The organism is Peribacillus loiseleuriae, assembly GCF_001183985.1.
GTDB classification, from domain to species: domain Bacteria; phylum Bacillota; class Bacilli; order Bacillales; family DSM-1321; genus Peribacillus; species Peribacillus loiseleuriae.
In genome coordinates this window covers 4245621-4303291 of sequence record NZ_LFZW01000001.1, presented here as the reverse complement: position 1 = coordinate 4303291, position 57671 = coordinate 4245621, and the positions used below count along the sequence as shown (strand labels likewise).

The window sequence follows — 57671 nt, the reverse complement described above, 5'->3', positions numbered from 1 at the left end:
ATTCAGGATTGGTTATATGCCTATCATGCCGAAAATCGATTAACTGAATATGATCAAAGGCATATGAGTGATATAACCAATTTACCAAAAGTTTTGGACTATTTAAGAAGTGAAGGCTTATTAGCAAGCTGTGAAAACAATGACTTGCAGCCTGAAGATGTAACAAGGAAAAGTCTAGAGTTTCCTTCGAAACGAAGTGAACGCCTGCAAGTTCTAACAAGAGGTCAGACAGGTGCCGTCACGTCACTGGCCTATGCAGTCATACGTGGATATGGTGCGCTGCATCCAACAGTAGGAGAGTTGCGGGTAGGTCAACTTCCAGTCTATCTCGATCACCCACTTGACGAAGGTCAAGAGGAAGATAGCTATTATATCGGAGATTTCCAAGCGACAGAAGTGGAAATGCTCGTTCCGGTAACAGTCGAGAAAGAACGAGGAAAGAAAGAAATGGAGTTTGAAATTGGCTATGGCCTCTGTTTTGGACAAAATGAAACAAAGGCAATTGCAATGGGTATTTTAGATAATTGCTTGGAGAATCCCAATGCTGATTTTCCAAGTCAAAATGAAGAATTTGTTCTTTATCATATCGATTCAGTTGAATCGACGGGTTTCATTTCCCATTTGAAGATGCCTCATTATGTTACATTTCAATCCAAGCTTGATAGCATACGGAAGACGAAAGAGAAGGCAAGTACTGGAGAGACAGGAAGTGGCAATGAATGAATAAATCTTATAATTTTGCATTCTTTGATGAAGGATCGAAACGGGAAATTAGAAGGGCAACCTTAAAAGCGATTGCGATACCGGGTTACCAAGTGCCCTTTGCTTCTAGGGAAATGCCGATTGGTCGTGGGTGGGGAACAGGTGGCTTACAGCTTACCTTATCATTAATTGGAAAAGAAGATGTTCTTAAAGTGATTGATCAAGGCTCCGATGAATCCGTTAATGCCGTTAATATTAAAAAGCTTGTGTCAGACACGACTGGGATAAGGACGACGGACAGTACAAGAGAGGCAACGTTAATCCAGTCTAGACATCGGGTGCCTGAAGTGTCGTTGCAACAAGACCAGATTTTAATACTTCAAGTTCCGTTACCTGAACCTTTAAGAAGTTTTGAACCGAGCGAATATGAAACGAAAAAGCTTCATGCTGAGAGAGAGTATAGTGGAGCATGGCTGATGTTATTTGAACAAATTATGAAATATGGAACGATGGCGACAGATGCAGATCATCCAGTTATGGTTCACGATAGGTATGTCTCGGCACCAAGTCCGATACCAAGATTTGATAATCCAAAGCTTGACTATAGTGAAGCGCTCATTTTGTTAGGGGCTGGCAGGGAGAAGAAAGTATATGCAGTACCTCCCTTTACAAAGGTAACATCTTTAGCGTTCGATGATTATGAATTTGAGAAAGAGTCCTTTGCGAATCGTGAGTGTATTCTCTGTACTTCCAAAGACGTATTTTTGGATGAACTCGTTGATCAAGATACGGGAGCAACGTATTTCCAATGCAATGATACAAGTAATTGTCTTGATATAGTCAATCAAAAACAATCATTGGGGGTGAAATAAATGGCTGAACTTGAAGTACCGGTGTTATCCGTTAAACAATTGAACAAACAATTTGGAAACGGCTGTCCATCTTGCAAAGACAAAGAATCAGGCGATATGATTAAAAACTATTGTCGCGAATGTGGAACGGTTTATGCATGTCGTGATGTGACGTTTGATGTGTATCAAGGTGAAGTTCTTGGAATTGTAGGAGAGAGTGGCAGTGGAAAATCTACCTTAATGAAAAGTCTGTATTTTGATCAGGAAGTGACGAATGGTGAAATGTATGTGGCAGGCTTTGAGAATGGAAAAAAGAATGTATTGAATGAGTCGGCACAGAAAAAAAGATATATTCGAAATCACCTAATGGGCAAAGTTTATCAAAATCCGATACTAGGCTTGAAAATGAATTTCTCCTCAATAGGTAATATTGCTGAGAAGTTAATTTCAGCTGGAAACAGACATGTTGGCAGCATGGAAACAAGGGGTGCCAGTCTTCTCGAAGAAGTAAATATTCCGATTCACCGGATGAAAGAGGAGCCAAGGAACTTTTCCGGTGGGATGCAGCAACGGGTTCAAATAGCTAAAGCATTGTCGAACAATCCACCGATACTGCTTTTAGATGAGGTCACTACTGGTTTAGATTTATCGGTTCAAGCAAGTGTGCTGGATTTAATTAAAGGCCTGCAAAGAGAATTGAATATTAGCATTGTACTAGTTTCGCATGATTTGGGTGTAATCCGAATGCTTGCAGACCGTACGCTCGTCATGTTGGAAGGAAAAGTCGTCGAGCAAGGTTTAACTGATCAAATACTTGAAGATCCGCAGCATCCTTACACACAACAATTAGTCCATTCACTGTTGTAAAAGTAAATGTCTTAGAAAAATGGGGGAAGAAATATTGTTGCTGATTAAAAATGGAAAAATTATAACAGAAGATTTGATGCTAGTAGACCATGATCTCTTAATTAAGGATGATGAAATTTATAGAATTGCCCCTGCCGGAGAGATAGAAATGAGTGCTGAAATGGAAGTGTTGGACGCATCGGGGGGCTATGTATCACCAGGTTTTATTGATCTCCACTCAGACTATATTGAACATATGACTGCACCGCGCCCTACTTCTTTAATGAATTTTCCAATGAGCTTAAGAGAAACAGAAAAGGAACTGGTCACTCATGGCATTACGACCATGTTTCATTCCCTATCTCTTTATAAATCAACGGAATACTCGTATAAGCCAATTCGGGAGCCTGAGAATGTTAGAAAACTTATTGACTTAATCGATCAAACACATACGATGAAACACTTAGTCCGACATCGGTTTCATGCCCGATATGAAATTGATAATCTCGATGATATTGATTGTTTAAAAGAATATGTGTCGGAAAAGAAAGTACATTTAGTCTCATTCATGGACCATACACCAGGACAAGGACAGTACAGACATTTAGAGATTTATCGAAACACGTTAAGAGGCTATAAAGACTACAGTGATGAAGCCATTGATGGGATGATTTTAACTCATCAAAGGAAAGAGAAGTTGACGATAGACAGAATGAAAGAAATTGCCCTATTAGCGAGAGAAAATAATATCGCTGTTGCTTCGCATGATGATGATTCGATTGAAAAGCTTGAACTAGTTCAAAGCTTTGGAACGAATATTAGTGAGTTTCCCATTACGCTTGAAATTGCCCGTAAAGCACATGAATCAGGAATGCACACAATAGCAGGTGCACCAAATGTACTTTTGGGAGGTTCTCACAGCGGTAACTTAAGTGCTTCTGAAGCGATTCAAGATGGCAGCATTGACATATTATGTAGTGATTATTACCCAGCCGCTCTTCTCCATGCAGTGTTTGAATTAGTGAATAACTATGGAATGGACCTTGTTGATATGTTTAAGCTGGTCACCATTAATCCTGCCAAGGCAGTCAAACTGGATCATGAATTAGGATCCATTTGTGAAGGAAAAAAAGCAGATTTACTCATTATTGAAAAAATATCTGATGATTTCCCTGTGATAACAAGTGTTATCGTAGATGGGAAGTTGATTCAAAGGACGAATTATCGGCTCTAAAGTGAATTCCATCACTCGGGGGCATCATCCTCAACCTCTCACAATAATTGGTATGTGGAGGTAATGCACTGTTAGTCCGGGATAAATCATGATATTAGAAAGCAGGTGGCAAAATGGACAATCTATTAGAGATTAAAGATTTATCAAAATTCTTTATTTTACATAATATCGACAAGAATATTCAAGCGGTCAAAGATATTACGATCCAAATCAAAAAAGGTGAATTTATTGGCATTACAGGCAAGAGTGGCAGCGGAAAATCGACAATTTTAAAATCGATTTATGGTACCTATCGGATTCAAGAAGGTAGTATTTGGTATGACTCTGCCCACTATGGTCCTATTAATCTAGCAAAAGCGACAGAAAGAGAAATGATTTCTCTGCGTAAGCATGAGATTGGCTATGTTTCTCAATTTTTAAATGTGATGCCAAGAACGACAGCAAGGCAGCTCGTAACAGAGGCAATCCTTGAAATGGGACAAACAAGAGAAATTGCTCATATGGAAACAGAGAAAATCCTTGACCATTTTGAATTAGGAAGAGAGTTATGGGACAGCTATCCTGCAACTTTTTCAGGTGGAGAGAAGCTTAGGTTAAATATTGCAAGAGCAATGGTGAAAAAACCACGGCTCCTCTTATTAGATGAACCAACAGCAAGCTTAGATCACGATTCAAAATGGAAGGTTAAGATTTTGCTTGAACAGCTAATGAAAGAAGGAACGACTATGCTCGGTATTTTTCATGACTTAGAGTTCATGAATGGGCTAGTAAATAAAGAATATAGCATGAAGAATGGACAGTTTAGTTGCACTATTCAAAAGGATATAACAATTTCTTCATGAATTCTTAACCTAAAATCCAGAAAAATTCACAATAGATTGATATTGTCCATGTATTGTGAACAAGGTAGTGCCTGGAATAAAAAAATGAACTTTCAAAAAAGAGAGGAGATTTATCGTGAAGAAATCGATTATTTCTATTTTGATGTTAGTAATTTTGGTCATTTTTACAGGATGTTCTTCTAGTAGTACATCAGGAGGTACGAAAGCGCAAGAAGGGGATACACTAACGATTGCGTGGTTGCCAAATGAATCCGGGGAAGACTTAGGGGAAACCCGCGATGAAATCGGGCGGATTTTGGAAGAAAGCACAGGAAAGAAAGTTGTACATAAAACCACAACAGATTATATCATTGCCATCGAGGCAATTGCGAATGGAAATGCAGACTTAGCTTTCCTAGGAGCACAAGGATATATTGAAGCAAACAACAAAAATGATAAAGTTCAAGCTTTAGTAGTTCCAAGTGGTGAATCAGGTACATTGGATGATGCGGTTTATTATAGTTGGTTAGCTGTTCAAAAAGAAAATGGAGATACATATAAAAATAATAAAGAATATGTCATAGATAATATCCAAGGAAAAAAATTCTCATTCGTATCAAATAGCTCTACTTCTGGTTTTAAAGTACCTTCCACCGGAATCGTTGATTATTTCTCTCAACAAGATAAATATAAAGACTTAACGGCTGAAGATTTATTAGAAGGCGGTAAAGGCAAATTCTTCAGTGAAGTATTATATGGTGGTTCACACCAAGGTTCTGCTGTAAATCTTTTGACTGGAAAAGCAGACGTGGCAGCATTTTGTGACACTTGTGTGAATAATTATGTGGAACTTGCTGAGGGGGAAGAGAATAAAGCAGGTGCTGTATACAAGGTAAAGAAGGATGCAGCAGAACCATTTAATACAGTTGTAGATAAAGAGTTTTCTCTCATTTCGGTAACTCCAGTGTTGAATTCACCTTTCGTTGTGAATACGGAATTAGTTAATGATGAAACGCGTGAAAAAATTCTTGAAACGTTAACTTCTGATGAAGTCGCAAATAATGAAAAGATATTTGTACCAGAGGACTCAGAGTTTTCAGGTTTATTCAAAAAGAAAAGCGGGGATGAAGGTTTAATACAAGTTGAGGATGACTGGTTCAATCCAATTCGAGAATTGTCTAAATAATGTACCAATCATAATGTAAGAAAATTTGAAGGGGAGGTTAACACATGACGACGTTATTGGAAGTGAAAAATGTCTCCAAACAATTTGGAAAGGATACAAAAGCGTTATCCAATGTTACCTTCTCTGTGAAAGAAGGAGAGTTTGTTTCAGTAATCGGGCCATCTGGAGCAGGAAAATCAACTCTTCTTCGGTGCATCAACAGGATGGTTGATACATCCAGTGGAGAAATCATCTTTGACGATAATTATGTACACCAATTAAATAAAAAAGAATTAAAGAAAGTACGGACGAAAATCGGCATGATTTTTCAACATTATAATCTCGTAAATCGACTAAGTGTGATTGAAAATACCCTGCATGGTCGCTTAGGCTATAAATCTACTTTGGCAGGCGCTCTTGGTCTGTATAGTGAGGATGAGAAGCTTCAGGCTGCTAGAATCCTCCAAATTCTAGGTCTAGAAGAGCAAATTTATAAAAGGTCTGATCAATTAAGTGGAGGTCAGAAGCAGCGTGTAGGCATCGCTAGGGCACTCATCCAAGATCCTAAATTGCTTCTATGTGATGAACCGATTGCTTCTTTAGATCCGAATTCATCCAAGATTATCATGGATCACCTAAGGAATATTTGCACATCCATGGGAATTACAGTGGTAGTCAATCTACATCAAGTCGATGTTGCCTTAAAGTACTCGGATCGAATTATTGGGGTAAATAGTGGCAAAGTTGTTTTTGATGGGACTGCAAAGAGTATAACTTCTAATGATATCCACCAGATTTACGGTTCAGATGAAGGAAAGTTGATTTTTGATTTGGGAGGTTCCCATGTCAGCTGATGTTTTTGCTAAAAAGAGAAGAAATTCACTTCTATTGTTTTTAATAGTAGGGGTTGCGACGATTGTTTCCATTATCATAACAGAATACAATGTGGCAAAAGGTTTTACCTCTGTTCCTAAAGCTGTGCAATGGGCATTATCGAATTTTTACCCAACAATGGATTCTTTGGCGAAGCTGCCAGATATTTTAGTAAAGCTAAAAGAAACTCTATTAATCTCGATTGCAGCAACGACAGTCGCCGCAGTATTGGCCTTTATATTTGCTGTCTTAGGTTCAAATACGACAAAAGTGAATCGTTTTTTCGGAAGTATTAGCCGAGGAATTGCGATTCTATTTAGAAATATTGATGTCTCGGTGTGGTCGATGGTTTTGTTATTTTCATTTGGACAAAGTTCCTTTACCGGTTATTTCGCTTTGTTTTTCGGATCTTTCGGTTTTTTAACAAGAGCTTTTATCGAGACGATTGATGAAGTAAGTGGTAGTTCCGTAGAAGCATTACAAGCAACGGGTGCGACTTATCTGACTGTCATTTCTCAGTCTGTCATCCCTTCGACAATTCCGCAAATGATTAGTTGGGTACTTTTCATGATTGAAACAAATATAAGAAATGCAACGCTAGTCGGACTACTTACAGGATCAGGTATTGGCTTTACTTTTAATCTGTATTATAAAAGTCTGAACTATGACATTGCTAGTCTTGTCGTCATCACGATCATTATCTCGATTTTATGTATCGAATTTATTTCAAATTATGTGAGGAGGATGATTTTATAATGCAAGCTGAAGGTCCAATCAAATCATTCTCCTTACAAGCTGACCAAATCTTAGATAAACAGCTACGTGAACGATTATCTAAAAAGCCCTTTAGTAAATCCTCAATCGCTATTAGGACATGTGGGCTACTACTCACACTTCTGACTATTTATGCATTTATTAGTTTTGACTATAAGGATGTTAACTTCATTGATGCACTTCTATTGACTATGGATAACTTGGGGAAAATGTTTTTTGATCCCCATCTGAAGCATTTTAACTTTTCACATGCACTTTTCCAAGTGTTAGTTACATTAGGATTAGCCTTTTTAACGACAATATTCGGAGCAATCATTGCATTAATGTTAGGCCTTTTAGCAGCTGAAAATATCTCTTCTAAACCATTATCAGTTGTGATAAAAGGAACGGTTGCCCTAATTAGAGCCGTACCAACCGTTCTGTGGGTTCTTATTTTTGCAGTCGCTGCAGGATTAGGTAGTGTTGCAGCAGTAATTGGAATGACCTTTCACTCAATTAGCTATCTTGTAAAGGCTTATTCAGAATCCTTTGAAGAACTTGATAAAGGTACGATTGAAGCATTGCAAGCAAGCGGGGCAAATTGGTGGCAAATTGTGTTCCAAGCTGTCATCCCATCGACGATTACTTATATGGTCTCATGGACATTCATGCGATTTGAGATCAACTTTGCAGTGGCAGTGGCGATGGGCGCAGCAGCAGGAGCAGGAGGAATCGGCTTCGATATGTTCATGGCAAGTGGATTTTACTTTGACTTGCGTGAAATCGGCGCAATCACTTATTTTATCCTACTTGTTGCAATTTGCCTTGAGATCTTCGCAACACGTATTAAAAGGAAGCTACAAGTTCTGTCATAATAGTGACGGAAGCTGGTCATAGACTTTAAACGTTTCCAGCTAGAAGAAGAACCACTTCCATCTTGTTAGGTGGAGTGGCTCTTTCTTTATTTACATAACCAAGTCAACCAATGGAATATGACTGGGGGGCTATTCTGGTCACTCTCAAGATTTAGCTGGACATCTTTGGGAAATCGTCTATTTTAGTATATGATATGCTGTATAGGTTTTTAAATTGTAAATCGAGCAACTGGGAGGAAGGGAAATGTTAGCTAACTTAAAAAAAGGTGAACATGGGTATATCGCTCGATTCGAGCGATATGAAGAACACTCCGTTGAAAAGGTTTGGTCGATGTTGACGGAAAACGACAAACTAGCAACTTGGTTTTCCGAGCTTCGAATTGATGAGCTTCGTAAAGGTGGAATTATTAAATTCGATATGCAAGACGGCACTTTTGAAGAGTTTACGATTACAGATTTCAAGCTGAATTCAGTATTGGAATTTACGTGGGACAAAGATCTCGTTCGGTTTGAATTGTATCCGGAACAGGATGGTTGTTTATTAGTATTGATTGAAAAGATTGAAACCATCACGGATCATACGCCAAGAGATCTTGCTGGTTGGCATGTTTGTCTTGAGGTTATTCAGGCATTACTGGATGGTAGAAAAATAGACTCTCGAGAAGAAGAATGGGAACAGTGGTACGAGAAATACGTCGTGGCTGTAAAAGAAGTATTAGTATAAGTGGTAATAATGAATAGTAGATTATACATCTAACACTGGCCGAGTCATCGGTTGGTGTTTTTTATTTTATAGAAATGAAAACCATAGGCTAGGCCTATGGTTCCGGATAGCTTATAGCGATGTATCAAAAAAACTCTTCCTGGGTGCTAAAATAAATATGGTTCGCCAACCAATATTTAAGCACTAGGAGGAGTTTTATATGTCAAAAGACAATAATAATTTAGCACACACAACATGGAATTGTAAGTATCACAATGTATTTGCACCAAAGTACAGAAGACAAGTGATTTAATGAAGTAAATGAAACAAGAGTGTGTTCCAAAAAGGGTCTGACCTCGTATTCTATACACAGTATATAGTAGTAAAATACTAACTATAATCTGTATATAGCCGTTGTGGTGTCTGACCCTTTCGTTATGGGACAGCCCTTTGTTTCATTTATAGGTGATGTTTCTGTCTAAGCAGGAAGGCTCTTTATTTTTACTGAATTTTTTGGGTTTGTTACTTATAATAACTATGATAAAATACCTATTTTTAATATAATTATATAGTTTATTTTTCCTAAAAATGATAGAGTTTGGTATATGACAAAATATTATTAATAAACGGAATCTCGCGAATATTTCGTGTTTTGATTTGGTAATGAGTTTTGGGTTTAAGAATGGCGATTTTTTTGAATGTTCAAAATGTATAATTTTGAAAAAACGCTATTACTGGTACTTTCCTTTTATATTAAGGTAAACCATTGTAGTTGATTTTATCATACTTTATCCCGTATTATGGGCAGCCAAACATGAAGCAAGCTTCACCAAAAATAATGAAAATGGCTATTTCATGAGAGTAAAACCCCGACTGATTGAAGTTTCACTTTATTTCTAAAAGGAGGAATAAAATATATCATATGGAAGTGATTTCGAGTACCTATCATCTACCCCTTGTTCTACTTTCTATTATTATTGCTATTATTGATTCATTCGTTGCACTAAATCTTGGAATTCGAATTAATAAAGCAAGAGGTTTTGCGCGTTACATATGGTTATTTGGTGGAGCGTTTGCGATGGGGATGGGCATATGGTCTATGCATTTTATTGCCATGCTTGCATTCCATTTGTCGATCCCAGTCACGTACAATTTAACCTGGGTCATTATTTCGATTATTCCTGCCATTATCTCATCTGGATTAGCTTTATATATTGTTAATAGGTCTTCTCTGGGTACAACATCAGTTATCCTCGGGTCCCTTTTTATAGCCACAGGAATTGTTTCTATGCATTATATAGGAATGGAAGCAATGGAGATGGGGGCGTCTATTGAATATAATCCCTTTCTATGGGTACTTTCCGTCATTGTCGCTTTTTTTGCTTCATTAGTAGCTCTATATCTATTGTTTTATGTAAGTCAGAACCCTAAAACACCACGAATATGGTGGAGAAAAACTGGCAGTGCCCTAATAATGGGGATAGCTATTTCGAGTATGCACTATATCGGAATGTCAGCTGTAAAGTTCAAACCATATCATCAACATAACTTGTCAGGACCGACATTCAATAGTACCCTTTTAGCCTATTCTATTGGAATTGGCATGCTAATCATATTAGGATTTGTGTTCATTAGTATGGTTGTTGATCAGCGATTTGAGTCTCAATCAATCGAATCAGAAAGGAAGTTTCGTTCAGTAATAGAATCCGCTAACGATGCTATTATTTTAGCCGATAGCAAGGGCTCCATTATTTCTTGGAACAAAGGAGCTCAAATTATTTTTGAATATGAGGATAAAGAAGTCTTAGGGAAAAAACTACAAATCATTATCCCCGAACAATTCAGAGAAGCTCATCAATTGGGTATGAATCGTTACCTATCTACAAATAAACCCCAAGTAATTGGAAAAACGGTTGAATTACAAGGACTAAGGAAAGACGGAAATGAATTTCCAATAGAACTCTCCGTTGCTACTTGGAAAGAAGAAGGAAATATATACTTCAGCAGCATTATTCGAGATATCACCGAACGAAAACATGCTGAAGAAAAAATCAACCAAATGGTTTATCGTGACCATTTGACAGGACTGCCCAATCGTCACTTATTAAATGATCGCCTCACTCAAGCACTTGATCAAGCAAATGAAAATAAGCATATCATTATTGGGATTATGTTTATCGATTTGGATCGTTTTAAGTTCGTTAATGACACGTTAGGACATGCTGTAGGTGATCACTTGTTGATTGAGGTTGCCAAGCGCATTCAAGCCTGTGTGGGTAAAATGGATACAGTTTGCCGTCAAGGTGGAGATGAGTTTATTGTTCTCCTTCCAAATACTACAGCTGAGGACGTTACTAAAAGTGCTCAGAAAATAGTAGATTTATTCAGTCACACAATTGTGCTAAATGAACATGAGATGTTTGTGACACCATCAATTGGGATTGCTCTATATCCGTCCGATGGTAGGGATATAGAGACTTTGATTAAAAATGCGGACACGGCCATGTACCGTGTAAAGGAGCAAGGGAAAAATAGTTTTCAGTTTTACACACCTGATATGAACGAAATAGTTTCAAAAAAAATGCAGTTAGAGATTGGATTACGGAAAGCGTTGAAACGTGATGAATTTATCATTCATTATCAACCTCAAGTTGATGTAAATTCCGGGGATTTGATTGGTGTGGAAGCTCTGATCCGCTGGCAACATCCTGAGTGGGGAACGATCTCTCCTGCTGATTTTATCCCTTTAGCGGAGGAAACTGGACTAATCATTCCAATAGGCGAGTGGGTCCTGTATGAGGCGTGCCTTCAAAATAAGTATTGGCAGAATAAGGGGTTTCTACCTGTGAGAATAGCGGTTAATATTTCTTCCCGTCAATTCCAACAAAGTAATTTAGTTGAAATGGTCAGCAAAACGCTAAAGACAACGGGACTTGATGCCAAGTATCTTGAGCTTGAGCTTGAGCTTACGGAAAGTATTATCCAAGATTCGAAACATGCGATTTCCACAATGCATCAATTAAAAGAAATGGGGATTCATTTATCAATAGATGATTTTGGAACGGGTTACTCTTCCCTAAGCTATCTAAAAACATTCCCCATCGATACATTAAAGATTGATCAGGCTTTCACAACGAATATATTTACTGATCTAAAGGATGCTTCCCTTGTTGATACTATTATTAATATGGCTCATAACCTAGATCTAAAAGTGATTGCGGAAGGTGTTGAGACATTAGAACAACTTCAATTCCTTCAACAAAGACAATGTAACGAAGCCCAAGGATACTTTTTTAGCCGACCTATTTCAGCTGAAGAAATGTCAACTGTATTTAAAGAACAATTCTTAGCTAAGATTCAATGATGAATTAAAAGTCTAGATCAAGGTTACTTCTATAACTGTTGGATGCTTTGCTTCAATAGGCTAATAATTTTGTCTCTTCAGGAAAACTAGTAAATGTTTCATCATAATAAAGTTATTTAAAAACGGCATCAGTAATTGAACATATTTATTATAACGTTTTGAAAGTTAATGAAGGACAACTTTCCATAGAAAACGGAAGAAATGTCCTTCATAAAGCCAATCATTAGGATGACTATTGCACAGCCACGGTTACCATAATACGGCTAGATTTTGGTCACTTAAATTTATCATGCAGTTTAAGATATATAAAATCCACATACTGCAGATAAAATAATCGCCCCTTATGATACAATCGTGATAATTAGATTTTTTTCATAATAATGAACGCATGCAAAACTTCAAACATGTACGGTAATTACTTATACAAAAATCCCAATTTCACATAGTTCAGATAACAGAAGTAAAATAACCTTAGGAAGGAACACAGCATTTGAATATAAAAGTTACTCAAAAAATTATTAAAGAAATGTGTGGTACAGTCTCCTTCAAAAGAGGAGACTCTTTTTATCGAGCTAATAAAGTAATATTTGAAAAATATACCCCTGAAGTTTGTGAAGCAACGGTTACTAGCATGGAAGATTTTCATGTCACGATTGAAAAGGATAAGAATGGTGGTTTGCGAACGAAATGCAGTTGCCCATCTCTTGCTTCCTTTCAAAAGGACTGCCAACATATTGCAGCTGTTTTACTGTCGATTTACGAACATCAACGTCAAGGAACCATCCCTATTCTTCCGAGTAAACACCAGTTAGGCACTTCAACAAATCAAGCACTGGCAGAAGATGTCATGACCCTTTTCAATGATCGGCCTATACGATCAAGCGGCCATCAACTTCACTTTGAAAAAAGAAAAGTGCTTGATGTAGAGTTTACATGTAAACCCGTCAGAATAGGCAAGGGCGGATACATGTTTGGAATAGAAGCCAAGATTGGACCGACCGATGTGCAAAATATCCGAGATTTTCTGAAGCAAGTACAAGAGAGCAATTCAGTCTTGCTTTCTACATCATTTACGTATGATCCAAGCCTTCATTGCTTTCAAAAAGAGACAGATGCTGTGATTTGGCAACTCATTCAAGTCATCCATGATGAAAGGGTGTATGGAGATGCAGTGCCTGACAAAGCAGATTATGTCAGCAATCATCACATATTACTGATTCCTCCATCTTCTTGGGACAAGATTTTTCCTATTCTTGAAAGAGCACCATTGGTGAAGCTTACGTATGAGGGGAATACGTTTGACGGTCTTCACTTCGTGAGTGACCCCCTACCATTACAGTTTGACTTTGCGGAAACGGAAGGCAAAGGCTATCAACTGAAAATCAGAGGGTTGAATCGGATGATTGTGTTGAATTCGTATAAATCTGTTTTATCTGAAGGAAAAGTAATTCAGTTGAAAAGTGAAGATTGCAAACGTCTTTCGGATCTAAAACAGATGCTAGATGGGCAAGGAACGAATCAAATTCCGATCCATGAGGAGCAAATCGATTTTTTTCTGGAAAAAGTGGTTCCGGGTTTAAAAAGACTAGGTGATGTTCAAATATCTAGAACTATTTCTGAGCGGTTTGTAAAGAAACCACTGATTGCCAAACTATACTTGGATCGTCTGAAAAATCGCCTGCTTGCTGGGCTAGAGTTTCACTATGAAAATATTGTAATTAATCCATTGGAGAGTCGGGAACTCCGGGCAGTTTCGATGCATATAAGGGATGTTGCGAAGGAGGAAGCGATACTAAAGCTGATGGAGGATAGTTCGTTTGCCAAAACGGACGGCGGATATTTTTTGCAAAATGAAGAGTTGGAGTATGAGTTCTTGTACCATGTTGTACCCAAACTTCAAAAATTGGTTCAAATATATGCAACTACGGCAGTGAGAAATCGTATTTCTAAAGAGAATGCTCGGCCACAGGTTAGGGTGAAGGTCAAAAAAGAACGGACCAATTGGCTGGAATTCAAATTTGAAATGGATGGCATTCCTGAGAAACAGATACGTGAGATTCTATTGGCATTAGAGGAGAAACGAAAGTATTATCGTTTGCGGAACGGCTCACTACTTTCATTGGAAACAAGGGAATTTGAAGAAATTAACCGCTTTTTGCATGCACTTCCGGTCCAGAATGAAGATTTGGAAAGTGGCTTGAATGTACCAATCGTTCGGGGACTTCGGCTTCTTGATTCAGTTGATGATAGCCATGCATTCACATATGAAGAGTCATTCCGACAGTTCTTGGAAAACATCCGCAATCCGGGTAGCCTGGAGTTTGAGGTGCCGAAGCGTTTAGAGCCAATCTTGCGAGACTATCAAAAACACGGCTACAAATGGATGAAAACACTTGCCAGCTATGGATTTGGCGGGATTCTTGCAGATGATATGGGACTAGGTAAAACGCTGCAAAGCATCACATTCATTTTATCGGAACTTCCTAATATTCGTAAAAAGAAGAGCCCGGCGCTTATTGTTTGCCCATCCTCTTTGACGTATAACTGGCTAAGTGAAATTATGAAATTTGCCCCGGATGTACAAGCTTTAGTCGTTGATGGAAATAAAAAAGAACGTTTCAATCTACAACAAGATATAACGGCTATGGATGTGATCATCACCTCCTATCCATTGTTGCGTAAGGACATTATGTGGTACGAGAAACAATCTTTTCACACCGTGTTTTTTGATGAGGCTCAAGTCTTTAAAAATCCTGTGACACAAACTGCACGATCGGTGAAGAAGATTCAAGCTGATTATCGCTTCGCCCTTACTGGCACACCTGTTGAAAATTCACTAGAGGAGCTGTGGTCTATTTTTCACGTTGTTTTTCCTGAACTATTTCTAGGGTTAAAGGAATACAGTAACCTCCCAAGGAAAACGATTGCCCGACGGATTCGTCCATTTTTGCTTCGTAGGTTGAAAGAGGATGTACTGCCAGAGCTTCCTGAAAAGATCGAATCGATGGAATCCGTGGAGTTACTTCCTGATCAGAAGCAATTGTACGCTGCTTATTTGGCGAAGCTGCGACACGATACGTTGAAGCATCTGGACAAGGACACACTTCGGAAAAATCGAATTAAAATCCTGGCTGGTTTGACTCGGTTGCGACAGATTTGTTGTCACCCAGCTTTGTTTGTGGAGGGATATAAAGGAAGCTCGGCGAAATTTGAACAGCTGCTGCAGATTATTGAGGAATCAAAGCTTTCTGGAAGAAGAGTGTTGATTTTCTCACAGTTTACGAAAATGCTTGAGCTTATAGGTAGGAAATTAACGATTCAAGACCTGCCTTTTTTCTATCTTGATGGGCAAACTCCTTCAGAAGAGAGAGTAGGCATCTGCAATCGATTTAATGCAGGTGAACGAAACTTCTTCCTCATTTCCTTAAAGGCAGGCGGAACAGGACTCAATCTAACAGGGGCTGATACCGTTATCCTATATGACATTTGGTGGAATCCCGCAGTCGAAGAGCAAGCGGCAGATCGTGCCCATCGTATTGGTCAAACAAATATTGTCCAGGTTATCAAGCTTGTTGCTCGCGGCACAATTGAAGAAAAAATGAATGAACTGCAAGAGAAAAAGAGACATCTGATTACAGAAATCATTGATTCTGAGGAGAAAATATCGTCTACTCTTACTGAAGAGGACATTCGGGAGATATTGGCGATATAGAGGGGATTGGTTCTATAAGGGGTTCTGCCGACAAAACGAGGATATTATATGGTGCTACATTATTGTGGCATTGAAACAAAGTTTGATAATTAATAAAAAAAGATTGATAATTTGTAATAAAGTTTGATTTAAATCTTGTTTAAATTTAAACAGGATTTTTCTTTTTTTGTTCTTGCAATGTTGTAAAACTCCAGTAAACCAGCTAATAGTTTGTCAATATTTTTCAATAAAAACTTAAAATATCTCATGCTATACTAAATTTAGACATACCAAATAACCTTCCGATATGCTGCGTTTGGAAAGTTTCTGACTGTTTAGTTATGTTTAGAAACTAGGCTAGATCTTGGAAAGCAGATTTGCTTTTCAAAAGAGCATAAATCCAATGTAAGAGTTTATTAGCACAGGCTAACACGGCCACCTTAGAGGGTTTTCCTTCTTCACGTTTCTTATCATAAAACTCTCGTAATCGCTTGTTACAAGGAATGACTTCATTGGTCGTTTTCTTCTTGCGACAATCACGAAGTGCACATTTAACGGCCATATACAAGGCATGTCGTAGTCTACTAGAACCTCTTTTGGTAATCCGATTTCATATACCTTTGAATATACCAGATTCAAAGATACTTGGAGTGATTCCGGCAAATGCAACTAGTTTCTTAGGGTGATGAAACCGATCAATTTCTCCTACCTCAGAAATAATCGTAGCAGCGATTTTTTCACCGATACAGGGGATCGATTGGATAATTTCATACTCTTCAATTTGCTAAAGCATCTATCTCATCTTCTAGTTTGGATAGCTGCTTTTTGTAATCAAGAAGCATGTTAATATACATATCCAAGCTTAAAGAAAGGCTATGATATAAGGTTTTCTGAAACGGGTTTTGAGCTGGGGCAGCCATTAGTTTTTCTGCCTGACTGTTTGCCCATTGTTGTGAACGACTTTTACATACCTCTTTTATTTTAGTAGCGATTGTTTTTTCGCTTCCTTTCAAGATTTCTTCTGACGTAGGAAATGCTTGTAAAGTCAGTAATGAAACATCCGAGTATAAGGTCCCAAAAACCCCATAATACTGAGGAAACACTTGATCCAGAACTGCCTGAAATTGCAGTTTAGTTTGTACAAACAGACCTGTAATATTTTCATGTTGTCTTGTAAGATTACGAAGGTTTAAGAGCTGAATTCCTCGCTGTTTATAAGGCTCTAAGTCTTCTCTGTACAGCTTGCAGAGATGCCGAGCGTCCATGGTCTTTACCTTGCGTAAGCTAGGACCCTTAGCTCGATACGATATGAGTAGATGTACGATAATCAATAAATACCCTCTGTCTTCGAAATACTGGACTACTGGGTATGATAATGTCCAGTGGAATCCAATACAATGGGAGGCCGTCCCCCTTATACATCTTCTGCTTCTTTAATAAAATCTAGAAGTCTAGCTAATCCTTCAAGTGTATGTGCTACTTTAAAGCTCTTTTTGTAAGGCTGCTTTTTATCCAAAAATGTTTGAACCTGACTTTCCCCTTTTGCCACATCCAGACCGATGACCGGAATCATGTTTTATTTTAATTCCCAAAGAGAGTATAAATCTTCTTTAATTGGTCTGATAAGCAAATCGTTATCCTTATACATTAAAAATATTTCCCCATTAATAAGAAAAATACAATCCTGCATCTTATGAATAAAGGATTTCTATCAATTTTTATAACAGCTTATAGGCAATTAAAATAATAAAATAGGGGGAATTTTCAAAAAATATTTGTTTTTTTGAAAAAAATCCTTGTTAGTGAAAAAGATAGGTGATAGACTTAACTTGTCATGACATCCTTACAAGATTAATTCACTCGTATTTTGGAAACGATTTCAACTAAAAGGAGGATTATTTTATGGTTAAGCATCGTTTAAATCTATTTTCGGTAGTGATGGCGGTAATTCTTATGGTAGTTTTGTCTGGTTGTGGAAGCACGGAAAGCAATGCGAATGAAGAGGGAAAAATTAAGGTTGCAATGATTACAAGTGATGGAGGTCTTGGAGATCGGTCGTTTAATGACTCGGGTTATGAAGGTTTAAAAAAGGCTGAAAAAGAATTGGGCATTGAAATAAAAGTTGTGGAACCCCAAGACGTTTCAGAAGGGGAAAAGTACTTAACGCAATTGGCGCAAAATGGATATAATCTTGTGATCACACTTAATTTAGGACATGAAAAAGTACTAAAGGATATTGCAACTCAATATCCAGATACACAGTTTGCAATTTTTAATACAGAGGTTGAAGGAGATAATATTACATCAGTACTATTTCATGAACAAGAAGGATCGTTTCTAGCAGGGGCTCTTGCAGCAATGGTCACAAAAGATGAGGGTGTCAATAATATCAATGGGGATAGTGTTATTGGTTTTGTAGGCGGAGTTGATTCTCCAGGTATTAATAAATTCCTCGTTGGATATAAAGAAGGAGCAAAATACATTGATCCACAAACAAAGGTAATTGTAGGTTATTCTAACTCGTTTGCAGATCCATCAAAAGGGAAAGAAATCGCATTATCTCAAATTGAGCAAAAAGCTGACATTATTTATCAAGTCGCTGGTGCAACTGGTGAAGGCGTGATGGACGGCGCAAAATCTAAAAACGTTTTTGCCATTGGTGTTGACTCTGATCAAGACTATATTGCAGAGGGAAATGTTCTTACAAGTGTTATGAAGAGGGTGGATATCGCGGTTTATGACCTTTCGAAATCAGCGCAGTCAGGTAAGTATGATTCGAAAATAGAATTAGGTCTTAAAGAAAATGGTGTTCAGCTAAGTGAAATGAAATATACAAAAGATATGATTAATCCAGATTATTTATCAAAGATAGATGAAATTAAGGAGAAAATTAATAATGGAGAAATTAAGGTAACTGATATTACTAAGAACTAGTATTGTTAGTTTACTAGAAAATGATACTGAACAATGAGGAAGCGATATAGGTGAATAACATTGAAGTGGTTAATTTAACAAAAAAATTTGGTGATTTTGTAGCGATTAATGGCATCAATTTGGAAGTGAAGAAAGGAGAGATACACGCCATTTGTGGTGAGAATGGAGCAGGAAAATCAACATTGATGAATATGCTATTTGGTCTAATAGAGCCCTCATCTGGTCAAATTTTTATTAATGGTGAAGAAGTTCATTTTCAATCGCCAAAGGAAGCTATACATCAAGGAATCGGTATGGTACATCAGCACTTTAAATTGGTGCCTAGTCTAACAGTATACGAAAATATTTTACTTGGTGAAGAGATTGTTAAAGGTTTCAAAATTCAACAAAGAAAAGAATATGAAGAAGTACAAAAAACAATTGATCACTATAATTTTGATTTAAACGGAAAAGATAAAATTCAAGATATATCTGTAGGGGCACAGCAACGAGTAGAAATTATTAAGATGCTGCATAGGAATGTAGATATTTTAATTCTAGATGAACCCTCAGCAGTACTTACACCACAAGAGACAGATGAATTACTTGATAATCTAATTGCACTTAGAAATTCTGGGAAGACGATTATTATCATAACACATAAATTGGATGAGGTTAAGAAATGTGCAGATCGAATCACGGTTATTCGTCATGGGAAATTTATTGGAACTGTCAATAATAAAGATGTAAACCAGCAGGAGATTGCAAAAATGATGGTTGGTAGAGACGTAAAATTAGATTTACAAAAGGAAGATTCAGAGCGCGGAAATGTAGTTTTATTAGCAAAAAATATTAATGCATACAGTGACTCTGGATCTCAGGTTTTATATGACGTATCTATGAATGTACATGAAGGTGAAATTGTTGGTATTGCTGGTGTGGAAGGGAATGGACAATCCTTTTTAATGAATGCGCTGTCAGGCATGCTTAAACTTGAATCAGGTGAGATTATTTACCAAGATAATTCTATTAATGATAAAAGTCCTCAGGCATTGAGGGATATGAAAATTGGTCTTGTACCAGAAGATCGCTATTTACATGGATTAAATTCAACTATGAGTATAAGAGATAACTTGATTGCTGGTTATCACTGGAGAAAACAATTTTGTGATTTTGGAGTATTACAGCAAAAAGAAATTGCCCACCATGCTAAAGATTTGATAGAGCGATTCGATATTCGCAATTGCGATAATACTAGTCTAGAAGTTGGATCATTATCAGGCGGAAATGCTCAGAAAATTGTCATTGCACGAGAAATGTCTATGAATCCCAATTTGCTAATTTTAAGTCAGCCAACACGAGGTGTTGATATTGGGTCTATTGAGTTTATCCACCAGCAAATAATTGAATTTCGTAGAAAGAAAAAAGCAGTCATTGTTATTTCTTCTGAACTATCTGAGGTAATGACCCTTAGCGATCGGATATATGTTATGTACAAAGGTCGGGTTATAGGTGAGAGGCTAACTAAGCAGACAAGTAAAGAAGAAATTGGTGTTTTAATGGCCGGAATCACAGATGGGGAGGCGAAATTCGGTGAATAAAAAACAGAAGAAATGGTTATTACCTATTATTTCTTCCCTGATTCCAGTTATGTTGGCTTTTATCGTAGGTTCGTTCTTGATTATGTTGTCTGGATATAAACCCCTTGAAGCTTATTCTGCACTTTTTTCAGGGGCATTATCTGGAAAAATAGCAATAATGAATACCCTATTTGCTACAACACCGCTTATTCTAACAGGACTAGCTACAGCTATTGCATTTAAAGCAAATATTTACAATATGGGCGTGGAAGGGCAATTGTATTTGGGAGCATTTACTGCTGCATTTCTAGGATTTACATTACAAGGCACCCCACCTGTGATCCATGTCTTTATATGTCTTATAGGTGGAGCATTGTCAGGAATGCTATTTGCGCTAATCCCAGCAATTTTAAAAGCATTTTTCAATGTCAACGAAATGGTTGTGACATTGATGCTGAATTATGCAGCTATTCTATTCACTACCTATCTTGCAAGCTTCCCATTTAAAGCTCCTGGAGCGTCAAATGCTACTACAATCGATATTTTACCAAGCGCTGAATTGCCAAGATTTTTTCAGGGTTCACAATTAAATGGAGGATTTATAGTCGCAATAGGTGTCTTTATTATGGTTTGGTTCTTAATAAATAAAATGAAATTAGGCTATGAGATGAATTCGATTGGTCGAAATATAGAATTCTCAGAGTATGTTGGGATGAATATTGCTAAAAAAATTATTGTAATAATGTCAATAAGTGGTATTGTTGCTGGCCTTGCAGGTGCAGGGGAAATTCTTGGAACACATCGTCGTTTTGTTAGCGAATTTTCCCCCGATTATGGATGGACAGGGTTGACGATTGCTTTGCTTGGTAAACATAATCCCGTTGGAGTTCTGGCAGGGGCATTACTATTTGGCATCCTGAAGAACGGTGGAAGTTCAATGGAATTGATGGTTGGTGTTCCACGATCTTTAATAGATGTTATTCAAGGTTTAATTATTCTATTTCTTGCGGTCGACTTTCTAATCCATCATTTTAGCTTAGTTACTAAGCTGAAAGAACGTTTTAATAGAAAGAAGGTGGCCTAAAATGGATGAATTACTCATAATTCTTCATTCTACGTTTCGAATGACTGCCCCGATAGCACTGGCTGCAATAGGCGGTGTGTTTGCTCACCGTGCCGGTGTACTAAACGTAGCACTGGAAGGAATGATGCTGGTTGGTGCTTTTACGGGTGTAATGGTTAGTTATTTAACTGGAAGTATTTTAATTGCTGTCTTGGCGGCCGTATTATCTTCCATGATCTTAGGTCTCTTGTTCTCAGTATTTGGTATTACGTTGAAAGGTAATGTAATTATCACTGGTCTCGCGATTAATACTATTGTTTTAGGCTTGACTGCCTACATTTTACAAGTCTTTTTTGGGCAACGAGGTGTCTTTTCTAACCCGAAAATTATTGGTCTCGAACCTTTGGATATTCCAATTCTACGGGATATACCTATTCTTAGTGACATTTTAAACAATCAAACCCCTATGGTCTATGTTAGTTTACTTGCACTAATACTAGCCCACTTTGTCCTATATCATACTAAGTTAGGGCTTTATATAAGAACGGTCGGAGAAAAGGAAGAAGCGGCATATTCAGTTGGTTTGCCAGTTAATAAGTTGAAATATATTTCTGTTTTGATTGGTTCATTTCTATGTGGTCTTGGCGGAGTAAACATTGCTTTAGAAAACGTTACGATGTTTGTTGAAGATATGACTGTTGGTAGAGGATTCATTGCGCTGGCAGCAATTTTTTCTGGACAAGGTACTCCTATAGGCACATTTATTTTCAGTTTTCTGTTTGGATTTGCAGATGCACTTCAAATAAGACTTCAATCACTTAATATACCTGGTGCATTTATTCAAATGATTCCATTTTTATTTATTGTTTTGGTACTAACGGTAGTAGGAATAATTTCTGTTCGTGGAAGAACATCTAGGGGGATTAAAAATGAGTAATACAGCTCTAATTGTAGTTGATATGGTTTATGATTTCGCTCATCCAAATGGTGCAGTTTATTATCCTCAAAATGAGCAGATTTTGCCTCGTATTAGGAAAGTAATAGATGAATGCAGAAAGCATGATTGTCTAATCGTTTTTATGCAGCATTCTCATCGTGAAGGAAAGTTTGACAAGGAACTAACAATGGTTCGTCAGAATTGTATTGAAGGTACTGGGGGAGATGAGTTAATGCCAGAACTGGGTGTACAAGATAGTGATTTTGTAATAAAAAAACGGAGGTATAGTTCCTTTTATGGAACGGATTTAGATTTAGTATTAAGGGAGCACAATATAAAAAATGTTATTATATGCGGAACAAAAACAAACTGTTGTATACGTGCAACAGTAAATGATGCCTACCACTTAAACTATGATGTTATTGTACCTCGCGAGTGTGTTGCAACAAATGATGAGACAGTAAACGATGTACATCTTACGGATATACAGAAGTATCTTGGACGAGTTTTCTCTATGGATGAATTATTCAAGTGGTTAGAAGGCGAGGAAAAGTAATGAAGAAAGAGATAGATTTAATCGCATCAGGCTATCCAAGTATTGATTACATTGTCCGATTACCTGAAACCCCAAAATTAGGAAGGACGTCAATTATCCAAAACAAAGAACATAAAGACCCCTACTTTGGTGGGTGTAATGTAAATATTGCCTATTTATGTTCAACGATGAATCGTAAAACTATGCTTTCGATGCGAGTAGGAAATGATTTTTTTAAGAGTGGGTTTAAAACCTTTTTGGAAGAAGGTGGGGTGAATACATCTAATCTTCAAGTGATTGAGGAGGATGTTACATCAACTTCACAACTTATCATGAATGAGGCAGGTAATCATATTACCTTATTTTATCCAGGGGCGATGAATGAAAAATATCCTGTATTAATTGATGAGAATTCGATCAAAAAGTCTAGGTTTGGTGTTATTACAGTAGGTGATCCACTATATAATTTGAAATTTGCCGATATGTGTATTAAGCATCAAGTACCTTTGGTATTTGGAATGAAATGTGATTTTGAAGCATTCACACCCGAGAATTTAATGAAAATTATGCAACACAGTGAATTAATTTTCATGAACGAAAGTGAGCAATTAGCACTGGAAGAATGTTTACCGATTAATAGTATCATAGACTTTTTGAGTAATGGGATTACGAAACATATCATTGTGACCCTAGGAAGTAAAGGAAGCAAAATTTTCTCTAAACAAGAGAAAAATACGCAAGAAGAAATTATCGGAATTACGAAACCTGAATGTGTCACTGACACAACTGGTGTAGGGGATGCTTACATAGCGGGATTTTTGCACGCATATATGGACGGTAAGTCCATTCGACAATGTGGGCAATCAGGGTCTGTTATGGCTTCATTCATTATTGAAAAACAAGGATGTCTAACAAACAAGCCAACTAAAATGGAGTTTTATAGTCGATACAAAAACCAATATCAGGAGGAATTTTAAATGAAATTAGAAAGTACGCTTTATTTACAATCAACTAAAAAGGATATTGCAAAATATGTTATCTTTTCAGGCGATCCAAGACGTGTTGAGAAAATCATAACATTAATGGAAGATGTGGAGAAGGTTTCTATTAATCGTGAATACCATACTTACACAGGTTTTTATAAAGGAGTACGCGTGACTGTTACTTCCACTGGAATCGGAGGACCATCCGCAGCAATTGCTCTTGAAGAAATGTACGAGTGTGGAATGGAAGTAGCTGTCAGACTCGGTACAGTAATGGGGTTGAAATCAAACCTAGGCCAATATATCATCCCTAAGGCCGCAATGAGGAAAGAAGCAACGAGTCATACGTATGTAGATTCATCGTTTCCAGCAGTAGCTGATCATGATTTGGTCTCCTGCATGAATCAGAGTGTGCTGGATAATGAAAGAGAATATGAAAATGGGATTGTATGCAGTATGGATGGCTATTACACAGAGATGAAAGAATCAAGGTTATCACGTCAAATGGAGCGTGATGTTCCACAAGGTATTTCAGAGTTGCATAAATACAATATTTCTGGAATTGATATGGAGTCCGGTGTAGTACTAACGTTATCTAACTTGATGAATATTCGCGGTTGTGTAGTTACACTTGCAACAGTCCTGGATAATTTAAAAGAAATGATGGAATCAAATCTACGAATAAAAGAAGAAGCAATGCTTGCAAAAATTGTACTTGACGGATTGGTATTATTCCATAAGGAGGATATTAAAAACAATGAAAGCATTTAATAATTTATTTGATGAAAAAAAAGTGGTTATTGGGATGGTTCATTTACTGCCACTTCCGGGTACCCCATTATACTCCAATGATATCCCAGGGATTTATAATCAAGCATTAAAGGATGCGCGTACACTTGAAGAAGGTGGTGTAAACGCGTTAATGATTGAAAATTTCGGAGATATGCCTTTTAAGAAAAATCTTGAAATAGAGCAAGTCGCTACTATGGCAGCTGTATCGTCTATAATTAAGCAACAAACAGATCTACAGATTGGAATTGACGCTGCTTTTTGTGACTATAAAGCTGCACTTAGTATTGCATTGGCAATTCAAGCTGATTTTGTGCGGTTGGCTGTTTTTGTTGACACTGTCGAAAGTTTTAATGGGATTATGGAGCCATGTTCCGCTGACGCATTGGCATACCGCAAAGCAATAGGCGCAGAGCATGTGGCTATATTGGCTGATATCCAAGTGAAGCATACACATATGCTTATACCGAATATTCCTATTGAAGAGTCTGCTAAGGTAGCTGTGAGTTGTATGGCGGACGCCATTATTGTAACAGGTTCACATACAGGTGGAGAAACACCTATCGATACAGTTAAACGGGTAAAAGCAGTTGTGGATTGTCCAGTTATTATCGGAAGTGGTGTATCATCAAAAAATATTAAGGAACAATTAGTAATTGCAGACGGCGTAATTGTCGGTTCTAGTTTAAAAAGTACAAGTGATCCCACTTCATTAGTAGATATAGAGAAAGTAAAGAGTTTAGTAGAAAATATATGATAGGGAAGGACTGTTAGAACGTATGTTACCAATGAGACCAATGAAATTAGCAGGCGAACACCTTATTTTTGGGGAAAATTCATTAGAGTATTTAACTCAATTAAAAGGGACACACAAAAAAGCATTTATTGTGCTTGGTGGAGGCTCTATTAAGAAGACAGAGTATTTTAAAAAAATTGAGGATTATTTAAAAATTGCTGAATTTAAGATAGATGTATTTACTAACGTTGAACCTGATCCATCTTTTAATACAGTGCTAAAAGGGGCACAGCAAATGATGGAATTTAAACCAGACTGGATCATCGCAGTAGGTGGTGGGTCCGTAATGGATGCAGCGAAAGCAATGTGGGTATTTTATGAGCATCCTGAACTAAAAACATTGGAGCAAATTTCACCTCCAAATCCAATTCCGCCTTTACGAAAAAAGGCAAAGATGGTCTGTATCCCTACTTCTAGCGGAACGGGAAGTGAAGTGAGCCGTTCAGTTGTAATTACTGATACAGAAACACACGTGAAACATGGAATTGGTGATATGGAAATGATGCCTGATATCGCTATTTTGGAACCAGGTATTACTACTTCTATGCCTCCTGAATTTACAGCTGCGACAGGAATGGATGTGTTGACACATGCTTTGGAGGCACTTGTATCACGTCGCGCAAATATTATTGCAGATACATTGGCTGAAAGATCAGCACTTGAAGTATTTGAGTATTTACCTCGGGCTTACGAAGATGGAAGTGATATAGAAGCTAGAGAAAAGATGTTACTTGCCTCCTGTTTAGCAGGTATGGCCTTTACTAATGTTTCTTTAGGTATTGTACATAGTATCGCACATGCAGTAGGTGGGAAATTTGGGGTGCCTCATGGACTAGCTAATGCGATAATATTACCTTATATCATTGAATTTAATTCACAGGATCCTAATACTTCTCGTATTTATAACGATTTTGCTTCAAAAATTGGGGCAGATAATTTGGCGAATGCAATTCGTGAATTAAACAAAAAAATTGGAATTCCTTCAAATTTAATGACGGTTATCCAGCGCGACAACGACTTTGAATCTTCTATTCAAGAGCTTGCTGAATTAGCAAGTAAAGACGGTTGTACCAAAACAAACCCTCTAATTCCAGATGTTAATGAATTTAAACGACAAATCAGACTTATTTACTTTGGTGTTGAAAGGGGGCAGTAATAAATTATGGCTAAACTTATTTGTTATCTGTCGAACGGCTATCCATCATTAGAGAAAACAATGGAAACTGCTGATCTATATGTCGAAGGTGGTTGTGACATAATTGAGGTGGATATACCAACTGATAATCCATTTTTAGATAATGAGTTTATCGGGGGACGTATGTCCAAGGCTTTTGAACAGGATCAAAATTATGATCACTATCTTGGTACAATCTCGACAATCCGAAAAAAATATCCAGAAAAGGGAGTCCTCATAGTTCTGTATGAGCATACCCTAATAGCTATTGGTGTAGAGAAGTTTATAAAATATTGCTTGGATAATAATACAAAAGATATAATTTTAGCAGGCCCTGAAAATAATGATGTGAAAAATATTTTAATGAAAAATGGAATTCGAGTATCTAGTTATATTCAATTTCATTTACCAGCGGATGAAATTGAACTTGCTCGGAATTCTAATGGATTTATCTACCTGCAAGCAAAATCAGTTGGTGTGGAAAAAAATGGGTGTGATACATTGAAAGAATGCATTAATTATCTACGTGAAATTGGTATTGATCAACCTATATACTGTGGAGTAGGAGTTTCTACACAAGAAGATGTAAGATTGGTCTCAGCATCAGGAGGAGATGCTGCTTTTATAGGGAGTGCAGTCTTGAAAAAACAAGATGACCCCGTAGAGCTAGTTCGCTTTATAAGTGAATTGAAAGTAGCAACAAATATTTCGTGCGCTAATAAGTAATTTCCGCTCGACTCCAAAAAATTCATTGATAAGTTCAATATCATAATATTTTGTGGTATTGGACTTTTTAATTTTTAATAAACCTTTTATTAATATGCATTCTTGATAGTTTTATTTAAATAATTTAGCTCTGCTTATCAGTTTTTGTGCGGAAATTTGTCATGGTATTATACGAATTAATTAATAAAGTATGTGATATTTATATGATAAATTTCAGAGTTGCTGTATTAATCAATAGTACGTTATTAACACAGCCTAAGAAAATTTTTTGTAGATGTTCTGTAGCCATCTCCAACCCGGATTCTAAAAAAAATTTGTATTTTGTTTCTATTTTATATGGTATGTTAACTTGTAGGGACAACTCGTTAACTAGATAAATACTGGCATTTTAAAATGATAAAGTGAAAGGAGTTAATCAGAATCTATACTAACAATAATGTACCACTATATTTACAATTAAAAGAAAAGATAATTAAATTAATTGATGAGAAAGAGCTAAAAGTAAATGATGCAATACCATCAGAACCGATGCTGACGGAAAAATATAATTTAAGCCGTACTACGGTTAGGAAAGCATTGGATGATTTGGTAAATGAAGGGTATCTCTATAGAGTACATGGCAAGGGAACTTTTGTAGATGGTAGAAAGATCGAGCAGGGTCTAGTTAATTTGTCCAGTTGTACTGAAGATATGAATCGAATGGGATTGTCATCACAGTATGTATTACTAAAACAAGAAATAAAGTCTGCTACTCCAACATTAAGAAGTAATTTAAATTTGCTTCAAGAAGGAAATGTATTTCATATTGAAAGAGTTATGTATGGAAATGAATCTCCTGTTAACGTAACAAAAAGTTATATTCCATATCAATATGTAAAAGGAATTGAGAAATATGACTTTGAAAAGGAATCACTATACAAAGTACTCAAAGAAACATACAACATTAAAATTATTGATGCAGTAAGAAGCTTTGAAGCTGTCCTTTCTGATTTGGATAATTCGAAAAAATTAGGAATAAATGAAGGGGTCCCTTTAATCATGTTTGAAGGACAAGTGAAAGCTCAATTACCAGATGAATCGATTGTCCAGTTGGAGTATTTTAAAACCTATTATCGAACTGATCAGGTTAAATTCTATATTAATCAGTTTCGTTAATCTCAAATTTCACACTATTCGACTTTAATCTGGATATAGTCAATGTTCATGAACCCTAAATGATCAAATTGTAAATGATCCTAATAACTTTTTTGAAATAAGTGCGTTCCTACAAAAAGTAGAGGCTCCTTTTCACTCCCATGAAAATTAAGTAAGTTCAAAAAGAAACAAATACAAAGCAAAAATAGAGTTGGATCAAATAAACCTTGAACCAACTCTATTTCATATTCTTTTATAACTTCACTCGTTGTAATCGCAGTGCATTTAATATAACGGATACCGAACTGAATGCCATTGCAGCATCTGCAACCCAAGGAGCTAGAAGTCCTACAGCTGCGATTGGAATACCAATTGTGTGATATGCAAATGCCCAGAATCAGTTTTGTTTGATGTTGTGCATTGTTTTACGACTCATAATGATTGCATTTGCAATACTGTTTAAATCGCCGCGAATCAGTGTAATAGCGGCAGCTCCCATCGCAACTTCTTGACCAATCGCTTTTGCGGTACGTTTGTTATCACCTGTCATCATAATGACCGAAATGCCCATATTTTGCAGACGACGGACGGCTTCTTTCGATGTGTATTTAATTGTATCTACGACGGCCACTAAACCTGCGTATTGTCCATTAATCGCCGTTTTACCATTTTATTCTAGTAGTTCCATTGTTGGTAAAACGTTTGAAACATCGATACCATATTGTTGCATTAATTTACGTGTACCAATGCCCACACATTGACCAGAAACCGTTGCTTGTACACCGTAACTAGGAATCGCTTCGAAAAATTGGACATTACCTAGTTCAATTCCTTTATCTTGAATACCTTGAACAATTGCTTCTGCTAAAGGGTGCTCTGATTGTTTCTCTGCTGCACCGATTAGTGATAAGAAACGTTCCTTGTCTTGCCCATTTGCCACGACAACATCTGTTAACACTGGTTTATCATGTATCACTGTACCCGTTTTATCAACAACAACTGTATTAATACTTTGTGTCTGCTCTAAGTGCTCGCCACCTTTGAATAAAATACCAAATTCAGCTGCACGACCAGAGCCCGCCATAATAGACGTTGGTGTTGCAAGCCCAAGCGCACATGGGCTTGCAATAACAAGTACCGAAATTAACACTTCTAACGCTGGCGTAAATTCACCTGGTTGAACCCATAAAAACCAAACAAGGAATGTGGCAATCGCGATCCCTACAACGAATGGTACGAAAACACCTAAAATCTTGTCTGCTAAACGCTGGAATGGCGCTTTTGAACCTTGCTTGCGTATCTTCAACTACTTTAATAATTTGTGCTAACGCTGTATCGCGTCCAACTTTCGTAGCTTTCATTTGAATAAAACGTCACCTTGCTTTTTATCAACCGGAAGACTTTCCCTTGTTAACATCGATTCATCAATGGCTGTATTTCCTTCTAGTACTTCACCGTCAACCGGTATTTTTTCACCTGGTTTCACTAAAATTATGTCACCAATCACGACTTCTTCTAATGGAATTTCATTTTCAACACCGTCGCGCACCACAATCGCTGTTTTCGCTTGTAAACCCATTAATTTTTTAATTGCTTCTGATGAACGACCTTTTGCTTTTGCTTCAAATAACTTACCTAAAATAATCAGCGTAATCAGTACCGCACTTGTTTCAAAGTACAAGTGTGGACCCGTGATGTGATCTACTCGTAACAATCGTTTGATACACACACTGTAGAATTAGAAAGCCGACGTACTACCCATGACAGCGAGTACGTCCATATTAGCACTACCGTTACGTAATGCTTTGTATGCACCGACATAGAACTGTTTCCCGATAATAAATTGTACCGGTGTGGCTAATAACATTTGTATCCAACAAAAAAATATACACTTATTTGAAGAGTATTTATTAGGAGAATATTTTTGAAAAATAAATAAAGCACGAACAACAACGGGGGATCATTGCTTCTTTACATAAAGCAGCAAAAAGCTTAATAAGATTATTGTAATTTATGTTATAAAATGTAGGGGAGGTGGATAAGGTGAATAAAAATAAAACAGTTAAACAACACCTAATTACTGGATGCATTCTCCTAGGAATATTAATCATAATGGGAAGTATACAAGTTGTTTTTTCGCCATTGACTTTTGTTAGGAGTATAATGCTAATTGCTGTTATAGGATGTTCAGCAGGTGTAGGGTCTTTTATAAGAGAACTATTTGTATTAAAGAAAAATAAAATATTCAAGTAACGAATGCTTGAGTAAAAAAACATGGCTGTCATTATGATAGCCTTTTCTTATTGTGTAAACGAGTCAGGTGAATGCAGAACTCTCCACCATGCTGATTCTGGGTCTGATCAAACGCCTCAATTCGTTGATTCCTGACAAAGAAAGCAACCAAACCAAACCAAAGCATGCGAGTGACAGCAGACTAAGAAAGAGAGCGAGTGTAGATCTTTGCCTATTGTTCATAAAATCCCTCACAATCCATATGCGTTTTGAAGTTTATTATACAACAAATTGGAGGTTGACCAATCCATAATAAAGAGCCTGTGTCTCAAATTGCAAAGCAATCCTGAAACCGAAACCAGACTCTTCTATTAGTCATTTTGATGGTACATGATGAAGAAGATTAGCTTGATCTTGTTCAATAGCCGTTAAAGCTAATTTTTTTATTGTTGCGTCATCCATAGGCGGATTGTGTAGACCAGCTCTTACGTCTCGATAGTATCTTTGTAGAGGATTGTTACGTTGAAGGCTTTTTGCACCGACAATTCGCATAGCTTTATCGACAATTGTTAAGGCTGAATTTGTAACAATGTGTTTGGCTGCTCCAAGTTCATTTGTGAGATGAACTCTTCGTGCGCAATCATCATAAGCCTCTGCAACGCTGTATAAAAAATGCCTTGCTTTCATTAGTTCTAGATCAATTTCCCCTAAAAGTTGTTGGACATTAGGCAATTGGCTAATTGGTCCGTTTAAGCTATTTGGCGAATGAGATTTGGCAAAATGTACAGCATAGTCCCGAGCGGCTTGTGCAATTCCAAGATAACATGCCGGAATGTGCAGAATCCAACCATTGATTGGGCCACCACTTGGGGTTTCAGGAAGCTCAACAAGTTTGGCGTCATCGACTTTCACATTTTGAAGAACAAGATCATGGCTACCTGTCCCCCTCATAGAAATTACGTCCCATGTTTCATCAATGGTTAGTCCTGCTACATCTTTATGTAGGAGAAAAAAACCAACCTGTTGCTTCTCTTCAATCCATGCAGATACTAGAAAATACGTTAATACTGGAGACATAGTAGTGAACGTTTTCCGACCTGTAATAATCCAAGATCCATCTTTTTTGACTGCATTTGTTCCAGGCCTGCCCCCTCTAGTTGGGCTTCCTGTTTGTGATTCTGTCACAGAACGATTCACTAATGCACCGTTCAGTATTTCCTCTGCAAAGAAGGATAAGTTCTTTTCACTCCAAAGCTTCTTCTCGAAAAGTTCTCCTATAGCTCCAAGATTCCAGCCAATGGATAGCCCTGTGGTCGCATCAAAACTAGCCAATGTTTCCTGGAAAAGTATCATGTCATAAACAGTTATACCTTCTCCTCCGTATGCTTTTGGCAGTGAAAGACTTGTGTACCCCATATTCACTAAATCTTGAATATTTTCTTTTGGAAACATCGCCAATTCATCAATTTGTGAAGATTTACTTTTAAACGTTGCCTCTTTGTTATGTAGTTTTTGTAACCATTTGTGTTGAAAGTCAGTTTTGGTAAATAAGTTAATCACGTTTTCCCTCCTGCTAGTTTTCATTAGATAAGTAGTCAAGGCGAATTTTTTTGTTATTTGTCTATGTAAATAGATTAATTCATATTATTCTTATTGGTTTAAATAATAACTTTGTAAAATTATACTGTCAATTAGTTTCAAAATTTTTATAAAAATACTAAATTCAATATCCTCAAAAACTAAACATCTAGAACTCTCCAAAAGTCTCTTAGAAAGCCAGCTATGGTTCGCCTACATAAAAATCCAATGCTAAATGTGTCTAGAGATTATAAAAAGTACTATCTATATCATCTGCTAATGTAAATTTTATAGAAAATTCAAACAACAGATTGACTTTCAAATAGTATCCATCTATTATGTAAATAATCGATTTTCATACTTTACATACCAAAATAGTGCGAATTAAACAGTGAAAGAGGTGAACCGGCTATGTGCAGACAAAATTTGTGGCAATACCTTTATATAAAATTGAATAGCTATGAAAAACGATGTTGTAGCTGAGTTCGATGCAATATTAAGATCAAGAATAAAGAGAGGCAATCATATAAAAAACGATAAAAAGGAGATTTATATTATGAGAAATAAAAAATTTTTACAAGTAGTAGCAACAAGTTTAGCAGTGGTAACTCTATTAGCAGGATGCGGGTCAAGTACATCGTCTGGTACAGAATCTGACGCAACAGCAGGCAATGACTTAAAAGTCAAAAAAGTAAAAGTAGCCTATGATCAAGCGTCAAAACCAATGACTTGGTTAGATGAAAAGGGAAATGCAACAGGATATGATGTAGAAGTTATGAAATTAGTGGATGAATTACTTCCAGAATACGAATTCGAATACGTTGGAACGTCAAGTGATGACTTACTGGTAGGTGTTGAACAAGGTAAATATCAAGTAGGTGTTAAAAATGCTTTCTGGACAAAGGAAAGAACGGAGAAATTTATCTACCCTAAAGAATTCATTGGACTGAGTAGTGCAGGTCTTGTGTTAAAGAAAGAAAATGAAAAGATTAAAACACTATCAGACTTTGCCACAGCTGGTTTTTCTCTAGCACCAATTGCTGCTAACAATGCGCAATATACAATTGTGGACGAATATAACAAGGCCAATCCAGACAATAAGGTAAAGTTGAAAGCCGGAGATGCATTCACAGTGGACGTGGTTCAATGGGTAAATGAAGAACGTGTAGATGGTGGCGTAATTATTGGGAGCGCGTTCGATAAGCAAGTAAAAGCGGAGGATGGCCCTTATCATAATTTAGTCAATGACGTTGTTTATAATGAGTTCGCGGTCATCAAAACTTGGCCACTGTTCAACAAAAAAGAACAGGAATTTGCAGATGCTTATGATGAAGCTATTAAAAAACTGAAAGAAGAAAAGAAGACCAATGATTTAAGTACAGAATTCTATGGTAGAGATTTGTTCGAGGTATTGGATACTGTAGAAAGATAATAACGGTGTGATTAACATAGTCTTAAAAAAATTTAAACATTCAGGCTACAACTTGTCATTTTCTAATTTTAGGGTTTTGGGTAAGTTACCTAATCAACCTTACTAATTAAGAGGTGACAAGTTTTTGTATGTATTTCCTTTGATAGTCAAGAATGATGAATCTTTTAATAGAAGATGGAGGTGAAACATGGAGAAATATTTTGATGTAACATACATAGCTGAGTCCGTCCCCCTGTTACTTCCATTTCTTAAAGTAACATTTTTAGTTGCTGGTCTATCAGTTCTTTTTGGGACATTACTAGGTTTCATCCTAGCAGCAATGAAAACAGGAAATAGTAAGATTGCTAAGAAGATTGCTTATGGATATACAACGATATTAAGATGCACACCGTCCATTGTGCTACTATTTCTAACGTATTATGGAATTCCGTCAATTGCTGGTAATTTCGGGATAAACTTAAATGATGTTGATAAAATTGTCTTTGTTGTCATAACTTTCTCGCTTCAATTTGCAGCTGCCATGTCTGAAGTGATTAGAACCGCGTATGAATCAATCGACAAGGGGCAATTTGAGGCTGCGGTTAGTGTAGGGTTAAGTAACGCACAAGCTTACAGGAGAATTATTTTTCCACAGGCTTTTGTCGTCGCATTACCGAACTTTGGTAATAGCTTACTTGAGTTGATGAAAGAAGGGGCTTTAGCCTATACAATCGGGTTGATTGATATCATGGGAAAAGCAGAGCTTATTATCGGTGCGAACTATAATACTCATGCATTAGAAATCTATCTTGCCTTAGCAGTGGTTTATTGGATACTTTCTATTGTGATTGAACAACTCTTTTTAAAGTTAGAAAAGATGTTTAGTAAAGGAAAACAAGTGATTAAAACTACATAAGGGGGTGACAGAGTGTCGGAGGGTCTAAATTATCAGTTTTTAGTGGATACATTTTTTGTTGCCTTATCAGGAGTACCAATCGCATTGCTAATTACAATTGTAGCTTTACTGATTGCTTTGCCGTTAGGATTCTTACTTGCGTTAACAAGAATAAATCGGATACCAGTTTTAAATCGTTTTGCGCAGATTTACGTTTCCTTTGTTAGAGGAACACCTGTCATTATTCAAATTTTTATCATCTATAGCAGTGTGCCCTTATTGCTCGCTTCGATATTTGAAAAGTATAACATTAACATGAATGTGTACGATGTAAATCCAATTTGGTACGCATTCATTGTTTTCTCCTTGAATACGACAGCAATTCTTATCGAAGTGTTTCGTTCGGCTTTAAGCACGGTAAGTAAGGGACAATTGGAAGCGGCTTATTCCGTTGGTTTAACAAATGTACAAGCGTTTAGAAGAATTATCATTCCGCAGACATTAGTTGTCGCCTTACCAAATATTTGTACAGCAACAGTTAATCTAATAAAAGCAACATCTTTAGGTTATGCCATGTCATTGCAAGAAATTACGTTAAGAGCCAAAGTGGCAGCCAATGTAGGCTACAATTATGTTGAGGCTTATATTGATATCTTCCTCGTCTATCTGATTTTATGTAGTTTAGTGGAATATATATTTAAATTGTATGAAAAACGATTAAGAAGGTATAAAGCAGTCAATGCCTAAAATAAAAAGCAGGAGGTGGGCAAGATGTTAGAGATTACAAATATCCACAAATCATTTGGGAATAATGAGATTTTAAAAGGTGTGGATTTACAAATAGACAAGGGGGATGTTGTTGTAATCCTTGGACCAAGTGGTTCCGGAAAAACAACATTACTTCGATGCATTAACTTTCTTGAAAAAGCAGACCAAGGGCATGCCATTTTTGGCGATATTGATGTCAATCTTAAAACAGCATCCAAAAAGCAAATTCATGAAATTAGGCAGAAAGTTGCCTTTGTATTTCAAAATTATAATTTATTCAATAATAAAACAGCATTAGAAAATGTAACAGAAGGGCTGATTATTGGAAGAAAAGTTTCAAAAGATGAAGCGAATGAGATTGGCAAAAAAGCATTGGATAAAGTAGGTCTCGCAGAAAAATACAATGCGTATCCGAGTGAATTGTCAGGTGGGCAGCAGCAAAGGGTTGGTATTGCAAGAGCGGTCGCTTTAAATCCAGATATCATTCTATTTGACGAACCAACATCTGCACTAGATCCAGAACTAGTCGGCGAGGTGTTGACCGTCATGAGAAATATTGCCAATGAAGGAACAACGATGTTAGTCGTTACGCATGAAATGTCTTTTGCAAAAGATGTAGCAAATAGAGTGATCTTTATGGATGCCGGCGTCGTAGTAGAAGAAGGAACACCTAAAGATATTTTTGTAAACCCAAAAGAGGAACGAACAAAGAAGTTCTTAAAGAGAGTATTACCAGAAGATTATATCTTTTACATTTAGCCACATTCTTTGCGTAGCTTATTGTATAGTGGCGGTGCGGGGCTTCTAAAAAATCAGTTCCGCACCGCCACCTTTATAAGGGTATACATGAACCTTTTTCATCGTTGTGCTTTAGAGCAGACGCTCATGGAGGCTTCTTGCGCTGACTGAAAAGGACTATTAAACAATATTTTAAAACGAGGGTCTAATCACGCACTCTAAATGCAGTTCTTAGTGGTGTTTATGCTTAATTTGAACGGTATATTGTGATTGCGGGGTCTTGACCTGGACTTTATCCCCAATCTATTTTTTCTTAATTTTTTAAAACAAAAATGGGGGTGGGGGTATGACAGCCTGTTAAACCGGGAGAAAAAAGGTCTACTGCATCCAATTTTTCAAAACTTATCTAAAAAAACGTCAATTTCAAATATTCAGGCATTGCGTTTTTTTAACAGCATGGTATGATGGCATTAATTAAATATACATTGCACTGGGGGAGTCTTTAAGAGGCTGAGATAGAACTTTGTTCTAGACCCTTTGAACCTGAACCGGATCATGCCGGCGGAGGGAAGTGGAGATATTAACTCAGTTAGTTTATATGTGGATATCTACCCCTTTCCTATATTCAGGAAGGGGGTTTTTTGGTTTTATTTCAGTATGTATGGATACGAAAATCTAAAGAGTCCCATACCATTTTGGGAAACGTAGCCCATGACCAATATGACTTGCCCATGTAGAATGCACATTAAAAGGAGATGAAATGATGAATTCGATTAGAAAGCTTTCATTAACTGCCATGATTACAGCGTTAACGACACTAACCAGTTCCTTTGTTTTTATTCCTATGGGTTTTGCAAAAGTCTTTCCTATTCAACATCTAGCTAACGTATTAACAGCCGTTATGTTAGGACCTGGCTATGCCATTGCCCAGGCTTTGCTCGTCTCAATCATTCGAAATATGGCTGGAACGGGTTCTATCTTTGCTTTTCCAGGGAGTATGATTGGGGCCCTACTTGCAGGACTGCTATTTAAGTATACGAATAAGATTGGCTATGCTTGTCTAGGTGAGGTTATAGGTACTGGGATTATTGGGTCGCTAGTCTGTTATCCGATTGCCTTGTTGTTTTTAGGAAAGAAGGTTGCTTTGTTCGGATTTTTACCTGCATTTTCAATCAGTTCTTTAGCGGGTGCGAGTATCGCGTTTATTTTATTAAAAGTTTTCTTGAAAAATAAATATTTGGAGGGGTTACTTTATGAAAACAGCACTTACAATCGCAGGCTCTGACTCAGGAGGGGGAGCGGGAATTCAGGCCGATTTAAAGACATTTTCTGCACATCATGTGTTTGGTATGTCTGTTATCACAGCTGTCACCGCCCAAAATACAGTTGAAGTTCGTTCGATTCAAACGATGAGCAAAGAAATTATACGTGACCAAATATCAGCCGTTTTTGATGATATTGAAGTTCATGCTGTGAAAATTGGCATGCTTGGTTCGGCTGAAAATATCGAAATGGTTGCTAAAACGCTTCATACGTATAAGCCACAGCATATTATCCTTGATCCAGTTATGATTTCTAAAAGCGGGGATCATCTACTTGAAATCGATGCAGTAGAAGCACTAAAAAAGCACTTGATTCCAATGGCAACGATCGTGACTCCTAATCTACCAGAGGCGGAAACGTTATCAGGAATAACGATTCAATCCAAACAAGATTTATATGAAGCATGCCAGATTATCGAGCAACTAGGAGCGAAGGCAATCTTGTTAAAAGGAGGACACTCTGCAGGTGATCCAAATGACCTTTATTATGATGGAGCAAATTATACATGGTTGAGGGGGGAAAGAATACTTACGAAAAATACGCACGGCACGGGCTGTACACTTTCATCCGCGATTGCCGCTAACATGGCAAACGGACTTGGAATCGAGGATGCAATCTATCATGCAAAGGAATATATCACAAAGGCAATATGTGAGAGCTTTGCCATCGGAAAAGGACATGGTCCAGTCAATCATTTCTATCGATTTCAGGAAGTGCATCAATTATAAAGTGAAACTTCTATCAATGGGCTTTTTCATCTTCCCACTGATGGTTCGTTAAATCGGGATAAATCTGGAGGGAATGACTATGCAAAAAAGGATTGAATTATTATTCAAGAAAGTCCGAAATGCAAATCCGCTTGTTCATCATATAACCAATTCGGTCACAATCAATGATTGTGCGAATTGTACACTTGCCATTGGTGGCTCTCCTGTTATGGCATCCAGTGTCAATGAAGCTGCAGATATGGCGAAAATCGCCAATGCACTAGTCATCAATTTAGGGACGCTTAATGCCGCTTCCTGTGAAGCAATGATTCTAGCGGGCAAAGCTGCTAACTCTGCTCATATACCGGTCATACTTGATCCTGTTGGAGCTGGGGCAACACCTTATCGGATTGAGATGGCTGAAAAGATTCTTCGTGAAGTGAAGATGAGCATTATTAGAGGGAATGCCAGTGAAATTTATAGTTTAATAGGAGGGCAAAGTCAGACAAGGGGCGTCGATTCAGGGACGGTGTCTTTTTCAGGAGCGGACCTTGCTGTGAAAGCAGCGCTAGAACTAAACAGTACAATCGTTGTAAGTGGTAGAACAGATGCAATTAGTAACGGTGAAACGACTGTTTTAGTAAACAATGGAGATCCCCTTTTGACGAGGGTGACAGGAACAGGCTGTATGGCGACATCCTTAATTGGCAGCTTTGCTGGAGTTACAGATCAGATGCTTGACGCAGCAATAGCGGGAATTTCCGTCATGAGTATTGCTGGCGAATTAACGAAGAGCAAGCTATTAGAGGGAGAAGGAACGGGTACTTTCCGAGTGAAATTAGTCGATACGATCTCGCTGATGAACGGAGCGACTTGGATGCAGGAGGTACAATTACATGAGTACGCTACAAGATAATCTAAGTCTCTATCTTGTCACAGAAGAATCGATCCCACTTGAGAGGCTTGAGCAAATTATTGAAGAAGCAATCCTTGGAGGAGTTACAGCAGTTCAATTAAGAGAAAAAACAGCCGATGGAAAAACTTTTTATGAAAAAGCGTTAAAAATTAAACAATTACTCACAAACTATTCCATTCCACTTTTCATAAATGACCGTGTTGATATTGCGCTTGCAGTAGAAGCAGATGGCATTCATATTGGACAAGATGATATCCCATTATCTGTCGTTAAGAAAGTAGTTCCTTTGTCTATGAAAATTGGTGTTTCCGTTAAAAATGTCCAACAGGCCCTGATAGCTGAAGCAGAGGGGGCTGATTATATTGGCGTAGGTTCCGTCTTTCCAACCGCAACAAAAAAGGATGCTTCGATGCTACAGCATGGAACACTTAAAATAATTTGCCAAGCTGTTACCATTCCAGCTGTTGCGATTGGTGGCATAACCACTGCCAATCTTCCTCAAATTCTCGATAGCGGTATATGTGGTGCAGCGATTGTGTCGGCAATTATGAAAGCAGATGATCCGAGACAAGCGGCTGAGAGTCTAAAAAACAAGTTACGAATGGCAAGGACGCTTACAATACGAAACAAATGAATTGTTGGGGAAATTGAATTAAATATCCTACTATTTACTAGGGGGAAAAGAAAGAGGTTGTCCCACAACGAAATGGTCAACCCCACATCTAAGATATATCGTATATATGGCACAATAAATGGTGTATAGAGTGTGAGTTAAGACCCTTTTGGGACGCGGCCGCTGAAAAAGTAGTTCTTATTAAATGCTTTAAAGATTTTCATCAATATACAGATAATAAAATAAGCTAACGACCAATATGTGGTAGGTGGTTAGCTTATTATCCTCCAAAGCTAACGGGCGCAAGAACTCGTGCTCGGAACTGATATCAGTCAGTTCTTTTTTTTGACTAAAAGGGAATTTGCGTCTTTCAAAACTTTTTTATAATAAGGAAGCCGGCATACTTTTTGTATCTGCCGGAGTTTTCTCCTGTTTCCAGGAAAATCAACTCAAAGGAATATTTCAGGAAATGGCGTTTCACTTTCCTGGTGGCGAGTTGTACTTCGATGCGGAATCAAAATTTGCGTTAAAGACCTCAAATTGCACGGTGGAAAAGACGGGGAATAAAGGTGCAAAAATGTATTTCTATGTTAATAATCCAAAAGTACTTGAAGGCTGGTCACCAAAAATTAAGATATTATCTTGCGAGTCGTACTTTAAAGGTATACCTGCAAGCAAGAAGTGGGAAAGTGCTACTCGTGTAATGATGAGGGGTGTAGATTTATTAAAGATGTTGAAGTTTGTCCATTTGCGGTTCGTAAGAAAGTAATTTGATCGAAAACGGCATAAAAATTAATATTCAATTGCTTCTTTATCATTTTCCGAAAGAAGACTCCCTCTTCGATCGTGTAAAGAGTGTAGCCCCACGATAAGGGGGAGATGAATTTTAGCCTAATGGCCCTTCTTTTTGCCCCTTTTTATGGATTCTAGAGATTAATTGGATATTTATGCTAAGTATCTATCTCATCATCAAAGTTGGATAGATATTTTTGGCATTAGCATAGAAATCCGACTATTATAGTGCGTGTTCAAAAAGGAGGATCAAAAGAGCCGAGAAGTTCGAGGAGCGGAGGGACAGAGCTATGAAGCAATTCGACAGCAATTTTTATTGGACTTTTTGAACAACCTCATAAAGTGAAATTCCCATCCTCTATAAATAATTCCCCCGTTATGCCCAACAAGATGCTCTGCAAAAAAATGATTAAGGGCATGTTGATTCCTTAAATATCCAAAATACCGTTTGGATTTTTCGAACGGTGTAATATTTTGAAACGGAATCAGACTCCTTTTAATATCATGAAAAATCTCTATTTTAAAAATTAGCATTAGGAAGATGCAGGGATTTAACATGAGTAAGTTTTAAATACACGGTTTCTCCACTTGCAATGGCTATTTCCAATAGGTTGTTTTTTACCTCTTTTAACAATCCGATTTTCATTGGATCTCCTCCACCATCAATCACCACCAGTTTTCCCTCTACCTTTTTTAGTTGGTCCTCAAAGGAGCGCAACAAAGGGGTATTAGAAGGATTAACTGGCAGGCTTGTGTTGCTGAGAGTGTATGGAGTAATATTTTTATGGTATGGGGTAATCCATTTCAAGTGTGATAGGGAAATATACATCGTGTTAAAAACTGGTGAATAAAAAACAAAGTAATCACTTAAGACGCTGAGAATATACCCGTGGAAAGACAGATTACCAATTACAGAAATTTCCGTAAACATCCCTTTAGCATTAGTTAATATTTTACGATAGGAAATGGACTCCGTTTCTTCAGCTAATGACGATTCTGTCGGACTATCAACCTGGTCATTCGTATTACTATTAAGTTGGAGGCTACGGACATGAAGCCATGGGATATAAAAAAACTTTTGACCGTCATATAACACCAGTATATCTGAACCTACATCTATAAGAATTCCTTTAAAATAGCTTTTCTTTGTCAATTCTATATAAACGTTATTTCCAATTAATTCCGTCATATTGCTCAACAAAATCTCCTCCTAGAATTTTAAATTGATTGAATGTATTAGGTAATTATAATTAGGACCCAATAGAATAATAGATATAGCGTTACAATTGTGGGCAAGGGGATGACAACTATGGAGACACTTAAATAAATTTTTTTCATTTTATTTTGTTTTAGTATATGCATCCAAATAAGGGGGGCAAGTGTAACGATAGTTATAAAGGGTTTCAAACCAGATTGATGAAACTGGTTTTGGGGATTGAGCTTTGGTTCGAGAAAATCCCTACTTTAAGAAAATATATAATATTAGTTCTTTAATTTTGTATCAAAGATTGTAGTCTTACCATCTATTTTTCCGATATGTTTTCTGTACCTCTATGAAGAGAAGGCGAGTTGTATCCAGTTATATAACAAAAATAAGGTTACAATTACCGTTGGTGGAATGACAATCAATGATACGCTTAAATAATCTTTCCATTTCACTTTGATCTTATTTTTCTTTAAAATATGCATCCAGATTAAGGAGGCGAGTGTCCCAATAGGCAGCAATAATGATCCTATGTCGCTTCCGATAATACTTGCAAGATACATAGTCTTTAGTGTCATGGGATCCAGGTTCATTTCTGTTAATGTAATGGTTCCAATCAACAAGGCGGGATGATTATTAAAAAGGTTAGATAATATGGAGACTAATCCCCCCATGATAAAACTTGCATGGAATAATCCCTCCTTTACAATCGGTTCACATATATTTAAAAGTAGGGCTGTTAATCCTGAGTTGTGAAGGCCATAAATGAGCACATACATGGAAAAAGCAAAAATCAGGATGTGCCAAGGCGTTTTCTTCAATATATCAACAGGATTTGTACGTAAGTGGTACCATCTCCATATAAGCAATACGAGTGATCCAAATACCGCAACAAACTCAATTGGAATAGCAAAGAAAGAGGCGACAAAGAGCGAACAGCGCATGACAAAGACAAACAGCAAGATCTTTAACATAAATTTTGTACGTTGACGTTTGGAATCAACTGAAATTTGCCCTTTTAAAGGATGAAAGTTTTTCGTGAAAAATATGTGCTCAATGTCAAACGCTGAATTTGGTAATTGTTTTGGCAGTTTCCGTTTGACCACTACATACATTAACCATGACATAAATAATAATCCTAACGATGACGGGATAAACATCATCGCAGTATGCATGTAAAGCGTCATGTTAACAATTTTCAATGCAATTAAATTAACAATATTACTTACCCCGATAGGCGCGCTTGAAGCTGTGGCAATGAGTGCTCCAGTTAAAAGGTAGGGAATTTGTTGATGGGGTTTTAACTGCAAGTTTTTGAGGAGTAGAATTAAAATGGGGGTAGTGATAAGGATACTGCCATCGTTATTAAATAACAGTGTCATCAAAAAACATAATAACTGAATGTACCAGTATAGCCGATAGCCTGAACCTTTAGCTAAGATGGTTAGTCGTGCTGCTGACCAGTGAAAAAAACCGAAGCTTTCTAGGATAACAGCCATAACTATTGTTGAGATAATGGTGATTGAAGCGCCGCCAATCTTATAGATAATGTCTAGAACATCAGCACGAGATACAACGCCTGTTAATAAAATAATCGCTGCACCAATTGATGCTGGCCATGCCTCGTTAATGCCTTTCGGTCTCCATAAGATTACTGCTGTTGTGAAAAGGAATACAATAATTGAAATCATGATGTGAATATCCATTGTAAAGTATCATACCTTCCTTTCTAGAATCTTTTAGTATCTCCTTGACCGATAACAAATTGGGATCTCGCCAATGTTACAGAGAGTTTGTACGCAAAGCCCTTTCGTAAAAGATTATCAAACTAGATTAATGAAAATTTGTTTTTTGAGTGAGTTTTAGTTCGATTTTTAGAGAATGGATAACCTTGGTTCTTTCCTTTCATATCAAAGATTGTAGCCTTAACGTACATTTTTTTCGCCATGTTGTCTGTACCACTACTAGAATAATCCCTAATCCAACCGATGCCAGACAAGCTTCATTTATCCCTCTTGGTCTCCAAAATATAGGTACCATTGTCATTAGGAACGCTGAAGCAGAGCTATGAAAATGTTCAAAACTTATGGATGAACATACCCTCTATTCAATGATATTGGTCAGTAGACACTGCATGTCCGATTACTCATATGTATATTCATCCCTACTGGTAATTAGCTGGATATGCGACTATATTTATAAAAATGTGCATCTGTACTTCTAGTAAAAATACCATATGAAGATGGGTGACTAGTTGTCTAAATAAAAAATGTGCCCACCCAATCAGATAGACAATTGAAATTTTTAAAAATATACTGGTGGTTATACAAATTTCATCGAATGGATAGGAAACAATCGAACTTATAAATGAGTTATAAGGCAGCTAGAAATTGAAGATTTTGCGGAGATGGATAAAGTTGAACAAGAAAATTATTTAACATTTTGAATAAAAAATTATAGGCTTTTTTTGTGCAGGTAACATAAACCTCCTTATCGGACTCTAGCAAGATCTTTTCATAACAATAATTCTAGGTTTAAACTTCCTTTTAACAAGTCTCCCTCTGTGGAACCGAGCTTTCGAAAAATTGTGTAATTTGGTTCTTCATCTTCAGTTTTATCCATTTGTTTGAAATAAAGGATACATACGGATGTAATCAGAAACGTTAATCCTAAAAAGTCAACGATAAACATGATTAGTCTTATAGCCATTTTCTGATTGTTACTCCTTTCAAGGCGGGAATCATATGAGCGGTGATCACTAAAATTCATTTTTTGAAAAATCTTATTTGCTTATTCAGTATTTGCTTTATCGAAGCGGAGGTATTATCAACACTAGAACGGGACTAACAATTAGTGGGGGATGAAGAAAGCCCCACTGATTGAAGTTTCACTTTATGAGAGTTTTAGACTTTTAGAATGGATATATATAACAATAAATAATTTGGTCTTTTTACTCTCTTGTCTTGGACTCCCTTTGATAATCTACGTTTGAATGCCGACAAGATTCACACTAAAACCTTTATTGCGTTTCATATATATTAAAAATTGTACTGTCTGAAGTAGAATTAATAGGCAACGCAAATGAAGCCTATCTTTATAATAATTGTAACAGGGAGACCCAAAAGTATATTTGTCCAGTTAAGGAGTTTGGAACCAGCTGGATTATTATGAAGAAGATGGAGACTAATATGCCACAAGCAATCATGAAATATACGAAACTAATCGAGTTGGAATTAATATTCCTGAGTTATGGCATCATTCCAATAGATTTACGGTTAGCTAATGTCGCATTTTCCGAGGATAATGAAATGGTTGTTATTGATTACGGTCTATTCACCATGGATTTTAAAGCCCTGTGTTGCGCTGGTTATTTAATGATGGTCCTTTTTAAAGACGTATGATAGATAACTAATTGATGCCATGGTAATGGCATATACAAACCTATTATTTTATTTGTCCTTTATCGGCGGAATCCCCTACTTTATAAGGGGGGATTTTTATTACTATATTAAAAATTTATTACTTATCCATTTCGTTTTCTCACTTGAAAATTAAGAAGCAATTGTCTTTACACGATATTTCCACACGATAGAATTTAATTACTGCTTCAATTGATTTAATTCCTGAACACACTTTTGGACAAGAGTTACCGCCTGGCTCATAGACATTCCTCCACCAAAAGCTACGGTAACTCCAACAGCTTCAAGAATTTCTTGTTCTGAGCACCCTTGATCAAGACAGCCTTTAGTGTGATATATAATACAATACTCATCTTGAGAATAAAGGCTTATGCCTAAAGCAATAAGCTGTTTTTCTTTCTTAGATAAAACACCTTCTTTAAAACACTCTTTTGTAAAGGCATTAAATTGTTCAGCGAGTTTAGGCATTTTCTCAGTAAATAAACCGAGTCCAGCTTTATATTCACGAAGGGCGGCTTCTGTAGAAGTTCTAGCTTCAAATTCCATACATAATTCAGCTCCATTTCATTAATTCATTAATTCCAAATTAGTATGAGCTAAATACAAGGTGATTAATCAACATCGATGTTATTTTTTATTGCAGATTAACGAGGCAGTTAGACTCCCATTTATCCTTCCATAATCAAGTACTCATATTTTCCCCCTTTGAAGGCAAAATGATAATAAATGTTAGGAGAGGGTGATGAAAATGGAAGTGAACAACGAATGTAGTCCTTATCAAGCAGGAGATATTGTTTTTGTTTTTTATCGAAACCCTCATACACAAAATGTAGCGAATATACAGGAAGCGGCAGTCGTGAATAATCCGGAGAACCCGAATGAATTAGCGCTTTTTTTGTACGAGACTTATTATCCATTAACTAATGAATTGGCTGTATATTCAAGCGAAGCAGAGGCTGAGCGAGCGTATCAACAATATTTCGGGGATGTATTTTTATGATCAAACCATTTACACCCCAACTCGTATACTTTGAACCACAAGCGCTAGATTATCCACTTGGAAAAGAGCTTAAAGAAAAATTTGAAAAGATGGGTATAGAAATTCGATATACGACTTCTCATAATCAGGTAAGAAATCTTCCCGGTGAAAATGATTTTCAAAAATATCGAATTGCCAAGTCTACACTAGTAGTTGGAATAAGAAAAACTCTCAAGTTCGATACCTCAAAACCTTCAGCTGAATATGCTATTCCTTTTGCCACAGGCTGTATGGGACATTGTCATTATTGTTATTTACAAACAACGATGGGAAGCAAGCCGTATATCCGTACATATGTGAATGTGGATGAGATATTAGCAGCTGCCGATCAATATATGGAAGAGCGAGCACCAGAAATGACAAGATTTGAAGCAGCTTGTACTTCTGATATAGTCGGTATAGACCATCTAACACATACATTAAAACGGGCGATTGAGCACTTCGGAGAATCCGAGTATGGAAAGTTGAGATTTGTTACAAAGTTTCACCACGTCGATCATTTACTCGATGCAAGGCATAACGGAAAAACGAGATTTCGTTTTAGTATCAATGCCGATTATGTGATTAAAAACTTTGAGCCAGGGACATCTCCTTTAGCAAAAAGAATTGAAGCAGCAGGAAAAGTAGCAAGAGCTGGATATCCATTAGGGTTTATTGTGGCACCTATTTACCTTCATGAAGGTTGGCAAGAAGGGTACTATCATATGTTTGAACGTCTGGATGCTGAATTACCTATTGAAGCAAGGAAAGATATTACATTTGAATTCATTCAACATCGTTTTACAAAGCCGGCAAAAAAAGTAATTGAAAAAAACTATCCGATGACTAAATTAGAATTAAATGAGGCAGCACGAAGATATAAATGGGGGAAATACGGAATAGGCAAATACATTTATCAAAAAGATGAAGAAGAGGATATTAAAGAACATTTATATTCCTATATGGAGAAGTTCTTTCCTAATGCAAAATTAGAGTATTTCACATAAAGCAAACTTCTATCCATCTTTGTTTATTTATTGTTCCGGTTATAAATATAAAATCCAATGACGCAGTCTAGACCTTTGTAGAGATAAGTTAATCAGTAATTATCATTACTCAATGCTCTCAGAATATTTCTAATCACCGACGTGAAAATATAAGATAGTGTTTAGGGATCAACTAATTTTGGTATGGAAGGAATATACGTGAAGGCTTAATTCCAACTGCATTAGGATCAGCTGTAACCGTAATAGGTTCCGCTTTGAAACAAAAATGTAATTCCAATAAAATGGTTGCCCATACCGTTTTTTGGATTCGGTTTAGCTCACGTGGTATTAGGAGTAATTGACTTTGTTTGAACACCGTCCGTTAGGAAAAAGGCGAGCACATTTGGTGCTTGCCTTCTATTTATCAATAAATCCTTTTTAAAAACTTACAAGATCATTCCATATATTAGAATATAGAGATAGGATATTTTTTGAAAAATAGTTCATGCATAGCAAATAGGAGTAGGGTAAAAGAGTTTAATCCTATTTGCTTAATGATAAGTCATAATCTTTTCGTCGTAAGCGCATTTACGACCGATGCACTAATTCCGTGGAATCCACCGGAAACTTTGTAGCCGCCGGTAAACGATTAATTCCTTCAGTTAGTTTCCAAGATCCTTATTTATCTTTCGGATACGTTGATGTAAAACCCAGAAATATAGTTAATACCAACAGTTGATAAAGGATATATATACCTATGTAGGCTCCAGTAAATAAGAAAAAGGGGTTTAAGAAAACAGCGTGGATATTAGTCATAAAAACACTTTTATTTTTAATAATTTCAAGAATAGATAGAGAAGCAATATTTCCAAAAATAAGTGTCGAGATGATAGCACCGATATTAAAAATTAAACGGAACTTCATCCAGAATTTCTGTAAGATAAACATGCTTATAGGGAATACAATACTTGCTAGGACTAAGAAACTATCCATAAAATCACCTTCTTTATATAGTTAGAATTCACTTCTTGTTAATGTTTAAGTCAGTGTATGTGACAAGCAAGCATAAAGATAGCTAAGTAATTAAGTACGAGTCATACTAATGAACTAAACTTTTTAAAAAGTTCACATGCTCTCTGTCCTTATCCAATATCTCCTCAATCAATTGACGGCTTTCTAAATCTAAATCACCTTTTACAATTTCTTCTGATATATGAATTCCATAATAATCTTCTCCCTTTAATGCACTCTCTATTATTTCAACCGTTGTATCAGGTATTTTGAAATGGCTTATGTACCCTTGAATGGAACCAATAATCCCCTCATCATCTACTGGAGTTCCTCCGAGGTTTTGAATTCTTTCTGCTACCTTTAAGGCGTGATACTTATGATCTTGTTGAATCCTTTGAAATTCCTTTTTTGTGTTCGGGTCGTTTAATTTCTGTATGTGATGTTCATAAGCATGAATACCCATATATTGTCCTTTTAAAAAGGCATTTAATGTTTTTACTACATCGCTAACTTCCATAATAAAACACTCCTTTATCTATGTATTATTTGTCTAAAAGTAAGGACTATCCATATCCATTGCTTAAATGGGATGTGAAATTTTTACTTGCTCCAGGAAAAACATAGAAACGGAAGGGTTTAATTTGAAGAATAAGTGGAATAGTACGTAGAAAAGGAGTGAAAATCAATGAGCCAGCAAGATTTGAAAAAACAAGTCAAGAAAATTATCTCAGATCATAGAACGGGCGTCCTTTCAACTGTAGAAAATAACAAGCCTCATTCACGATATATGACGTTCTATAATGAGGACTTAACGCTATTTACACCAACGCAAGTGGATACTGAGAAAGTAGATGAAATAGCAAAAAATAAATCCGTTTCTGTTCTGTTAGGTTATGAAGATAAAGGACTAAGCGATACCTATGTTGAAATTTCCGGAACATCCATAATTAATGATTCGCAACATTTGAAAAAACAATTCTGGGATGAATCATTCAAAAAATGGTTTGACGGTCCTGAAGATCCAAACTATGTATTTCTAGAAATACAACCAGAAACGATCCGTATCTTAAATAATCATGGCGAACCACTCCAAGAACTTAATTTGTAATAACCGCAAAAATGTCGTTCATACCATACATTCTTTTAGTTAAGGGATACGAAACGGGTAAATAATTATTTAGAAATAGTAGCCATAATTTTCGGATTACGAATAACTACTAAAATGGAAATGGGGTACCGTTTATTGGTTGTTGGGAAGAGGATGCTTTGGATATTAAAAACGCTTGAATAATCTTTTATTACTCAAGCGTTTTTTTGTTTTTGTTTCATCGTAGAATCAGTTTAGATTAGGAGCTTAAGAGTTCATTCATGGAATTCAATACATGATCTATTGTTTCTTCACCGGCTTTTTTCCAGTGACTTTTATCTCTTAAATACCCGTCATTATCCAATGGTTCTTGAAATTGATTAAGACCTGCGGTAGTGGTCAGTAATGAGTTTTCATCATAGTCTAGTCCAATATTCACTACATGTTTGATAACATAAGGTGTTCCAAACTCAATAAATGCATTAGAGTGATCCAAAGCACCATCCAAAACATTGAAAGGGATTCGTAAGTAAATGGTTTCCCCATCTTCCCGCCATAAAACCGTGTCGAATTTCCCTTGGTCATATTCAAAATTACTGCAGAAACTACATCCAAAGGAGTTAAACATTTCTCGTACAACGCCAAAATAAGCCTGTTTTCCCTCAATACCTGATTGTAATTTGATCATCATCATTCACTCCTGATAAAAATGTTTATTACTATTCTTAACAAAAAGGTGAAATAGATACGATAAAAATAATAGAGAGATGTAAAGATGAAAAACTTTTTTAAAAAAACACGCTTTTTCTTTTGTTCGTTTATCAAGGTTATTAGTATCAATTTGATTAAACATTATTCTAAAGAAACATCTATTTCACAATTGGGCGTATTCTTGAATCGTTTCTAATTTAAATGGAGGATGGATACAACTCTCAGGTAAAGGTTAGACAGTTCTAAGTCAAGGAACTGAAGGGCTATATCGAGGGGTCAATTGAAGGGGGAATGTCCTGAAGAGTTCTCTCTTACTAACACTCGATTTAGTAAGAATGATAGTGTTATAAGCTAGGAGAAATGAAGTGAGAATTTACCGTACTAGTTCGACTGACGGAAACCTCCCCGAGCGGGTTGGTGTAAATCATGGTGCTTTGAGTTGAATGGTTATGGTGAGAATGCAAATAAACCTAAAGAAAAAGGTTAAGATCCTCGAACTTTTGAATGTACGGTTCTACATGCGCAATATATAGAAATGTGTATATCACCCCCCTTACCTATCTGTATGAATAAGGACAAGTGCTTAATTGCATTTTAGGGAGAGATTATTAAGAAACACTTAGATTTAAATGACTTCATTGTTTTAATTTTAAGATAATCACCTCATTCTTTGTCAGTTCTAACAATTTAGTATTAATGGTAGATCGTATTTTTCTCATCATTCACAGTTGCCCCATACCATATTTTAAGTTCAATTTTGACAATATTGACGTCGATGAATCGATTGTACTTTTGCAATAAGGACATTAAAGTGAAAAGGATTTTGGATATAATCATCCTCTCCAAACTGCATGGACATCAAGATATCAGCAAGGTGGAGGGGACTGCCTGTTAATGCAAGATAAAAAAGTCTAATAGGATTTTTGCATGGATTCACAAATAGTTGCTAACCTTGTTTAAGATTTCATTTCCGGTTTACTGTACGAACGTGTTAAGAGTTAAAGAAGCTAATGATTTTACATCTACAATTATTATTTAGAAAAAATTATTGGTAAAAATCCTTTATTAAAACAGGATTTAAGATTAAGCGTCCTTTATCATCTTTTTCGATTAGTTTCTTTAAAACAAATTTATTCATAATCCTGCTAACGGTTTCACGAGAAAAGCCAATCATACTAGCAAGATCTTTCACTTGGAAAGGTGTTAAAAATAAAATTTTATCATTTGAAAGTGTGACTGCATGATTTCTAGATAGTCGTAATAATAAGTTTATGACCTGTTCTTCAGCTGTATTAAATATTTTATCTTCTAAACGTAATTGCAAATCGATTATTTGTTTCCCGGTCATTTTAAGTAAGGCGACACTCATTCTTGGGTACTTTTCTAGCAATTGTTCAAAATGAGTGATTGATATAGAAATGAGAGTAACATCTTCCAGTACAAATGCATTTGCTAAATAATGATTTTTTTCAACAAAGAAATTATCTTGCGGAAACATTTCCCCTTCTGTATGGATTCCTACAATTAACTCTCTCCCTTTTCCATCAATTTTATATACTTTTACTTTTCCATTACACAAAAAATAAATCGAGTGCATGAAATCACCTTGCATAAAAAGATATTGATTTTTTTCCTTTTTTATATAGTCGCAATAGGTAAGGATATCATCCAACAGTTCTTTTTCTAATTCTCTAAAAAGCGGAAATGTATTTAATAGTTGATTCATAGGTCCTTTTTCATTCAACGTAGTGGCCTCCTTAGTTTATTAAAATGGGTGACAGAAATCACATATTTGAAAATGATTATCATTTATAATGAAAATTGCTCCTTTGTTACCAAATCTTTTATCAATTGTAATAATTTTGATTGATATGTGATTTTAATCACGCCGTGGGTAAAAGGTATCACCTATAATGACAATTAACCGATAATGATTATCATTATCATTCTAGTGTATTCATCGGAATAAATCAAAATCTATTTTTCATAATCTGATCATTCAGTAGCATAAAAGAAATTAGGGATGTGGTGGGGATTAGTTTGAGAACAAATTCTATAATTATTTTATTATTCCTTTTATTAATTACTGGATGCTCAAAAAGTTCAGTGAGTATGAAGGAAAACAAAGATCATACCGCACGAGTTATCATGACTGATCATGCGAATAGAGAGATCATGTTTGACGACCCGCCATTACGAATCGTCTCACTTGTGCAAGGAGATATGGAAATTGTTCATAGTCTTGGAGCAGAAATTGTTGGGCGGCCCACTGTTAGCAGTGAGGTCCTTCCAAAGGAACTAGCTGATATCGAGGAGGTTGGTACAGCTCATGAAGCTGATTTTGAGAAGATTGTTAGCTTAAAGCCAGACCTTATTATTGGACATGCTGGATTAAATATGAAAGATGCCAGCACTGCGGAAGCACTAGGATTGAAACTTTTTTTAACAAATAGCAATAGTTATGAAACGATCATTGAAGTCATTAGCATGTATGGGAAAATCCTAGATCGTGAAAATGAGGCGAATGAAATGATTGCCGAAATAGAAGAAAAGAAATCAACGATCCAAACCAAACCTTTAAACAAGAAAGTAAAAGCATTAATTGTTTATGGAACGACTGACTTATTTCTGGCTGCCTTGCCAACGTCTCTTTCCGGGAATTTATTAGAGATTGTCGGCGGCGAAAATATCGCGAGCAATCTCCCGGGAATTGATAGTTATCCAGATTATGCGCAACTGAGCATGGAGCGGGTCATAGAAGCAAATCCAGATGTTATTTACTTTATTACACACGGTGACCCAGATGCTGTAAAAGAGAAATTTAAACTAGAGTTAAAATCTAATCCAGCTTGGAATAAAGTAAACGCTTTTAAACATGACAATTTTAACTTTCTACCTTATGAACTATTTGGAACGAGTCCTGGACCGAAAGTGGCTGATTCACTAAGTTATTTAAGGGAGAGTTTAGAGTCGATTGCAACCGAGAAATAAATAGTGTTTTTCTGTGGAAAAGGGGCGGGGCTTTGCAAAATCAGCTCCGCACCGCCGCCTTCATAAGGTGATACAAATTGAGAACCTGAACCTTTTTCATCGCCTAAGTTGGGATCAGACGCTCATGAACGATTTGTATATTGAAACATAAAAAAGGAGAAGCAGATGGGTGAACCGAAGCACATTGACACTGAGAGAGACATACAGATTTTAAATTCAGAAAAGGATCCAAGGACAAAAAAGCGGTTTAGGACTTTATTTATTTTCCTCCTACTATGTGGTATTGCGATTGTTTATGGAGTAATGGTTGGTTCTGTTTCGATTCCATTAAAAGAGGTTTGGGGTGCATTATTTTCTACGGCGGATACGGTTGAAAAGCAAATTGTTTGGGATTTACGATTGCCACGTTTATTAACAGGCTTACTTGTAGGCGCTTGTTTAGCTGTTTCTGGAGCATTATTGCAAGGTGTCATGAGAAATCCTTTAGCCGATCCAGGGATCATTGGAGTTTCCGCTGGGGCCGGTTTAGTAGCGGTCATCATGATGATTATCTTTCCAGAATACATACACTTGCTTCCTCTAGGTGCGTTTCTAGGTGCGCTTATTGCCACGTTTACGATTTATTTTATTGCTTGGGATGGTGGGATTTCTCCATTACGAATGATCTTAGCCGGAGTTGCGATTAACTCGTTACTCGGGGCCGTTATGTCAACGGTTATGATTTTATACAGTGATCGAGTTCAAGCAGTGCTCCCTTGGTTGGTAGGGGGTCTTGCGGGGAGAAGCTGGCCGCATTTCCAAATCATTTGGCCTTATGCGCTCATTGGGCTTTTATTATCTATTTTCGCTATTAAACACGCAAATATTATGCTTTTAGGAGATGAAGTGGCTAGATTGGTAGGAAATAAAGTAGAACGAAGTCGTTTTTTTCTCATCCTGTTAGCTACTTTTTTGGCAGGGGCTGCGGTAAGTGTTGCTGGGCTAATTGGCTTTGTTGGGCTAGTAGTCCCTCATTTTGTAAGAATGATTGTCGGGAATGATTATCGCTTTCTCCTGCCGATTTCAGCACTTGCTGGTGCCTTCCTCGTTGCCTTTGCAGATACAGTGGCACGAAGTTGGTTTGATCCAATTGAATTGCCAGTAGGGATATTGCTAGCCGCAATTGGTGCACCATTCTTTCTTTACTTATTACGAGGAGGGATTAAAGGATGGAAAATGTCTTAGTAGCCGACCAACTCGCTTATCGTTATACGGATACATATTGTATTCAAGATTTTTCGATCTCCTTTAACAAAGGGGAGATGGTCAGTATTATCGGTTCGAATGGTTCGGGGAAGTCAACCGTCTTACGTCTCTTAACAAGGCTCCTAAAATCTGAAAAAGGGACCGTTTTCCTTGAAGGGAAGATGATAAACCAAATGAAAGAAAAGGATATTGCTCAAAAGATGACGATGTTGCCGCAAGTGAATAATCACAAACTAGACTTAACGGTCAGAGATTTAGTGACGCACGGACGCAATCCATATTTGAAATGGTTTGAAGAACCAAATGCTCATCATTCAACTTATATAGATTGGGCTTTATCTGTAACCGATTTAACCAAGATGCAACACCGGCCATTACAGGCATTATCAGGAGGTGAAAGGCAACGAGCATGGATTGCCATGTCGATTGCACAAACCCCTAATATATTAATTCTTGATGAACCAACAAGTTATTTAGATATTTCCCATCAATTAGAAGTCATGGAACTTTTAGAAGATTTGAACCGTTCTCTTGGGATGACGATTATTATGGTGCTGCATGATTTAAATCAAGCAGCTAGATATAGTGATCGAATTATTGCCATGAAAAATGGAAGGGTGGTGAGGCAAGGGAAGCCTCGTGACGTATATGATGACGAATTTTTTAGGGAAGTCTTTGCCATTAGAGCAAGTGTACATTTGGATGGGGATAAACCCATTTGTACACCTACAGGTTTAGTAAAAGAAAATAAAAAAAGTGAATGGAGCAATCAGAAATGTTTGTAATTACAAATACGTTAAAAGTAGAAAAAGGAAATGAAGAAAAGGTGTTGGCTCGGTTTGAACGATTGGGAGGAATTGAGGAAACACCTGGATTTATTTTGTTAAATGTACTTAAGACAAGAGGAACAAAGGAATATGATGAGTTTACTATTTTTTCAAAATGGGAGTCTAAGGAAGCCCATGATCAATGGACAAAAACAGAGTCTTTTAGACAATCACATAGAGGTGAACGTTCTGAATATGTTCTTGATTTTGGTATTGCTTTTTATGATGTTGTAGCAGAAAAGGCTGGAACTGGTAAATCACCTCAAGATGCCATATAAGCAAGATGAAATACAGTGGAAAAATACACTCATTTAGAAGGAAGGGATTAGACAAATGATCGGAATTATTTTGATGTCCTATGGTGGTCCGGAAAGTGTAGATGAGATTGAATCGTTTTTTACTCATATTCTACAAGGAAGAAAGCCGTCACCTGAGCAATTAAAACCAATAGTCGAACAGTATCTAGCTCTAGGCTCACCTGATCCACTAAGAACAAAGACAAAACGGCAAGCAGAGGCACTGCAATACGTTCTCAATCAAAGCGGGATGACAGAAATAAAAGTGTATCCAGCGTATAAACATGCATCCCCTTATATTGAAGAAACTGTTGGGTTAATGATTGCGGAAGGCGTTACTCATGTTGTTACATTGCCAATGACTCCATTTTATACCGCAAAAGGAGTCGGGCAATATCAGAGAAGCGTGCAAGATGAAATCGAGAAAAGGGAGCTAACGATCCCAGTATCTCATATTGATAACTGGTTTCTACACCCTGATTATATCGCCGTTATTGCAAGCCGGGTAAAAGAAGCACTAAACTGGTTGCCAAAGTCTGCTAGAGAGCAATCAACGGTTGTGTTTACGACACATAGTCAACCGGGAAACGAAGAAAAACATGAAGAATACGTGAAGCAGTTTACTGGATTAGCCGAGCGAGTAGCTACAAAGTTGAATGTAACGAATTGGAAGATTGCTTATAGAAGTGCAAGGCAGAAGCAGAACTGGCTAGGACCTGATATAAAAGATGTAATCCATGAAGAAGCGGAAAATGGTAAAAAGGGGATTGTAACATGTGAGTTACTTTCACTTACAAACAATGTGGAAGTGCTTCAGGAGATAGGAATTGAATGTCAAGAAATTGCTAACACATTAGGCATTCATTATGTTCGAACAGAATTTCTTGATGATTCTATCGATTTCATCCACGCCCTAGCAAACATTTCAAAAGAAAAATTAAGTGAACTAGAAGTGCTGAACGTTTAAATCTAGAAGGTAAAGAGAGTAACAAATCTGGTGATGTGAGAAACATCACCAAAAAATTTGGTTTTATAAATGATAATGATAATCATAATCATAATCATAATCAGTTGGATAATGAAGGAGAGTTAAATATGAAAAATAAGATGATTTATTTATTTACTATAATAGCTCTATTACTTGTTTCTATTGCTCCTAAAGTTGACGCAGCTAGTCAGCTTGCTGATGGGACGTATACGATTAATTATACGATTTTAAAAGGTGATAACGATTCAGCTTCGATGGCAAATGATTACTTTTTGAAACCAGCAACGTTGAATGTTAAGAACGGTACGATCCAGGTTCAAATCAAAATTAAACAAAGTAATTGGATTAAAGAATTGTCGATTAATGGTAGCCCAGTCAAGATAGTCAGTCAAGATCAAACTTCTGATACAAGAGTGATTCAATTTAGCGCATCTGATTTAACAAAGCCAATTCTATCAAAAATGCACGTCTTGATTGAAGATTATAACTATGATAATAAATATACGGTAAGATTTTCGTTTGACATGAGCAGTTTGAAGGGCATCAATGTAGCCGCTGCACCAACTGAAACGAAAGCTGCTACTCCAACGGAAAAGTCAACTTCTACAGCGAAGGCAAACAATGCGACAACAAAGCATTCTGAAGCAGTTTCGAACAGTAAGGAAGTTACAGCTGATACGAATGTAAAGAGTCAATCTAAGGCAGAAGCGAATCCAAAAACAGGAGATAGCACAGAAGTTGGAATACTGATTGTTATGCTTATCTCTGCTCTATTTTTAGCATATAAAATGAAGGCAAAAAGTCAATAATACATTTTGATTAAAGGGGACATGTAAGGTGAGGAAGCAATTTTATAAAATAATTTCTATTTTTACTATGTTTTTAATGATCTTTGGTACCCTAATTCCAACTTATTCACCTGTTTTTGCAGAAACACAACCGTTAGCAGACGGCGAATACAAGATTAATTTCCAAGTTTTAAAGGATGGATCAGAAGCAATTTCCGTAATGGATGGTTATACGGAAAAACCAGCAATATTAAAAGTTGAAAATGGCAACAAATATGTTGAATTAACATTAAAAAATAGTAATTGGATTAAAAAGTTCCAAGTGGAAAAAGATGGTGTGTATTCAGACGCTGAAGTAATTAGTGAGGATGATGGAAAAGCCACACGTGTAGTACGTTTTGAAGTTGAGAACTTATCAGAGAAACTTAATGCATTTACTCATGTTATTGTAACGGGGATTCCAGGTTTAAATTACGACAGTGAATATACGGTTCAATTTAAATTTGACCTGGGAAGCCTTGTAGAAGTAAATGTGCCAACACCTGAGCCAGAAGAACCAGAAAAGCCTGAGCCAACATATGAAGACGGTGAATACACGATCAACTTTCGTACACGCAAC

At 36.7% G+C, this 57671-nt stretch carries 51 protein-coding genes, 6 pseudogenes and 1 riboswitch (1 of these 58 only partly in view); of the genes and pseudogenes, 46 read left to right on the top strand and 11 right to left on the bottom strand.

The window, feature by feature from the left end:
- The 13 genes and pseudogenes from AC625_RS19850 to AC625_RS19790 all read left to right on the top strand — a co-directional run.
- Positions 1–723 carry the 3' portion of a carbon-phosphorus lyase complex subunit PhnI gene (locus AC625_RS19850; protein WP_049682866.1) on the top strand. Its footprint begins 417 nt before the window's first position, so the window shows 723 of its 1140 coding nt (coding positions 418–1140); the start codon falls outside the window, past its left edge; the stop codon is at positions 721–723.
- A complete protein-coding gene (locus AC625_RS19845) occupies positions 720–1574 on the top strand; it encodes an alpha-D-ribose 1-methylphosphonate 5-phosphate C-P-lyase PhnJ (protein WP_049682865.1) in 855 nt (284 codons plus the stop codon). The genes AC625_RS19850 and AC625_RS19845 overlap by 4 nt, the downstream gene beginning before the upstream one ends.
- Positions 1575–2420 carry an ATP-binding cassette domain-containing protein gene (locus AC625_RS19840; protein WP_049682864.1) on the top strand — a complete coding sequence of 282 codons (846 nt, stop codon included), beginning with the start codon at positions 1575–1577 and terminating at the stop codon, positions 2418–2420.
- A 34-nt stretch (positions 2421–2454) separates the two neighbouring features.
- Positions 2455–3633, top strand: coding sequence for a phosphonate metabolism protein PhnM (gene phnM / locus AC625_RS19835; RefSeq protein WP_049682863.1), 1179 nt, complete (start codon positions 2455–2457; stop codon positions 3631–3633).
- Positions 3634–3746: 113 nt separating this feature from the next.
- Complete coding sequence (locus tag AC625_RS19830) at positions 3747–4475, top strand: phosphonate C-P lyase system protein PhnL (RefSeq protein ID WP_049682862.1); 729 nt, start codon at positions 3747–3749, stop codon at positions 4473–4475.
- 115 nt (positions 4476–4590) lie between these two features.
- Positions 4591–5640: a phosphate/phosphite/phosphonate ABC transporter substrate-binding protein gene (gene phnD, locus AC625_RS19825; RefSeq protein ID WP_049682861.1), complete on the top strand. Its 1050-nt coding sequence runs from the start codon at positions 4591–4593 to the stop codon at positions 5638–5640.
- 44 nt (positions 5641–5684) lie between these two features.
- Positions 5685–6473, top strand: a complete 789-nt coding sequence (gene phnC / locus AC625_RS19820) for a phosphonate ABC transporter ATP-binding protein (protein ID WP_049682860.1) — start codon at positions 5685–5687, stop codon at positions 6471–6473.
- The gene (locus tag AC625_RS19815) at positions 6463–7248 is read left to right on the top strand and encodes a PhnE/PtxC family ABC transporter permease (RefSeq protein WP_049682859.1); all 786 of its coding nucleotides are present in this window, start codon (positions 6463–6465) and stop codon (positions 7246–7248) included. The genes phnC and AC625_RS19815 overlap by 11 nt, the downstream gene beginning before the upstream one ends.
- Positions 7248–8120: a PhnE/PtxC family ABC transporter permease gene (locus AC625_RS19810; RefSeq protein ID WP_049682858.1), complete on the top strand. Its 873-nt coding sequence runs from the start codon at positions 7248–7250 to the stop codon at positions 8118–8120. Before AC625_RS19815 ends, AC625_RS19810 begins: the two co-directional genes overlap by 1 nt.
- A 244-nt stretch (positions 8121–8364) precedes the next feature.
- A complete protein-coding gene (locus AC625_RS19805) occupies positions 8365–8844 on the top strand; it encodes an SRPBCC family protein (protein WP_049682857.1) in 480 nt (159 codons plus the stop codon).
- A gap of 199 nt (positions 8845–9043) precedes the next feature.
- Positions 9044–9133: pseudogene (locus AC625_RS19800) on the top strand (IS200/IS605 family transposase); the annotation flags it as partial.
- Between the two features lie 612 nt (positions 9134–9745).
- Entirely contained in the window at positions 9746–12187 is a 2442-nt protein-coding gene (locus AC625_RS19795; RefSeq protein ID WP_082191179.1) for a bifunctional diguanylate cyclase/phosphodiesterase, read from the top strand.
- A gap of 490 nt (positions 12188–12677) precedes the next feature.
- The gene (locus tag AC625_RS19790; protein WP_049682855.1) at positions 12678–15899 is read left to right on the top strand and encodes a DEAD/DEAH box helicase; all 3222 of its coding nucleotides are present in this window, start codon (positions 12678–12680) and stop codon (positions 15897–15899) included.
- 331 nt (positions 15900–16230) lie between these two features.
- Here AC625_RS19790 and AC625_RS19785 read toward each other — a convergent pair.
- Positions 16231–17451: pseudogene (locus tag AC625_RS19785) on the bottom strand (IS110 family RNA-guided transposase).
- A 329-nt stretch (positions 17452–17780) separates the two neighbouring features.
- Here AC625_RS19785 and AC625_RS19780 point away from each other — a divergent pair.
- The 11 genes from AC625_RS19780 (at position 17781) to AC625_RS19730 (ending at position 28529) form a co-directional block, all read left to right on the top strand.
- Positions 17781–18812: a BMP family lipoprotein gene (locus AC625_RS19780; protein ID WP_049682854.1), complete on the top strand. Its 1032-nt coding sequence runs from the start codon at positions 17781–17783 to the stop codon at positions 18810–18812.
- Positions 18813–18862: 50 nt separating this feature from the next.
- Positions 18863–20392 carry an ABC transporter ATP-binding protein gene (locus AC625_RS19775; RefSeq protein WP_049682853.1) on the top strand — a complete coding sequence of 510 codons (1530 nt, stop codon included), beginning with the start codon at positions 18863–18865 and terminating at the stop codon, positions 20390–20392.
- Entirely contained in the window at positions 20385–21455 is a 1071-nt protein-coding gene (locus tag AC625_RS19770; protein ID WP_180320124.1) for an ABC transporter permease, read from the top strand. The genes AC625_RS19775 and AC625_RS19770 overlap by 8 nt, the downstream gene beginning before the upstream one ends.
- A 1-nt stretch (position 21456) precedes the next feature.
- Positions 21457–22371 carry an ABC transporter permease gene (locus tag AC625_RS19765; RefSeq protein ID WP_049682851.1) on the top strand — a complete coding sequence of 305 codons (915 nt, stop codon included), beginning with the start codon at positions 21457–21459 and terminating at the stop codon, positions 22369–22371.
- The gene (locus AC625_RS19760) at positions 22364–22927 is read left to right on the top strand and encodes a cysteine hydrolase family protein (protein WP_049682850.1); all 564 of its coding nucleotides are present in this window, start codon (positions 22364–22366) and stop codon (positions 22925–22927) included. Before AC625_RS19765 ends, AC625_RS19760 begins: the two co-directional genes overlap by 8 nt.
- Entirely contained in the window at positions 22927–23883 is a 957-nt protein-coding gene (locus AC625_RS19755) for a carbohydrate kinase family protein (protein WP_049682849.1), read from the top strand. The genes AC625_RS19760 and AC625_RS19755 overlap by 1 nt, the downstream gene beginning before the upstream one ends.
- On the top strand, positions 23884–24660 hold the full coding sequence (locus tag AC625_RS19750) for a nucleoside phosphorylase (protein ID WP_049682848.1): 777 nt from the start codon (positions 23884–23886) through the stop codon (positions 24658–24660).
- Positions 24647–25435, top strand: coding sequence for a BtpA/SgcQ family protein (locus AC625_RS19745; RefSeq protein ID WP_049682847.1), 789 nt, complete (start codon positions 24647–24649; stop codon positions 25433–25435). Before AC625_RS19750 ends, AC625_RS19745 begins: the two co-directional genes overlap by 14 nt.
- Positions 25436–25457: 22 nt before the next feature.
- Complete coding sequence (locus tag AC625_RS19740) at positions 25458–26630, top strand: iron-containing alcohol dehydrogenase (protein ID WP_049682846.1); 1173 nt, start codon at positions 25458–25460, stop codon at positions 26628–26630.
- A 6-nt stretch (positions 26631–26636) separates the two neighbouring features.
- Entirely contained in the window at positions 26637–27374 is a 738-nt protein-coding gene (locus tag AC625_RS19735; protein ID WP_049682845.1) for a tryptophan synthase subunit alpha, read from the top strand.
- 414 nt (positions 27375–27788) lie between these two features.
- The gene (locus AC625_RS19730) at positions 27789–28529 is read left to right on the top strand and encodes a GntR family transcriptional regulator (protein WP_342671018.1); all 741 of its coding nucleotides are present in this window, start codon (positions 27789–27791) and stop codon (positions 28527–28529) included.
- Positions 28530–28761: 232 nt separating this feature from the next.
- Here AC625_RS19730 and AC625_RS26970 read toward each other — a convergent pair.
- Positions 28762–30384: pseudogene (locus tag AC625_RS26970) on the bottom strand (copper-translocating P-type ATPase); the annotation flags it as partial.
- 167 nt (positions 30385–30551) lie between these two features.
- On the opposite strand from AC625_RS26970, the gene AC625_RS19720 reads away from it, so the two are divergent.
- Complete coding sequence (locus AC625_RS19720; RefSeq protein ID WP_049682843.1) at positions 30552–30761, top strand: hypothetical protein; 210 nt, start codon at positions 30552–30554, stop codon at positions 30759–30761.
- Positions 30762–31115: 354 nt separating this feature from the next.
- Here AC625_RS19720 and AC625_RS19715 read toward each other — a convergent pair whose 3' ends face one another.
- Positions 31116–32300, bottom strand: coding sequence for an acyl-CoA dehydrogenase family protein (locus AC625_RS19715; RefSeq protein WP_082191178.1), 1185 nt, complete (start codon positions 32298–32300; stop codon positions 31116–31118).
- A 574-nt stretch (positions 32301–32874) separates the two neighbouring features.
- Between AC625_RS19715 and AC625_RS19710 the strand changes: the two genes are divergently transcribed.
- The 9 genes and pseudogenes from AC625_RS19710 to AC625_RS19670 form a co-directional block, all read left to right on the top strand.
- Positions 32875–33750: a transporter substrate-binding domain-containing protein gene (locus AC625_RS19710; protein WP_049682841.1), complete on the top strand. Its 876-nt coding sequence runs from the start codon at positions 32875–32877 to the stop codon at positions 33748–33750.
- 187 nt (positions 33751–33937) lie between these two features.
- Entirely contained in the window at positions 33938–34645 is a 708-nt protein-coding gene (locus tag AC625_RS19705; protein WP_049682840.1) for an amino acid ABC transporter permease, read from the top strand.
- A gap of 12 nt (positions 34646–34657) precedes the next feature.
- Positions 34658–35371: an amino acid ABC transporter permease gene (locus AC625_RS19700; RefSeq protein WP_049682839.1), complete on the top strand. Its 714-nt coding sequence runs from the start codon at positions 34658–34660 to the stop codon at positions 35369–35371.
- Between the two features lie 24 nt (positions 35372–35395).
- Positions 35396–36151 carry an amino acid ABC transporter ATP-binding protein gene (locus AC625_RS19695; RefSeq protein ID WP_049682838.1) on the top strand — a complete coding sequence of 252 codons (756 nt, stop codon included), beginning with the start codon at positions 35396–35398 and terminating at the stop codon, positions 36149–36151.
- Positions 36152–36612: 461 nt separating this feature from the next.
- A riboswitch (TPP riboswitch) is annotated at positions 36613–36717 on the top strand.
- 176 nt (positions 36718–36893) lie between these two features.
- Positions 36894–37415 (top strand): energy coupling factor transporter S component ThiW, encoded by a 522-nt coding sequence (gene thiW / locus AC625_RS19690; RefSeq protein ID WP_049682837.1) that lies wholly within the window; start codon positions 36894–36896, stop codon positions 37413–37415.
- Positions 37384–38181, top strand: a complete 798-nt coding sequence (thiD, locus tag AC625_RS19685) for a bifunctional hydroxymethylpyrimidine kinase/phosphomethylpyrimidine kinase (RefSeq protein WP_049682836.1) — start codon at positions 37384–37386, stop codon at positions 38179–38181. The genes thiW and thiD overlap by 32 nt, the downstream gene beginning before the upstream one ends.
- Before the next feature lie 73 nt (positions 38182–38254).
- Positions 38255–39076, top strand: coding sequence for a hydroxyethylthiazole kinase (gene thiM / locus AC625_RS19680; protein WP_082191177.1), 822 nt, complete (start codon positions 38255–38257; stop codon positions 39074–39076).
- A complete protein-coding gene (gene thiE, locus AC625_RS19675; RefSeq protein WP_049682834.1) occupies positions 39057–39710 on the top strand; it encodes a thiamine phosphate synthase in 654 nt (217 codons plus the stop codon). Before thiM ends, thiE begins: the two co-directional genes overlap by 20 nt.
- A gap of 361 nt (positions 39711–40071) precedes the next feature.
- A pseudogene (locus AC625_RS19670) lies at positions 40072–40458 on the top strand (class I SAM-dependent methyltransferase); the annotation flags it as partial.
- A 543-nt stretch (positions 40459–41001) separates the two neighbouring features.
- On the opposite strand, the gene AC625_RS19665 reads toward AC625_RS19670, so the two are convergent.
- The 3 genes and pseudogenes from AC625_RS19665 to AC625_RS19655 all read right to left on the bottom strand — a co-directional run.
- The gene (locus AC625_RS19665) at positions 41002–41670 is read right to left on the bottom strand and encodes a DUF2642 domain-containing protein (RefSeq protein WP_180320156.1); all 669 of its coding nucleotides are present in this window, start codon (positions 41668–41670) and stop codon (positions 41002–41004) included.
- Positions 41671–42032: 362 nt separating this feature from the next.
- The gene (locus AC625_RS19660) at positions 42033–43391 is read right to left on the bottom strand and encodes an arsenic transporter (protein ID WP_049682832.1); all 1359 of its coding nucleotides are present in this window, start codon (positions 43389–43391) and stop codon (positions 42033–42035) included.
- Positions 43392–44226: 835 nt separating this feature from the next.
- Positions 44227–44475, bottom strand: a pseudogene (locus AC625_RS19655) (bacitracin ABC transporter permease); the annotation flags it as partial.
- Between the two features lie 377 nt (positions 44476–44852).
- On the opposite strand from AC625_RS19655, the gene AC625_RS19650 reads away from it, so the two are divergent.
- Positions 44853–45086 (top strand): hypothetical protein, encoded by a 234-nt coding sequence (locus AC625_RS19650; protein ID WP_049682830.1) that lies wholly within the window; start codon positions 44853–44855, stop codon positions 45084–45086.
- Positions 45087–45284: 198 nt separating this feature from the next.
- Here AC625_RS19650 and AC625_RS19645 read toward each other — a convergent pair whose 3' ends face one another.
- Positions 45285–45650: a carboxymuconolactone decarboxylase family protein gene (locus AC625_RS19645; RefSeq protein WP_049682829.1), complete on the bottom strand. Its 366-nt coding sequence runs from the start codon at positions 45648–45650 to the stop codon at positions 45285–45287.
- Positions 45651–45852: 202 nt separating this feature from the next.
- Between AC625_RS19645 and AC625_RS19640 the strand changes: the two genes are divergently transcribed.
- The 3 genes and pseudogenes from AC625_RS19640 to AC625_RS26100 all read left to right on the top strand — a co-directional run bounded on the left by AC625_RS19640 (position 45853) and on the right by AC625_RS26100 (position 47480).
- Positions 45853–46104, top strand: coding sequence for a transcriptional regulator SplA domain-containing protein (locus AC625_RS19640; protein WP_049683836.1), 252 nt, complete (start codon positions 45853–45855; stop codon positions 46102–46104).
- Complete coding sequence (gene splB / locus AC625_RS19635) at positions 46101–47129, top strand: spore photoproduct lyase (protein ID WP_049682828.1); 1029 nt, start codon at positions 46101–46103, stop codon at positions 47127–47129. The genes AC625_RS19640 and splB overlap by 4 nt, the downstream gene beginning before the upstream one ends.
- Positions 47130–47323: 194 nt before the next feature.
- Positions 47324–47480: pseudogene (locus AC625_RS26100) on the top strand (asparagine synthase).
- Between the two features lie 306 nt (positions 47481–47786).
- On the opposite strand, the gene AC625_RS19630 reads toward AC625_RS26100, so the two are convergent.
- Both AC625_RS19630 and AC625_RS19625 read right to left on the bottom strand, forming a co-directional pair.
- On the bottom strand, positions 47787–48101 hold the full coding sequence (locus AC625_RS19630) for a hypothetical protein (protein ID WP_049682827.1): 315 nt from the start codon (positions 48099–48101) through the stop codon (positions 47787–47789).
- Positions 48102–48207: 106 nt separating this feature from the next.
- Complete coding sequence (locus tag AC625_RS19625; protein ID WP_049682826.1) at positions 48208–48636, bottom strand: ferritin-like domain-containing protein; 429 nt, start codon at positions 48634–48636, stop codon at positions 48208–48210.
- A 168-nt stretch (positions 48637–48804) separates the two neighbouring features.
- Between AC625_RS19625 and AC625_RS19620 the strand changes: the two genes are divergently transcribed.
- On the top strand, positions 48805–49227 hold the full coding sequence (locus AC625_RS19620) for a pyridoxamine 5'-phosphate oxidase family protein (RefSeq protein ID WP_049682825.1): 423 nt from the start codon (positions 48805–48807) through the stop codon (positions 49225–49227).
- 238 nt (positions 49228–49465) lie between these two features.
- On the opposite strand, the gene AC625_RS19615 is transcribed toward AC625_RS19620, so the two are convergent.
- Both AC625_RS19615 and AC625_RS19610 read right to left on the bottom strand, forming a co-directional pair.
- Complete coding sequence (locus tag AC625_RS19615) at positions 49466–49894, bottom strand: YugN family protein (protein WP_049682824.1); 429 nt, start codon at positions 49892–49894, stop codon at positions 49466–49468.
- Positions 49895–50962: 1068 nt separating this feature from the next.
- On the bottom strand, positions 50963–51661 hold the full coding sequence (locus AC625_RS19610) for a Crp/Fnr family transcriptional regulator (RefSeq protein WP_049682823.1): 699 nt from the start codon (positions 51659–51661) through the stop codon (positions 50963–50965).
- Between the two features lie 296 nt (positions 51662–51957).
- Here AC625_RS19610 and AC625_RS19605 point away from each other — a divergent pair, with 296 nt between their 5' ends.
- The 7 genes from AC625_RS19605 to AC625_RS26095 form a co-directional block, all read left to right on the top strand.
- Positions 51958–52908: an ABC transporter substrate-binding protein gene (locus AC625_RS19605; protein ID WP_049682822.1), complete on the top strand. Its 951-nt coding sequence runs from the start codon at positions 51958–51960 to the stop codon at positions 52906–52908.
- A gap of 165 nt (positions 52909–53073) precedes the next feature.
- Complete coding sequence (locus tag AC625_RS19600; protein WP_049682821.1) at positions 53074–54132, top strand: FecCD family ABC transporter permease; 1059 nt, start codon at positions 53074–53076, stop codon at positions 54130–54132.
- Positions 54117–54938, top strand: coding sequence for an ABC transporter ATP-binding protein (locus AC625_RS19595; RefSeq protein ID WP_049682820.1), 822 nt, complete (start codon positions 54117–54119; stop codon positions 54936–54938). The genes AC625_RS19600 and AC625_RS19595 overlap by 16 nt, the downstream gene beginning before the upstream one ends.
- Positions 54929–55258, top strand: coding sequence for an antibiotic biosynthesis monooxygenase (locus AC625_RS19590; protein ID WP_049682819.1), 330 nt, complete (start codon positions 54929–54931; stop codon positions 55256–55258). The genes AC625_RS19595 and AC625_RS19590 overlap by 10 nt, the downstream gene beginning before the upstream one ends.
- 55 nt (positions 55259–55313) lie before the next feature.
- Complete coding sequence (gene hemH / locus AC625_RS19585) at positions 55314–56243, top strand: ferrochelatase (protein WP_049682818.1); 930 nt, start codon at positions 55314–55316, stop codon at positions 56241–56243.
- A 128-nt stretch (positions 56244–56371) separates the two neighbouring features.
- Positions 56372–57073 (top strand): heme uptake protein IsdC, encoded by a 702-nt coding sequence (gene isdC, locus AC625_RS19580; RefSeq protein ID WP_049682817.1) that lies wholly within the window; start codon positions 56372–56374, stop codon positions 57071–57073.
- Positions 57074–57101: 28 nt separating this feature from the next.
- The coding region (locus AC625_RS26095) for an NEAT domain-containing protein (protein ID WP_180320123.1) at positions 57102–57671 on the top strand (570 nt) is incomplete at its 3' end.

Bases quoted from the DNA above. Each gene is read 5' to 3' on its own strand.
- AC625_RS19795 (WP_082191179.1), top strand. From the start codon at position 9,746: ATGGAAGTGATTTCGAGTACCTATCATCTACCCCTTGTTCTACTTTCT.
- AC625_RS19590 (WP_049682819.1), top strand. From the start codon at position 54,929: ATGTTTGTAATTACAAATACGTTAAAAGTAGAAAAAGGAAATGAAGAA.
- AC625_RS19830 (WP_049682862.1), top strand. From the start codon at position 3,747: ATGGACAATCTATTAGAGATTAAAGATTTATCAAAATTCTTTATTTTA.
- AC625_RS19625 (WP_049682826.1), bottom strand. From the start codon at position 48,636: ATGGAAGTTAGCGATGTAGTAAAAACATTAAATGCCTTTTTAAAAGGA.
- AC625_RS19805 (WP_049682857.1), top strand. From the start codon at position 8,365: ATGTTAGCTAACTTAAAAAAAGGTGAACATGGGTATATCGCTCGATTC.
- AC625_RS19595 (WP_049682820.1), top strand. From the start codon at position 54,117: ATGGAAAATGTCTTAGTAGCCGACCAACTCGCTTATCGTTATACGGAT.
- AC625_RS19810 (WP_049682858.1), top strand. From the start codon at position 7,248: ATGCAAGCTGAAGGTCCAATCAAATCATTCTCCTTACAAGCTGACCAA.
- AC625_RS19745 (WP_049682847.1), top strand. From the start codon at position 24,647: ATGAAAGCATTTAATAATTTATTTGATGAAAAAAAAGTGGTTATTGGG.
- thiE (WP_049682834.1), top strand. From the start codon at position 39,057: ATGAGTACGCTACAAGATAATCTAAGTCTCTATCTTGTCACAGAAGAA.
- AC625_RS19840 (WP_049682864.1), top strand. From the start codon at position 1,575: ATGGCTGAACTTGAAGTACCGGTGTTATCCGTTAAACAATTGAACAAA.
- thiD (WP_049682836.1), top strand. From the start codon at position 37,384: ATGAAAACAGCACTTACAATCGCAGGCTCTGACTCAGGAGGGGGAGCG.
- splB (WP_049682828.1), top strand. From the start codon at position 46,101: ATGATCAAACCATTTACACCCCAACTCGTATACTTTGAACCACAAGCG.
- thiM (WP_082191177.1), top strand. From the start codon at position 38,255: ATGACTATGCAAAAAAGGATTGAATTATTATTCAAGAAAGTCCGAAAT.
- phnC (WP_049682860.1), top strand. From the start codon at position 5,685: ATGACGACGTTATTGGAAGTGAAAAATGTCTCCAAACAATTTGGAAAG.
- isdC (WP_049682817.1), top strand. From the start codon at position 56,372: ATGAAAAATAAGATGATTTATTTATTTACTATAATAGCTCTATTACTT.
- AC625_RS19760 (WP_049682850.1), top strand. From the start codon at position 22,364: ATGAGTAATACAGCTCTAATTGTAGTTGATATGGTTTATGATTTCGCT.
- AC625_RS19630 (WP_049682827.1), bottom strand. From the start codon at position 48,101: ATGGATAGTTTCTTAGTCCTAGCAAGTATTGTATTCCCTATAAGCATG.
- AC625_RS19620 (WP_049682825.1), top strand. From the start codon at position 48,805: ATGAGCCAGCAAGATTTGAAAAAACAAGTCAAGAAAATTATCTCAGAT.
- AC625_RS19845 (WP_049682865.1), top strand. From the start codon at position 720: ATGAATAAATCTTATAATTTTGCATTCTTTGATGAAGGATCGAAACGG.
- AC625_RS19765 (WP_049682851.1), top strand. From the start codon at position 21,457: ATGGATGAATTACTCATAATTCTTCATTCTACGTTTCGAATGACTGCC.
- AC625_RS19755 (WP_049682849.1), top strand. From the start codon at position 22,927: ATGAAGAAAGAGATAGATTTAATCGCATCAGGCTATCCAAGTATTGAT.
- thiW (WP_049682837.1), top strand. From the start codon at position 36,894: ATGAATTCGATTAGAAAGCTTTCATTAACTGCCATGATTACAGCGTTA.
- AC625_RS19740 (WP_049682846.1), top strand. From the start codon at position 25,458: ATGTTACCAATGAGACCAATGAAATTAGCAGGCGAACACCTTATTTTT.
- AC625_RS19665 (WP_180320156.1), bottom strand. From the start codon at position 41,670: ATGACGGAATTAATTGGAAATAACGTTTATATAGAATTGACAAAGAAA.
- AC625_RS19780 (WP_049682854.1), top strand. From the start codon at position 17,781: ATGGTTAAGCATCGTTTAAATCTATTTTCGGTAGTGATGGCGGTAATT.
- AC625_RS19710 (WP_049682841.1), top strand. From the start codon at position 32,875: ATGAGAAATAAAAAATTTTTACAAGTAGTAGCAACAAGTTTAGCAGTG.
- AC625_RS19600 (WP_049682821.1), top strand. From the start codon at position 53,074: ATGGGTGAACCGAAGCACATTGACACTGAGAGAGACATACAGATTTTA.
- AC625_RS19735 (WP_049682845.1), top strand. From the start codon at position 26,637: ATGGCTAAACTTATTTGTTATCTGTCGAACGGCTATCCATCATTAGAG.
- AC625_RS19695 (WP_049682838.1), top strand. From the start codon at position 35,396: ATGTTAGAGATTACAAATATCCACAAATCATTTGGGAATAATGAGATT.
- AC625_RS19645 (WP_049682829.1), bottom strand. From the start codon at position 45,650: ATGGAATTTGAAGCTAGAACTTCTACAGAAGCCGCCCTTCGTGAATAT.
- AC625_RS19615 (WP_049682824.1), bottom strand. From the start codon at position 49,894: ATGATCAAATTACAATCAGGTATTGAGGGAAAACAGGCTTATTTTGGC.
- AC625_RS19660 (WP_049682832.1), bottom strand. From the start codon at position 43,391: ATGGATATTCACATCATGATTTCAATTATTGTATTCCTTTTCACAACA.
- AC625_RS19750 (WP_049682848.1), top strand. From the start codon at position 23,884: ATGAAATTAGAAAGTACGCTTTATTTACAATCAACTAAAAAGGATATT.
- AC625_RS19815 (WP_049682859.1), top strand. From the start codon at position 6,463: ATGTCAGCTGATGTTTTTGCTAAAAAGAGAAGAAATTCACTTCTATTG.
- AC625_RS19640 (WP_049683836.1), top strand. From the start codon at position 45,853: ATGGAAGTGAACAACGAATGTAGTCCTTATCAAGCAGGAGATATTGTT.
- AC625_RS19650 (WP_049682830.1), top strand. From the start codon at position 44,853: ATGAAGAAGATGGAGACTAATATGCCACAAGCAATCATGAAATATACG.
- hemH (WP_049682818.1), top strand. From the start codon at position 55,314: ATGATCGGAATTATTTTGATGTCCTATGGTGGTCCGGAAAGTGTAGAT.
- AC625_RS19705 (WP_049682840.1), top strand. From the start codon at position 33,938: ATGGAGAAATATTTTGATGTAACATACATAGCTGAGTCCGTCCCCCTG.